The organism is Niallia sp. HCP3S3_B10, from assembly GCF_052064465.1.
Taxonomy (GTDB): Bacteria; Bacillota; Bacilli; order Bacillales; family Cytobacillaceae; genus Niallia; species Niallia hominis.
This window is the reverse complement of sequence record NZ_JBQHVO010000031.1, coordinates 1-55,266: the sequence shown is the minus strand read 5'-3', so window position 1 is coordinate 55,266 and position 55,266 is coordinate 1. Positions and strand designations below refer to the sequence as shown.

The 55,266-nt window shown below is 34.4% G+C and carries 58 protein-coding genes, 1 tRNA gene, 1 rRNA gene and 1 riboswitch; of the genes, 33 read left to right on the top strand and 27 right to left on the bottom strand.

Translation table 11 applies throughout. The features are described from left to right. Positions 1-75: ribosomal RNA gene (locus tag ACTNDN_RS14385) — 16S ribosomal RNA — on the bottom strand; the annotation flags it as partial. A 564-nt stretch (positions 76-639) separates the two neighbouring features. Between ACTNDN_RS14385 and ACTNDN_RS14380 the strand changes: the two genes are divergently transcribed. The 4 genes from ACTNDN_RS14380 to nspC all read left to right on the top strand — a co-directional run bounded on the left by ACTNDN_RS14380 (position 640) and on the right by nspC (position 4,695). Next, positions 640-1,332, top strand: coding sequence for an MgtC/SapB family protein (locus ACTNDN_RS14380; protein WP_031536977.1), 693 nt, complete (start codon positions 640-642; stop codon positions 1,330-1,332). 655 nt (positions 1,333-1,987) lie between these two features. Continuing rightward, a tRNA-Ala gene (locus ACTNDN_RS14375) sits at positions 1,988-2,063 on the top strand. A gap of 282 nt (positions 2,064-2,345) precedes the next feature. After that, the gene (locus ACTNDN_RS14370) at positions 2,346-3,545 is read left to right on the top strand and encodes a saccharopine dehydrogenase family protein (protein ID WP_031536976.1); all 1,200 of its coding nucleotides are present in this window, start codon (positions 2,346-2,348) and stop codon (positions 3,543-3,545) included. A gap of 10 nt (positions 3,546-3,555) precedes the next feature. Beyond that, positions 3,556-4,695 carry a carboxynorspermidine decarboxylase gene (gene nspC / locus ACTNDN_RS14365; protein WP_031536975.1) on the top strand — a complete coding sequence of 380 codons (1,140 nt, stop codon included), beginning with the start codon at positions 3,556-3,558 and terminating at the stop codon, positions 4,693-4,695. Between the two features lie 199 nt (positions 4,696-4,894). Here the strand turns inward: nspC and ACTNDN_RS14360 are convergent, their stop codons facing one another. The 4 genes from ACTNDN_RS14360 to ACTNDN_RS14345 all read right to left on the bottom strand — a co-directional run bounded on the left by ACTNDN_RS14360 (position 4,895) and on the right by ACTNDN_RS14345 (position 9,348). Further along, on the bottom strand, positions 4,895-6,616 hold the full coding sequence (locus ACTNDN_RS14360) for an ATP-binding protein (RefSeq protein WP_349205125.1): 1,722 nt from the start codon (positions 6,614-6,616) through the stop codon (positions 4,895-4,897). 1 nt (position 6,617) lies between these two features. Continuing rightward, positions 6,618-7,790 carry a beta-ketoacyl synthase N-terminal-like domain-containing protein gene (locus ACTNDN_RS14355; RefSeq protein WP_441131339.1) on the bottom strand — a complete coding sequence of 391 codons (1,173 nt, stop codon included), beginning with the start codon at positions 7,788-7,790 and terminating at the stop codon, positions 6,618-6,620. A gap of 246 nt (positions 7,791-8,036) precedes the next feature. Then, positions 8,037-8,276: a small acid-soluble spore protein Tlp gene (tlp, locus tag ACTNDN_RS14350; RefSeq protein ID WP_192840957.1), complete on the bottom strand. Its 240-nt coding sequence runs from the start codon at positions 8,274-8,276 to the stop codon at positions 8,037-8,039. Positions 8,277-8,352: 76 nt separating this feature from the next. Continuing rightward, positions 8,353-9,348 carry a zinc-dependent alcohol dehydrogenase family protein gene (locus ACTNDN_RS14345; protein ID WP_441131338.1) on the bottom strand — a complete coding sequence of 332 codons (996 nt, stop codon included), beginning with the start codon at positions 9,346-9,348 and terminating at the stop codon, positions 8,353-8,355. A gap of 188 nt (positions 9,349-9,536) precedes the next feature. On the opposite strand from ACTNDN_RS14345, the gene ACTNDN_RS14340 reads away from it, so the two are divergent. After that, a complete protein-coding gene (locus tag ACTNDN_RS14340) occupies positions 9,537-10,319 on the top strand; it encodes an SDR family oxidoreductase (RefSeq protein ID WP_441131337.1) in 783 nt (260 codons plus the stop codon). A gap of 483 nt (positions 10,320-10,802) precedes the next feature. After that, positions 10,803-11,546 (top strand): NADPH-dependent oxidoreductase, encoded by a 744-nt coding sequence (locus ACTNDN_RS14335; protein ID WP_441131336.1) that lies wholly within the window; start codon positions 10,803-10,805, stop codon positions 11,544-11,546. Between the two features lie 59 nt (positions 11,547-11,605). Here ACTNDN_RS14335 and ACTNDN_RS14330 read toward each other — a convergent pair whose 3' ends face one another. The 3 genes from ACTNDN_RS14330 to ACTNDN_RS14320 all read right to left on the bottom strand — a co-directional run bounded on the left by ACTNDN_RS14330 (position 11,606) and on the right by ACTNDN_RS14320 (position 14,076). Beyond that, positions 11,606-12,829: a sensor histidine kinase gene (locus tag ACTNDN_RS14330; protein WP_031536967.1), complete on the bottom strand. Its 1,224-nt coding sequence runs from the start codon at positions 12,827-12,829 to the stop codon at positions 11,606-11,608. 16 nt (positions 12,830-12,845) lie between these two features. Next, positions 12,846-13,517: a response regulator transcription factor gene (locus ACTNDN_RS14325; RefSeq protein WP_031536966.1), complete on the bottom strand. Its 672-nt coding sequence runs from the start codon at positions 13,515-13,517 to the stop codon at positions 12,846-12,848. Positions 13,518-13,707: 190 nt separating this feature from the next. Next, complete coding sequence (locus tag ACTNDN_RS14320) at positions 13,708-14,076, bottom strand: hypothetical protein (protein WP_235251704.1); 369 nt, start codon at positions 14,074-14,076, stop codon at positions 13,708-13,710. A gap of 125 nt (positions 14,077-14,201) precedes the next feature. Here ACTNDN_RS14320 and ACTNDN_RS14315 point away from each other — a divergent pair, with 125 nt between their 5' ends. The 3 genes from ACTNDN_RS14315 to ACTNDN_RS14305 all read left to right on the top strand — a co-directional run bounded on the left by ACTNDN_RS14315 (position 14,202) and on the right by ACTNDN_RS14305 (position 16,219). Continuing rightward, on the top strand, positions 14,202-14,456 hold the full coding sequence (locus ACTNDN_RS14315; protein ID WP_031536964.1) for a general stress protein: 255 nt from the start codon (positions 14,202-14,204) through the stop codon (positions 14,454-14,456). Positions 14,457-14,978: 522 nt separating this feature from the next. Next, entirely contained in the window at positions 14,979-15,902 is a 924-nt protein-coding gene (locus ACTNDN_RS14310; protein ID WP_251628036.1) for an HD domain-containing phosphohydrolase, read from the top strand. After that, positions 15,899-16,219: an 8-amino-7-oxononanoate synthase gene (locus ACTNDN_RS14305; protein ID WP_251628039.1), complete on the top strand. Its 321-nt coding sequence runs from the start codon at positions 15,899-15,901 to the stop codon at positions 16,217-16,219. The genes ACTNDN_RS14310 and ACTNDN_RS14305 overlap by 4 nt, the downstream gene beginning before the upstream one ends. A 546-nt stretch (positions 16,220-16,765) precedes the next feature. On the opposite strand, the gene ade is transcribed toward ACTNDN_RS14305, so the two are convergent. Next, on the bottom strand, positions 16,766-18,499 hold the full coding sequence (gene ade, locus ACTNDN_RS14300; RefSeq protein ID WP_441131335.1) for an adenine deaminase: 1,734 nt from the start codon (positions 18,497-18,499) through the stop codon (positions 16,766-16,768). A gap of 409 nt (positions 18,500-18,908) precedes the next feature. Between ade and ACTNDN_RS14295 the strand changes: the two genes are divergently transcribed. Genes ACTNDN_RS14295 through ACTNDN_RS14285 form a run of 3 tightly spaced genes read left to right on the top strand, consistent with a single transcriptional unit; the run spans position 18,909 to position 20,540 of the window. Next, positions 18,909-19,475 carry a chromate transporter gene (locus ACTNDN_RS14295; RefSeq protein ID WP_031536960.1) on the top strand — a complete coding sequence of 189 codons (567 nt, stop codon included), beginning with the start codon at positions 18,909-18,911 and terminating at the stop codon, positions 19,473-19,475. Positions 19,476-19,477: 2 nt separating this feature from the next. Continuing rightward, positions 19,478-20,017 carry a chromate transporter gene (locus ACTNDN_RS14290; RefSeq protein WP_031536959.1) on the top strand — a complete coding sequence of 180 codons (540 nt, stop codon included), beginning with the start codon at positions 19,478-19,480 and terminating at the stop codon, positions 20,015-20,017. A gap of 46 nt (positions 20,018-20,063) precedes the next feature. After that, positions 20,064-20,540 (top strand): Lrp/AsnC family transcriptional regulator, encoded by a 477-nt coding sequence (locus ACTNDN_RS14285; RefSeq protein WP_031536958.1) that lies wholly within the window; start codon positions 20,064-20,066, stop codon positions 20,538-20,540. Positions 20,541-20,666: 126 nt separating this feature from the next. Here ACTNDN_RS14285 and ACTNDN_RS14280 read toward each other — a convergent pair whose 3' ends face one another. Genes ACTNDN_RS14280 through ACTNDN_RS14270 form a run of 3 tightly spaced genes read right to left on the bottom strand, consistent with a single transcriptional unit; the run spans position 20,667 to position 23,094 of the window. Then, the gene (locus ACTNDN_RS14280) at positions 20,667-21,224 is read right to left on the bottom strand and encodes a 5' nucleotidase, NT5C type (RefSeq protein ID WP_031536957.1); all 558 of its coding nucleotides are present in this window, start codon (positions 21,222-21,224) and stop codon (positions 20,667-20,669) included. Positions 21,225-21,244: 20 nt separating this feature from the next. Next, complete coding sequence (gene ribD, locus ACTNDN_RS14275; RefSeq protein WP_031536956.1) at positions 21,245-22,345, bottom strand: bifunctional diaminohydroxyphosphoribosylaminopyrimidine deaminase/5-amino-6-(5-phosphoribosylamino)uracil reductase RibD; 1,101 nt, start codon at positions 22,343-22,345, stop codon at positions 21,245-21,247. A gap of 11 nt (positions 22,346-22,356) precedes the next feature. Next, the gene (locus ACTNDN_RS14270; RefSeq protein ID WP_031536955.1) at positions 22,357-23,094 is read right to left on the bottom strand and encodes a GTP cyclohydrolase II; all 738 of its coding nucleotides are present in this window, start codon (positions 23,092-23,094) and stop codon (positions 22,357-22,359) included. Between the two features lie 437 nt (positions 23,095-23,531). On the opposite strand from ACTNDN_RS14270, the gene ACTNDN_RS14265 reads away from it, so the two are divergent. Continuing rightward, complete coding sequence (locus ACTNDN_RS14265; protein ID WP_031536954.1) at positions 23,532-24,407, top strand: TetR/AcrR family transcriptional regulator; 876 nt, start codon at positions 23,532-23,534, stop codon at positions 24,405-24,407. A gap of 81 nt (positions 24,408-24,488) precedes the next feature. Beyond that, positions 24,489-25,487 carry a potassium channel family protein gene (locus ACTNDN_RS14260; RefSeq protein WP_331280225.1) on the top strand — a complete coding sequence of 333 codons (999 nt, stop codon included), beginning with the start codon at positions 24,489-24,491 and terminating at the stop codon, positions 25,485-25,487. A gap of 155 nt (positions 25,488-25,642) precedes the next feature. Here the strand turns inward: ACTNDN_RS14260 and ACTNDN_RS14255 are convergent, their stop codons facing one another. From ACTNDN_RS14255 to ACTNDN_RS14220, 8 genes are all read right to left on the bottom strand, one after another. Then, positions 25,643-25,975, bottom strand: a complete 333-nt coding sequence (locus tag ACTNDN_RS14255; protein ID WP_031536952.1) for a four-helix bundle copper-binding protein — start codon at positions 25,973-25,975, stop codon at positions 25,643-25,645. Positions 25,976-26,125: 150 nt separating this feature from the next. Further along, the gene (locus tag ACTNDN_RS14250) at positions 26,126-27,472 is read right to left on the bottom strand and encodes a glucose-6-phosphate isomerase (protein WP_031536951.1); all 1,347 of its coding nucleotides are present in this window, start codon (positions 27,470-27,472) and stop codon (positions 26,126-26,128) included. 239 nt (positions 27,473-27,711) lie between these two features. Then, positions 27,712-28,875 carry an iron-containing alcohol dehydrogenase gene (locus ACTNDN_RS14245; protein WP_031536950.1) on the bottom strand — a complete coding sequence of 388 codons (1,164 nt, stop codon included), beginning with the start codon at positions 28,873-28,875 and terminating at the stop codon, positions 27,712-27,714. 253 nt (positions 28,876-29,128) lie between these two features. Then, positions 29,129-30,340, bottom strand: a complete 1,212-nt coding sequence (locus tag ACTNDN_RS14240) for an ornithine--oxo-acid transaminase (RefSeq protein WP_031536949.1) — start codon at positions 30,338-30,340, stop codon at positions 29,129-29,131. Between the two features lie 243 nt (positions 30,341-30,583). After that, positions 30,584-30,991 carry a S1 domain-containing post-transcriptional regulator GSP13 gene (gene yugI, locus ACTNDN_RS14235; protein WP_031536948.1) on the bottom strand — a complete coding sequence of 136 codons (408 nt, stop codon included), beginning with the start codon at positions 30,989-30,991 and terminating at the stop codon, positions 30,584-30,586. Between the two features lie 277 nt (positions 30,992-31,268). Further along, positions 31,269-32,441 carry an aminotransferase gene (locus ACTNDN_RS14230; protein ID WP_031536947.1) on the bottom strand — a complete coding sequence of 391 codons (1,173 nt, stop codon included), beginning with the start codon at positions 32,439-32,441 and terminating at the stop codon, positions 31,269-31,271. Further along, complete coding sequence (locus ACTNDN_RS14225; protein WP_031536946.1) at positions 32,441-32,941, bottom strand: Lrp/AsnC family transcriptional regulator; 501 nt, start codon at positions 32,939-32,941, stop codon at positions 32,441-32,443. Before ACTNDN_RS14225 ends, ACTNDN_RS14230 begins: the two co-directional genes overlap by 1 nt. 239 nt (positions 32,942-33,180) lie before the next feature. After that, on the bottom strand, positions 33,181-33,441 hold the full coding sequence (locus ACTNDN_RS14220) for a DUF1871 family protein (RefSeq protein WP_031536945.1): 261 nt from the start codon (positions 33,439-33,441) through the stop codon (positions 33,181-33,183). A 171-nt stretch (positions 33,442-33,612) separates the two neighbouring features. Further along, a riboswitch (SAM riboswitch) is annotated at positions 33,613-33,719 on the top strand. Positions 33,720-33,836: 117 nt separating this feature from the next. Here ACTNDN_RS14220 and ACTNDN_RS14215 point away from each other — a divergent pair. From ACTNDN_RS14215 to ACTNDN_RS14195, 5 genes are all read left to right on the top strand, one after another. Next, a complete protein-coding gene (locus ACTNDN_RS14215) occupies positions 33,837-34,850 on the top strand; it encodes a methionine ABC transporter ATP-binding protein (protein ID WP_031536944.1) in 1,014 nt (337 codons plus the stop codon). Next, positions 34,840-35,517, top strand: coding sequence for a methionine ABC transporter permease (locus tag ACTNDN_RS14210; protein ID WP_031536943.1), 678 nt, complete (start codon positions 34,840-34,842; stop codon positions 35,515-35,517). The genes ACTNDN_RS14215 and ACTNDN_RS14210 overlap by 11 nt, the downstream gene beginning before the upstream one ends. Positions 35,518-35,544: 27 nt before the next feature. Continuing rightward, positions 35,545-36,366, top strand: coding sequence for a MetQ/NlpA family ABC transporter substrate-binding protein (locus ACTNDN_RS14205; RefSeq protein WP_031536942.1), 822 nt, complete (start codon positions 35,545-35,547; stop codon positions 36,364-36,366). Between the two features lie 359 nt (positions 36,367-36,725). After that, the gene (locus ACTNDN_RS14200) at positions 36,726-37,265 is read left to right on the top strand and encodes a polymer-forming cytoskeletal protein (protein ID WP_031536941.1); all 540 of its coding nucleotides are present in this window, start codon (positions 36,726-36,728) and stop codon (positions 37,263-37,265) included. Positions 37,266-37,504: 239 nt separating this feature from the next. Next, entirely contained in the window at positions 37,505-38,779 is a 1,275-nt protein-coding gene (locus tag ACTNDN_RS14195; protein ID WP_031536940.1) for an Nramp family divalent metal transporter, read from the top strand. A 779-nt stretch (positions 38,780-39,558) separates the two neighbouring features. Here ACTNDN_RS14195 and ACTNDN_RS14190 read toward each other — a convergent pair. Further along, on the bottom strand, positions 39,559-40,074 hold the full coding sequence (locus tag ACTNDN_RS14190) for a superoxide dismutase family protein (RefSeq protein WP_031536939.1): 516 nt from the start codon (positions 40,072-40,074) through the stop codon (positions 39,559-39,561). A gap of 129 nt (positions 40,075-40,203) precedes the next feature. Between ACTNDN_RS14190 and ACTNDN_RS14185 the strand changes: the two genes are divergently transcribed. After that, complete coding sequence (locus ACTNDN_RS14185) at positions 40,204-40,593, top strand: kinase-associated lipoprotein B (RefSeq protein ID WP_441131334.1); 390 nt, start codon at positions 40,204-40,206, stop codon at positions 40,591-40,593. Positions 40,594-40,648: 55 nt separating this feature from the next. Here ACTNDN_RS14185 and kapD read toward each other — a convergent pair whose 3' ends face one another. Together kapD and ACTNDN_RS14175 are read right to left on the bottom strand one after the other, a co-directional pair. Beyond that, a complete protein-coding gene (gene kapD / locus ACTNDN_RS14180; protein ID WP_031536936.1) occupies positions 40,649-41,266 on the bottom strand; it encodes a 3'-5' exonuclease KapD in 618 nt (205 codons plus the stop codon). Between the two features lie 330 nt (positions 41,267-41,596). Then, entirely contained in the window at positions 41,597-41,803 is a 207-nt protein-coding gene (locus tag ACTNDN_RS14175; RefSeq protein WP_031536935.1) for a hypothetical protein, read from the bottom strand. A 232-nt stretch (positions 41,804-42,035) separates the two neighbouring features. Between ACTNDN_RS14175 and ACTNDN_RS14170 the strand changes: the two genes are divergently transcribed. From ACTNDN_RS14170 to ACTNDN_RS14130, 9 genes are all read left to right on the top strand, one after another. Beyond that, the gene (locus ACTNDN_RS14170) at positions 42,036-44,426 is read left to right on the top strand and encodes a Na+/H+ antiporter subunit A (RefSeq protein ID WP_031536934.1); all 2,391 of its coding nucleotides are present in this window, start codon (positions 42,036-42,038) and stop codon (positions 44,424-44,426) included. After that, a complete protein-coding gene (locus tag ACTNDN_RS14165) occupies positions 44,413-44,838 on the top strand; it encodes a Na(+)/H(+) antiporter subunit B (RefSeq protein ID WP_235251718.1) in 426 nt (141 codons plus the stop codon). The genes ACTNDN_RS14170 and ACTNDN_RS14165 overlap by 14 nt, the downstream gene beginning before the upstream one ends. After that, positions 44,838-45,176 carry a Na(+)/H(+) antiporter subunit C gene (locus ACTNDN_RS14160; protein ID WP_235251719.1) on the top strand — a complete coding sequence of 113 codons (339 nt, stop codon included), beginning with the start codon at positions 44,838-44,840 and terminating at the stop codon, positions 45,174-45,176. The genes ACTNDN_RS14165 and ACTNDN_RS14160 overlap by 1 nt, the downstream gene beginning before the upstream one ends. Beyond that, complete coding sequence (locus ACTNDN_RS14155; protein ID WP_235251720.1) at positions 45,169-46,641, top strand: Na+/H+ antiporter subunit D; 1,473 nt, start codon at positions 45,169-45,171, stop codon at positions 46,639-46,641. Before ACTNDN_RS14160 ends, ACTNDN_RS14155 begins: the two co-directional genes overlap by 8 nt. A 5-nt stretch (positions 46,642-46,646) precedes the next feature. After that, positions 46,647-47,123 (top strand): Na+/H+ antiporter subunit E, encoded by a 477-nt coding sequence (locus tag ACTNDN_RS14150; protein WP_235251721.1) that lies wholly within the window; start codon positions 46,647-46,649, stop codon positions 47,121-47,123. Then, positions 47,123-47,410, top strand: coding sequence for a Na(+)/H(+) antiporter subunit F1 (locus ACTNDN_RS14145; protein WP_031536929.1), 288 nt, complete (start codon positions 47,123-47,125; stop codon positions 47,408-47,410). Before ACTNDN_RS14150 ends, ACTNDN_RS14145 begins: the two co-directional genes overlap by 1 nt. After that, the gene (gene mnhG, locus ACTNDN_RS14140; RefSeq protein ID WP_235251722.1) at positions 47,391-47,753 is read left to right on the top strand and encodes a monovalent cation/H(+) antiporter subunit G; all 363 of its coding nucleotides are present in this window, start codon (positions 47,391-47,393) and stop codon (positions 47,751-47,753) included. Before ACTNDN_RS14145 ends, mnhG begins: the two co-directional genes overlap by 20 nt. Positions 47,754-47,866: 113 nt before the next feature. Then, positions 47,867-48,049, top strand: coding sequence for an asparagine synthase (locus ACTNDN_RS14135; RefSeq protein ID WP_235251723.1), 183 nt, complete (start codon positions 47,867-47,869; stop codon positions 48,047-48,049). Positions 48,050-48,323: 274 nt separating this feature from the next. Continuing rightward, positions 48,324-48,704 (top strand): hypothetical protein, encoded by a 381-nt coding sequence (locus ACTNDN_RS14130; RefSeq protein ID WP_048718477.1) that lies wholly within the window; start codon positions 48,324-48,326, stop codon positions 48,702-48,704. A 115-nt stretch (positions 48,705-48,819) separates the two neighbouring features. Here ACTNDN_RS14130 and ACTNDN_RS14125 read toward each other — a convergent pair whose 3' ends face one another. After that, entirely contained in the window at positions 48,820-49,017 is a 198-nt protein-coding gene (locus tag ACTNDN_RS14125; protein ID WP_031536925.1) for a hypothetical protein, read from the bottom strand. Then, positions 49,014-49,205 (bottom strand): hypothetical protein, encoded by a 192-nt coding sequence (locus tag ACTNDN_RS14120; RefSeq protein ID WP_031536924.1) that lies wholly within the window; start codon positions 49,203-49,205, stop codon positions 49,014-49,016. The genes ACTNDN_RS14125 and ACTNDN_RS14120 overlap by 4 nt, the downstream gene beginning before the upstream one ends. A 74-nt stretch (positions 49,206-49,279) precedes the next feature. On the opposite strand from ACTNDN_RS14120, the gene ACTNDN_RS14115 reads away from it, so the two are divergent. Genes ACTNDN_RS14115 through ACTNDN_RS14105 form a run of 3 tightly spaced genes read left to right on the top strand, consistent with a single transcriptional unit; the run spans position 49,280 to position 51,609 of the window. Then, entirely contained in the window at positions 49,280-50,047 is a 768-nt protein-coding gene (locus tag ACTNDN_RS14115; protein ID WP_349205326.1) for an SDR family oxidoreductase, read from the top strand. Positions 50,048-50,095: 48 nt separating this feature from the next. Beyond that, positions 50,096-50,593: a hypothetical protein gene (locus ACTNDN_RS14110; RefSeq protein WP_031536922.1), complete on the top strand. Its 498-nt coding sequence runs from the start codon at positions 50,096-50,098 to the stop codon at positions 50,591-50,593. A 2-nt stretch (positions 50,594-50,595) separates the two neighbouring features. Further along, a complete protein-coding gene (locus tag ACTNDN_RS14105) occupies positions 50,596-51,609 on the top strand; it encodes an alpha/beta fold hydrolase (RefSeq protein ID WP_031536921.1) in 1,014 nt (337 codons plus the stop codon). A 70-nt stretch (positions 51,610-51,679) separates the two neighbouring features. On the opposite strand, the gene ACTNDN_RS14100 is transcribed toward ACTNDN_RS14105, so the two are convergent. Further along, on the bottom strand, positions 51,680-53,182 hold the full coding sequence (locus tag ACTNDN_RS14100) for a leucyl aminopeptidase (protein WP_031536920.1): 1,503 nt from the start codon (positions 53,180-53,182) through the stop codon (positions 51,680-51,682). 410 nt (positions 53,183-53,592) lie between these two features. Here ACTNDN_RS14100 and ACTNDN_RS14095 point away from each other — a divergent pair, with 410 nt between their 5' ends. Continuing rightward, positions 53,593-54,069 carry a divergent PAP2 family protein gene (locus ACTNDN_RS14095; RefSeq protein ID WP_031536919.1) on the top strand — a complete coding sequence of 159 codons (477 nt, stop codon included), beginning with the start codon at positions 53,593-53,595 and terminating at the stop codon, positions 54,067-54,069. A 133-nt stretch (positions 54,070-54,202) separates the two neighbouring features. Here the strand turns inward: ACTNDN_RS14095 and ACTNDN_RS14090 are convergent, their stop codons facing one another. Then, positions 54,203-54,916, bottom strand: a complete 714-nt coding sequence (locus ACTNDN_RS14090) for a 3D domain-containing protein (protein ID WP_441131333.1) — start codon at positions 54,914-54,916, stop codon at positions 54,203-54,205. Between the last annotated feature and the right edge of the window lie 350 nt (positions 54,917-55,266).

Here is a 55,266-nt window from a genome sequence, read left to right as displayed (position 1 = left end):
TAAAGTCCGCTCGACTTGCATGTATTAGGCACGCCGCCAGCGTTCGTCCTGAGCCAGGATCAAACTCTCCAATAAAGAGTTGATTAGCTCAAATGCTAAACTCTAGCTTTTTATTACTTGTTGTCATTCTATAATGTTCATTATAAAATGATTATTATTGACGTTTGTTCGTTCAGTTTTCAAAGAGCAATTTAGTTAGCCACTCAAGAAGCGACTTTCCTAATATACCACCTATCAACATTCAATGTCAATAGTTTTTTTCAAAAAACTTTTCCCGCCGTTAACTTCAACATTTCTTGTTGTTTCAGCGACGGATATAAATATAACACCATTCTAATATTGAGGTCAATACTTTTTTAAACTTTTTTTATAAGTTACTAAAAAAAGACGGATTATCCTCCATTACAAAGAATTTTTTTCCCTTTCTAACATACACTTAATTAGTATTATTGGGTGTTTACTAATTACGTTTTAAGGATATTATACGTTAGGATTTTTTCTAATAGATTTCACCACTATAATTCATTAAAAGAATACACTTTGTTTTATTTCCTGTTTCCTTTAAAAAATTTCATCCATTTACTTATTCGGTAATAAGGAGAGCTTACCATACTAACTAATAGCAGGAGATGGAACGTTATGGATATCAATATTGATTTTTTATTAAAAATAGGCATTTCTGCCGGTCTTGGATTAATCATTGGCTTAGAAAGAGAAATCAAACGGAAACCAGTTGGTCTAAAGACAAGTCTTGTAATAAGTATTGTGAGCTGCTTATTAACTATTATCTCAATCGAAGCAGCTTATAAATTCCCAGGGAGCGATCAGGTTAATATCCAAATGGATCCTTTGCGCTTGCCAGCTCAAATAGTTTCCGGTATTGGATTTTTAGGTGCAGGGGTTATTCTAAGAAGAGGAAATGATAGTATTTCCGGTTTAACGACCGCTGCTTTGATTTGGGGAGCAGGTGGAATTGGAATCGCGGTTGGAGCAGGATATTATATAGAAGCTCTTATTGGAGTGACACTTCTATTAATCAGCGTAAAATTCGTACCCATCTTTATGAGCACGATTGGTCCTCGCCAACTAAGAGAAAAAGAAATTAAAGTGAAATTAAAAGCCCATCAAAAAGAAAATGTAACTACTATTATAAAAGCAATTCAAAGTTTAAAAACAGGAATAAAGCATTTAAGGATAAAAGATTTAGAAACTGGTGAGCATTCTATCTACCTTATATTAATTGTTAATCAAAAAAGAGAAGTGACCGAAGTATATAAAGAGATTTCCGAAATTAATGGTGTAAAAGAAATTGAAATTGAAAGTTTAAATTAATTTCATATTCCTTAATACTAAAAAAAGAAAGTTGCTTGGACAAAAATATTCCAGCATACAATAATCCCAAATAATTATACGAAGATGCCAATGAATAGGAGGTTCGTATAATTGTTTGGGATTTTTTAAAGATGTCCAAAACCTTTTATTAGGAAATGTACGGTGAAATTCACAGAAGAGCCTTACGGTAATAAATCTAATAGGAGGCTATAATGTGAAGATAAAACAAGATACTCGGCATCTAGTACTAAGCTATAAGACTTATTTATTCTTCGAGTGAAAAAAATTTGTTGTTTTCTCGGAATTTTTTTCTTTAAATGAATGCTATTTATTTAAAGGAATTAACTAAATGCTATATTATCCTACTCTAAAGTCAGAAAAAGGGGATGCCAAGTGAGCTATTAAAACAAATATCTATATTTTCATTTATAGTTTTAACCCATGTATTATCTATAATATGTTCCTTTTAGATTTGCAGCATTTGCCCTTTTTAATTAAATTTACAAGAATTCACTTATTTAAGTAATTCCTACCGTTTTTGTTTATTCCATCTACCGAAGTGTGTAGCTTTATCAAAAAGATAGATTAAGTTCAATTTTTAGACTTGAAGTTTCTGCCTATTTTTGTATAATATATGTAGATTAACATTATAATTGGGGGCTTAGCTCAGCTGGGAGAGCGCTTGCATGGCATGCAAGAGGTCGTCGGTTCGATCCCGATAGTCTCCACCATTCTGTTTTAAACACACGACTATCATAGTCGTTTTTTTGTGTCTATTATCAATAGTTAGCTTAATTAATTGAATTTCACTTTCTCTTCTTCCTCCAAATTGATCAATTGATTTAAGATTTCACCCTCCTAATCTTCCCTATTTTTACAATTGTATTTCCTATCAATTAAATTTCATTAAAATTTTTTTATATTTTACTGGATTATATAGATTATTTTACGCACATTATGTATAATCAGCCTTATTGAATTTTTTTAGGTAGTATTAAAGGAGGTAATTCATGTTGGGAAAAGCATTAATTATTGGTGCTGGTGGAGTAGCTAGTGTTGTTGCACATAAATGCTGTCAAGTACCGGATGTATTCGAAGAAATTTGTATTGCAAGCAGAACACTTTCTAAGTGTGAAGCAATTAAAGATAAAATTGACGGTGGCAAAACAAAGGTTTCAGTTGCTCAAGTCGATGCTGATAATACACAAGAAGTGATTGAGTTAATCAATAGCTTTAATCCAGAAATAGTAATCAATGTTGCATTACCATATCAAGACTTGACTATAATGGATGCTTGTCTTGCTACTGGTGTACATTACTTAGATACTGCAAACTATGAACCACCTGAAACAGCTAAATTTGAATATAAATGGCAATGGGAATATAAACAAAAGTTTGAAGAAGCTGGTCTAACTGCCTTACTTGGAAGTGGATTTGATCCAGGGGTAACAGGTGTTTTCACTGCTTATGCACAAAAGCATCATTTCGATGAGATTAATTATATTGATATTGTCGATGCGAATGGTGGAGATCACGGCTATCCATTCGCTACCAACTTTAATCCAGAAATCAACATTCGCGAAATCACAGCGAACGGAAGATATTGGGAAAAAGGCAAGTGGGTTGAGACACCACCTCTTTCTGAAAAAAGAGAATATGATTTAGATCAAATTGGTCCAAAAAACATTTATCTTTTATATCATGAAGAATTAGAATCATTAGCTGTAAACATTAAGGGACTTAAGAGAATCCGTTTCTGGATGACTTTCTCTGATAATTATCTAAACCACTTAAAGGTTCTTGAAAATGTTGGAATGACATCTATTGAACCAATTAATTATGAAGGTAAAGAAATTATCCCGCTTCAGTTCTTAAAAGAAATCCTTCCAGATCCAGCTTCTCTTGGACCTAGAACAAAAGGGAAAACAAATATCGGCTGTATCATTCAAGGTACAAAAGATGGAAAGCCAAAAACTTATTATGTATATAATATTTGCGATCACCAAGAGTGTTATCGTGAAGTAGGATCTCAAGCAATTTCTTATACTACTGGTGTTCCAGCAATGATTGGGGCAATGCTGATTATGAAAGGCCAATGGAAGCGCCCAGGAGTATACAATGTTGAGGAATTTGATCCAGATCCATTCATGGATGCATTAAATAAATATGGATTACCATGGCAGGAGAACTTCTCTCCAACTCTTATAGATTGAGAGGAATGAAATGAAAAAGATTGACTTTACACAAGCTCCATCCCCAAGTTATGTAGTGGACGAGCGTCTTTTAACGAGAAATTTAGAAATTTTACAGTCTGTACAAGAGCGAACAGGTGCAAAAATTCTGCTTGCATTAAAAGGTTTTTCCATGCACTCTGTATTTCCTCTAGTAGGAAAATACTTAGCAGGGGTAACATCAAGTTCATTATTTGAAGCTAGACTTGGGTATGAAAAAATGGGCAAAGAAGTGCATGCGTATGCACCTGCATATGCTGAGAGTGAGTTCGATGAATTACTTCAATATACAGACCATATCGTTTTTAATTCACACAGCCAATGGAATCGATTTAAAGATAAGGTTCAAAACGCTGGAAAGAAAATTGATGTAGGTCTTCGAATTAATCCTGAATACTCAGAGATAGAAACACAGCTTTATAATCCTTGTGCTCCTTACTCTCGCTTTGGCATAACTATGGATAACTTTAATCCAGAAGAATTAGATGGAATAGACGGGCTTCATTTTCATACAATGTGTGAACAAAATTCTGACACTTTAAAGCGTACGATAAAAGTAGTTGATGAGAAGTTCGGTGAACATATAAAGAAAATGAAATGGATCAACTTTGGCGGAGGACATCATATTACACGACCAGATTATGATATTGAAACCTTAGTAGAATCTATATTATTTATAAAAGAAAAATATAATGTAGATGTTTATTTAGAACCAGGTGAAGCTATTGCTTTGAATACAGGTTACTTAGTATCCACTGTCCTTGATATTGTTCATAATGGAATGGATATTGCTATTCTTGATACATCAGCAACATGTCATATGCCAGATGTGCTTGAAATGCCATATCGACCGAATATTATTGATGCTGGAACGCCTGGTGAAAATGAATATACCTATAGACTCGGCGGAATGACGTGTTTAGCTGGAGATGTCATTGGCGATTATTCTTTCAAAAAGCCATTAAAGCCTGGCGATAAAATTGTCTTCTGCGACATGGCTCACTACACTATGGTAAAAAACCATATGTTTAACGGTGTTAATTTACCTTCTATAGCTTCCTATAATGAAGAAGAAGGAATAAAAGTTGTTCGCCAATTTGTGTTTGAAGATTATAGTAATCGATTATCTTAAATAATTGTAAAAGCGGATATTTAAAGGGGCTTTCCCCTTCAAATATCCTTTTTTTATGCTATTTATTCTTCTAGTAAAGCTAACGAGTTTTGAAATACTGCAGTCTGAAGCATCATTCCATCTTGTAATCAATAATTTGAAAAGAAACAATATTAAAGAAAAAACCCATTTTCACTTCTTGCCTTCCCTGGATAATCGTTTAATGATAACACGGTAACATAATGGTTACGACTGTACCCCATCCCTCTTTACTCTTCACTACCATATCTCCATTATTTTGTTTAAGAAGTTTTAAACAAATTGTTAAACCTATACCAGTTCCTTTTTCTTTACTTGTATAGTAAGGTTCTCCTATTCTTGCTAGCCTTTCTTTACTTATTCCATCACCATTATCAATTATTCTAATTCGACAATTATCCTTTTTCTGATCAAGAATAACTTTTACTTTACCTGTTTGTGGCGAAATCGCCTCCATACTATTTTTCAATATATTCAGCATTACTTGTTTAAACTGGGAATTATCAATTGATGCTATTAATTCTTGATCCTTCCTAGTTTCTACAATAATCTCTTTATTTTGTTCATTAGCCAGGGCTTGAAATAAAACTTTAATATTTTTCAATTCCATAAAGACTTTCGTTAATGGTAGAATATTATTTTCATTTTCTTTCGCCTCTGGCTTACTTAGTATAAGCAATTCCTTTAAGACTTCATTAATTCGATCAATTTCTTCAATTAAAATCGTTTCATAACCAGAAGCATCATTCTTCTCCTTGAGTAGCTGAATAAAACCTCTGATGGTCGTCAAAGGATTTCGGATTTCATGCGCGACACTTGCTGCCATCTCGCCTACCACTTTTAATTTCTCAGAAGAGATCATCAGTTGTTCATTATGCTTTTGATCCGTAATGTCATTACCAAAATAAATATGATATTCTTCCCCAGTACTATGTATAAGTTCTTTTTTTCCCCAAATCAGAAAGTAGCTTTTCCCTCTACTGTCTACAAAGCGATAAGGTTTCTCTGTTTCCATGTTAATGCGATCTGTAATATAAGAAAATGGTTGACCTAACCAAACCTTGTTTTCTAATGAAAGTAGATGTAAGAAAGAAGGATTCATTTTGACTATCTGATCTTTCCCATTCTTAACTAATAGATAATTAGGGTTTATATCCATAATCGCTTCTAATAATTCACTTTGCCTCGACAGCTCCATATTCATAATATTCATATGTGTTGATTGCATCTGGAAAAAACTTAAGAATAAAATAACTGCTGCAATTAATGAGTTAAAACTAGAAAAAAACAGCGGTATAAAAATATAACCACTAAAAACACCATTTATATAGATAATTAATACAGCAATCACAAACTTTATATAAAAACTTTTATAGATTGGATCTCTAATTTTAAAAGAAATGATCAATAAAATAATCGTATTTAAATATAATAAGACAATATTAATTATAAATAGTATATTCCATTCCCCGTAAATCGGAAGAACATATTCGGAGGAAAGCCAATTACCCTCTATTACTACAAAATCTTTAATGCCAAGGCTGGTAAAATTAATAAAATATGCAAATAAACTGTAGATGATTATTACGTATAAAAACGGCTTATTAAACACAAATCTAAATCGTTTAAATTCTTTATTTTCGCTTACTAAATAATAAGAAAAATAATACATGACTGGCATTATGCAGATAGTTCCAAGTCTAAATATTTTAAATAAAAGTTCAATTGTTTCCTGCTTCAAAAAATCTACTGCATATAATACAGCAATATCCATTTGCCAGAAAGCTAACATACATAAAAATAGCGATAAGGCCTTTGTTAACTGAGACTGTGAATAAAAAATTATCGTCACAGAAATAATGAGTGGAACTAACGAAACCATCAATAATAATATAGCTTCCACACTATGCTCCTCCTTTCGCTATCATAGCGCACCCATTATTACCTCCGTAACCGTGTGCTGTTATTAAAACCCGATCAATCTCTTGTTCTAATAACATTGTATTTATTGGGTAATTCCGATAATATGCATCTATTTCTGCGCTAATAGTTGCTGGTATAAACCGATTACTTATGCTTATTAATGATGCAATTATTTGAAAGAGTGGAGAAGCTCCCATTGCATGGCCAACTGTTCCTTTAATAGATGTAATCGGAATCTGATTCGTTTCAAAAAAACGTTGATAAACTCCTATTTCAATATGGTCATTTTCCAATATACCTAAAGCTTGACTATTTATATACGTTGGCATATTCTCTTGAAGACATTCAGCAACTGCCTTTTGCATGAACAAACCTGTGGAATCTGATTGATAGGGGGAAACAGCATCCTGTGTAACACTTGTCGCTTCTACTTTCCCTAATATGGAGGCATTACGTTGATTGGCAATTCTCTCATTTTCCACAATTAACACGCCAGCACCTTCTGAGATTGAAAATCCTTTTCCTCCTGAAAATGGTCCAAATAGGGGTTGAGGATGTTCTTCAGATTGTAAAACACGCTGGGGTAGAAACCCTTTTATAACAGTGTCACAAACAGACTCATCACTAGCACCAACTATACAAACATCTATTTGATTGGATTCAATTAATATTCTCGCTAAATTTAAAGCATCTATACCCGATGTACAACTATTTGCCAACGATAATGATAAACTGTTTATTTCCAAATAAGCACTAATGCTTGAGGATAAAGAATTAGCATTCATGTTTCCAATTGTATAAGGAGAAAGCCTTTTTCCTTTTTCTGAAGAAATAGCAGCTTTACTAATATCTGCTAAGCCCCCTGCTGAAGAACCAACGATTACTGCTGTTCGATAATCCCTAACATTAATTTTTGATTGCTCTATTGCTTCGTTACATGCTTGTAGAAGCATACGTACAGGTTTAGACATTTTTTCTTGCTTTCTACTTAACTTAATTAATTGTTCTTCATGCACCCTACCAGTATATATGTATTTCCCTTCATATTCTTCCTGCTTTAACATACTTTTATTATTTTTAAGTACAGTGGTATACTCTTTTATATTGGAAAAACCCGCTCCTATTATCCCCATCCCAGTAATAACCGATTTCATCTTCATGTTCTCCTAAATAATATTCCTTACATTTGTATTTTACTATGAAAATCGATTTACATCAGTAAAATAAACGAAAATGTACAAATTGCCACAAATACAAATAAAAATGGCTACATCAAAGTATTTCTAACTAACAAAGCTAATGATTAGCAATCCCCATTTATTAACAAGAATTTTTCTAACACTTTGCTTTTATCGTCAGAACCTTGTGTAGCCTGCTTTTAACAAAACATATTGTTTTACTTACTGATAGCCATTTTCTCTATTTGATGCTTCATCTTGTATCTCTTCTTTGAAGGATTCTACAGCAGCTTCTCTTCGTTTATTTTTCTGTTGAATCATTTCTTTCTCGTCTGGACTTGCATTAACCATTGTTTCTTCCGCTTTATTAATATTATCCATTGTGTTTTGTACCATGTCCTGCAATTTTTCTACATTATCAGAACGATTATCGGGGTTTGGCTTTTGAAAGCTCACCTTTATTCCTCCTTCCTATATGCTTCGTTTGTATTTTGGATGTCTATCTGGTTTTTTATACGAAGCTACCCCTCAATACACACTACCATTTATTTACAAGAACTACTTTTCCTACTGCCTTCCCCGACTCTAAATATTCATGTGCTTCTCCTACTTCCTCGAAAGAAAAGGTCTTTTTATCAAGTAGTGGCTTTAAACGATTTTCTTCTATCACTTTAGTGATATTTCGCAGGATATCTCCATGTTCAAAACGATTCTCCTCATCAAGGAGTTTCAGAAGCATAAAGATAACATGTAGGGAAAGTGATTTCGAATGTAAAGGAGTCAAATCATGTGTAGACCTGGCAGCGATAGTTAATACTGTACCATTTAAGGAAGCTGCCTCAAAAGAACGATCGAGATTATCTCCACCTACTGTATCAAAAACTAATGAAAATCCTTTCCCATCTGTGTACTTTTCAACATACTCTTTTACAGACACTTCTCGATAAGGAATGATATAATCAGCTCCTAATTCTTTTGCGACTGTTTGTTTTTCAATGGATGAAGCAGTTGTAAAAACAGTTGCTCCCATCCACTTAGCTAACTGGATTGCAATATGGCCAACGCCTCCTGCACCACCATGGATAAGGATAGTATCTCCTTTTCTTAAATCACCTTTTGTAAATAATGACTCCCATGCCGTAATTCCAACAAGAGGGAGTGCTGCAGCTTCTTCCATAGTAATATTTTGTGGTTTATGTGCTAAAACGGATGAATCAGCAATCATATACTCTACCAATGCTCCATCTAGCCCCTTGAAGCCACCTGCACATCCATATACTTCGTCCCCTACTTGAAAGGACTCTACTCCCTCTCCTACTTCCTCAATGACCCCAGCAACATCCCCATGCAATACTGCTGGAAAGGATGGAGAAACGCCTGGTACAGCACCAATTCGAACTTTAATATCAATGGGATTCACACTTGTTGCCTTTACTTTTATTCGTACTTGGCCAGGAAATAGTCTTTTTGTATCTATTTCCTTTAATTTAAATACTGATGACTCCCCAAATTTTTCTATTACCATTGCCTTCATCAAAATCATCTCCTTTATATCCATATTACCTAATTTGTTGCATTAATTCGAAAATATAGGATTGCCATCCACTTTTTTCTACTACTGGCAGTAAAAAAGTTTCTACTTTGGAAAAAATGGATATTAGTATCTTATCGCTATCATACTAAACAATATCGTAATTGATATTTATCAAGGAGGATACAAAAATGACAGACCTCAAAAATAAAGTAGCACTTATTACGGGAGCAGCTTCAGGCATTGGAAAAGCAGCAGCACTCTCACTTGCAAATAAAGGGATGAAAGTAGCTTTAGTTGACTTAAATGCTGACGATTTAGAAGAAGTGAAAAATTCCATTAATGATAAAGGGCAAGAAGCTATATCCATCGAAGCAAATGTGGCTGATCCTACTTCTATTCAACGAGCTATTGATGAAACGGTTAAGAAATGGGATAAATTAGATACCGTTTTTATTAATGCTGGTATTAATGGCGCCGTTTCATCCATCGAAGATCTTACACCATCCGAATGGGATAACGCGATAGACACAAATCTGAAAAGCACCTTTTTAACGGTTAAATATAGTATTCCTTATATGAAAACAAATGGCGGAAGTATTATTATTACAAGTAGTATAAATGGAAATCGTATTTTTAAGAACTTTGGAATGTCTGCTTACAGTACCTCAAAAGCTGGCCAAGTCGCATTCGGAAAAATGGCTGCACTTGAATTAGCACAATTTAAAATTCGAGTAAATATGATTTGCCCTGGCGCAATAGATACAAATATTGAAAAAAATACATTTAAAGATGAGAAACACTTAACAGAAATAACGATACCTGTTGAATATCCTGAAGGGAATCAACCACTATCCAATGAATCAGGCAGTGCACAGCAAGTGGCCGATTTAGTATATTTTTTAAGCTCTGATTTATCTAACCATATTACAGGCACAGAAATTTATATTGATGGTGCAGAGTCTCTTTTATAGGAAATGAGGCTGGGACAAAACTAAATAACTAATCTTTAAAGATGAACAATCTCTAATTCAGCTATTAAATAATAGCTACTTTCTCATGATGGTATCCATGTTTTTATATATAGTCAAGTGTAAAAACTAAGTCGTTCCATTGCGCTACAGACGCTGATGCGCCGGGGAGGAAGCTGAGTCTACTCGCATACGCTGCGGGGTCTAAAGCGCCTCTATTTCCCGCCGGAGTCGAGCGTCCTTCGCTCCATACACTTCGTTTCTTAAACCTTTTTTTAAAACAACAAACACAAATTTTTATGCGAATTATTTGCATAAAAATTTGTGTTTGTTGTTGGTTGAAATGCTTATTTCCCAGTCTCTTCGTATAATAGGTAATTTGGCTTCACCCTTTTCTCTTTTATTATCATAGAGTTGTCTAGAAGAGATTCCTTCTTTATCCTATGCTAAAATAGGAAGAAAATATTGCAAAAGGAGTATCAAGAAATGAATGAAACTATACAACTTTTAAAAAATCATCGTTCTTATCGTACGTATCAAGATAAGGAAGTGACTTTAGAAACACTACAATTGATCATGGAAACAGCTCAAAGTGCTCCTTCTTGGACAAATGGACAGCATGTTACAGCTATCCTTGTTCGTGATGTAGAGAGAAAGAAAAAATTAGCAGCGTTATGCGGGAATCAAAAACATGTAGAAAATGCTCCTGCCTTCCTTGTTTTTTGTGCCGATTTCTACCGAGCTAAATTAGCAAGTGAAATGGAGGGAAAGGAATTTAAAGCAATTGAAGATGTGGACACCATTTTAATTGGTGCTACTGATGTGGGGCTTGCCATGCAAAATTCCATTACGGCTGCTGAATCACTTGGCTTAGGCACTGTTCCAATAGGCGGTATTCGTCGAAACGCTTTAGAGGTAATTGAATTTTTAGAGCTTCCTACCTATGTCATTCCCATCGCAGGACTTTGCGTCGGTTATCCAGATGGTGATCCAGGCCTAAAACCTAGATTACCATTACAAAGTGTTCTTCATGAAGAAAAATACAATAAAAAGCAACAAGCTATTATTGAAGAATATAATGCTACTTATAAAGAATATTTAAAAGATAGAGGAGAAGCACCAGTAGGATGGACAAATCGAATTGCTAATTTCTACGACAAACCCTATTACCCTAGTAACGCAAAAATGATCAAACAACAGGGCTTTCTTTCTAAAGATATGAAAGAATGAAAATAATAACGCAACATAAAAACTGGCTTGTTCCAAAGATGCTTTGAAACAAGCCAGTTTTATTTAGGAAAATTAATTTCAAACGTCGTCCCAACTTCTAATGTACTATCTACCTTTATCGTACCATCATGTTTTTCAACAATCCATTTTGCAATGGAAAGACCTAAACCTGTCCCTTCTCGATTCGTTCTTGATTGTTCTACTTGATAAAAACGGTTAAAGATTTTCGAAGTTTCTTCTTTAGGAATACCAATCCCCGTATCCTTTACTTGAATTATAACCGAATTAGCCTTTTCCATCGCAAGTAGTTGAATCTCTCCACCTTCCATCGTATACTTCATACTATTATCCACAAGAATAACAAGCAATTGATGTATTCGTTCCTTATCACCAATAAACGAAATCTTGTTTTTTACAGTGGCATAAATTTTTTTTCCTTGAAAATCAGCGATATCTGCATATTGATTAACAACATCATGGATTACTTCCTCTAAAGCAAATTGCGTTTTCACTATTTCTACTTGATTTGAATCCGATCGAGCCAAAGTGAGTAAATTTGTTACAAGTTTACTCAATCTTCTTGTTTCTTTTGAAATAACAGAGATATCCAATGCTCTTTCCTGAATAGTTGCTTCCGGTTTTTGAAAAAGCACATCTGCACGTGACTGGATAACAGCTAAAGGTGTCCTTAATTCATGTGAAGCATCAGACACAAATTGTTGCTGGGCCTCCCATGATCGCTGGATAGGGATTAAAGCTCTCCCTGCCAAAAAATAACCAGCAATTACAGCAAATATGCTACCAATACTTATGCCAACAGTCATGATGATTATTAGCTGTTCTAACATACTCTCCTCAGAATCAATATTCCTGATTATTTGAATTGTCTTTGTTTCTCCATTAATCTCTATATTAGTAGAAATAGTTTGAAACTGTAATCCTTCTGACGACGTTTTCTTTTCTAAAATATTGATGGAATTCGGTTTTAAATATTTCTCTTCCTCCGTATAATCTATAATTGAGTTTTCCGAGATTCCTTCAATTTCTCCGGTACTATTCCACTGGATAAGCATTAATTTAGGACCTACCATTGGAATAGGACCACGTCCATCTCTTTCACCCATTCGCTTCAGATCTTCAATACCATTATAAAGAGACATATTGACCTCACGATAGGTTTGCTTTTCCGTAAATAGATATATGGTATAACCTATAATAGCCATTAGCAGAATAAAGACAATCGAATTTAAAATGGTTAGATTAATTCTTGTTTTACGAAACATGTATATACTTTACCCCTTAGTAATCCTTCAAAATATAACCGACACCTCGGACAGTTTGAATATCTTTATGATAATCAAATGGTTCTAATTTCTTTCGAATCTGATGAATAAAGACTTCCACAATGGCAATCGTTGTATCTGAATCAAACCCCCAAATCCGATCAAAAATTTGTTCCTTCGTTACTATTTTTCCATTATTTTGAATAAGATATTCCAATAATTCATACTGCTTTATGGTTAACTTGATTGGATTATCGTTTACTAAAATATCATTTTCTTTCCCTGTTAGTATGATTCCCTTATACTTGATGCCCTCATCTAAATCAAGAGCTCCACTTCTTCTTAACAATGCTTTAATTCTTGCTTGAAGTTCCGGTGTTTGAAATGGCTTAACGAGATAATCATCTCCTCCAAATTCCAAGCCTTTTACTCTATCTTCAAGTGAATCCTTCGCAGTTAAAAATAATACTGGTGTTTTAATTTTCTCTTTTCTAATATGTTTAACAATATCAAAACCATTCACATGTGGAAGCATCACATCCAAGATAATCAGGTCATATATATTCTGCCCTGCAAAGAACATACCATCTTCGCCGTTATCTGCAATATCTACGGTGTATTCTGTTTCCAGAATTGTTTTTAAAGAATCGAGTAACAGTTTGTTATCTTCTACGATTAATATTTTCATTTAATGTTCTCCTTACCTTTTATCCCAGTCTGTATCTAAAACTTACCTTCTTTCTATTTTAATAGCAACGTCTTAACTTATCCTTAATATCTATATTTTTTATTTACTTATCAAAATAGGCAGTAATCCATTTTTAACAAATGAATCACTGCCTATTATTATAAACGCTTTAGGAGCTAGCTTGCATCCCTTATATTACTTCTGGAAGAATAAAATAATTAGCTAGCTTCGCATTAACATGTGTTTGCCAATTATGTAATGGAATGTCGAGGTTCTCCAATAATTTATATGCGTGGACCCATGCACTCATCTCCGCATTTACACGATATGACCAGTCATGTAACCATTTATCATGATTTAATTCTCCATTCACAAAATCAATAACATGACCAATTTCATGTGCTAGTGCATAAGTGTTTTCTAAAGAAAAATGATAAGGAATGGTAATATACATTTTCGTATTAAAACTTATTTTTTTCGTTGAATCATATACAACTTTACATCCTAATTCCTCAGCAAAACTAACTACTTTCATAAATCTTTCTCTTGAAATCATCATACCTTAATTCCCCCTTTACCAATATTTACTATACTTAAAAACAATATGTTTACGTTTATACTCTTCAGAATCGGCTATATAACCTATGTAACGTTAATTAAAAATCTTTTATGGGAGTGATAGAAATGGCAGACAACAACAAAATGAGCAGAGAAGAAGCAGGAAGAAAAGGCGGAGAAGCTACTTCTAAAAATCACGATAAGGATTTTTACCAAGAAATTGGACAAAAAGGTGGAGAAGCTACCTCTGACAACCACGACAAGGAATTTTACCAAGAAATCGGTAAAAAAGGTGGACAGGCAACTTCTGATAACCACGATAAAGAATTCTACCAAGAAATTGGCCGAAAAGGCGGAAATTCTCGTAACGACAATGATTAATGGATACCGACATATCCATTATCTAATTTAACTTATGTTAAATAGCCCGGTAGATATTCCACCAAAAAGGAACTTTAAAAAATTAAAAACTATAGCGATTAAGGGTCTAACCGTTGCAAAAAGTGACACTTTGCAACGGTTAGTCCCTTTTTACATATTAATAGTTACTTTCTATCATACAATATCATCAAAAGTTATTCAAAGGTTTGATTTTATTACCAATATTTATACTGATTGGGAGTTACTTGTCTATCATTCTATTATCTAGTAATTTTAAATTTTTTGTCTTCCCCTTAATAATAGCTTTTTCAATAAATACTATTATTTACAATTATTTTTTGTTACAATTATTTTGTTGGGGTTTAAACAAATTTCGAGAATATTCTCCCTTTTTCAAACGGAATATAATATAATCTAATATACCTATTAAAATTACATTATTTATGATTTAAAATAACTATAATTGAAATTATATAGATTATATCAATCTATTTTTATTGTATAAGAGAGAGGGAATAAATTGTGGGCATCATTAATGCAGGTGAGTTTATAGAAACCGTTTATTTTAAAGGTCTCCAAATTTCGTTAATGGCTGCTGGAGATGGAACCGAGGTAATCTATCATAAATTACAACCTGGTTCTAGTTGGGCAATGACGCCTGAAGATAATTGGGAAGGTTTTGAATACTTTTATATACTCTCTGGAAAATTATCTCATCGAACAGATGATGATATAGTTGAAATGAAAGCAGGACAGGCTTTTTTTGAGAGCCCGATTCAAAAATATAGTATTTTTACAGCTGAAGAAAATACTGAATTTATCTATGTAACTAGTCAACCAGTTTTTCATTATTACAGTCAATGTTCTAGGGATTTAATGGAACTTGCTATTTCTATAGAAGAAAAAGATGGATACACAGTAGATCATTGCGAGAGAATTAAACAATACTCAATGTTAGTTGGAGAAGCATTAGATCTTAATAGAAAACAAATTACTAGATTAAATCTTGCTTCTTTTTTTCATGATGTTGGTAAAGTTAGAGTTCCATTAGAAATTTTACAAAAACCATCTAAATTAACAGAAGATGAATGGGACATTATGAAAAAACACACTACATTTGGTAGGGATTTACTTGAAGAAACAAAAATACCTGTTCTTTGTGAAGTTGGATTAATTGTAGAGCAACACCACGAGAGATATGATGGAAAAGGCTATCCTAAAGGTTTAAAAAAAGATGAAATTTCCATTGAGGCTTCAATAATATCCGTGGTTGATTCCTTTGATGCAATGACAACAGACAGAGTATATAAAAAAGGAAAATCCGCCGAAGAAGCATTTCAAGAAATACTAAATAACCGGGGTACTATGTATCACCCCTTAGTGGTCGATACTTTTATAGCACTAAAAGAAAAAATATTAAATTATGAAAAGGGAGAGATTTTATGAAAAAGTTAGTATGGAGTTTACTAGCCGTAGTATTAATTGTGTCATTCCAAGTAAAGCCAGCAGAAGCTGCTTACTTACCAGAGTATGACAAATACATCGAGGTATCTTATGATCAAGCAAGACAAATTGCAGATAGTCTTGGTCTTAAAAATGTGCCACTAGGCGACCAAACTGCAAATCTTTCTTTTGATGTTCAAGAAAAATTAATTGCAAAAATTGAAAAGATTATTGGTAAAGAAATTGATCATTACTATATTTGGTTAACAGTAGATGGCGAGAAGGTTCTTGGAATCGATCCACCACTTCCTCAAGCTTAATCTAAGTAAGGCATGGAAAGATAATTCTTTCCATACCTTGTTTTTGCAGCTCTACATGATTATATAAAAAACAGCTTAAAGAAGACTTCCATGCTATTATGCCATATTAATAATTAGCTTTATCCAGCCGAAAAACGAAATCCACAAAGGTATACTAATAATTACTCCCCATTTTAGCCCATTAAAAAAATTTGCTTGTTCTTCCATCATTATCCACTCCTCATTAGTAAGTAGATGATCTATACATTCATTATATCAGAAAACGCTTTCATTATTACTAAATTAATGATAAATTATATGTCTATATTGATTAATTTGTATACCCTTATAAAAGTATTCACTTTTTTTGGCGACTTTAAACATTCAATTTCCATTATTCAATATAGAACTCTACATTATCAAGATAATCATGGGCTAAAAAAGAAAAAACCCGAAATCTCTTTCGGGTCAAATATATTTTAAGAGGGGAAACTCTTAACCTATTTATAGAATATCGAATAATTATGAACAAATAATGAACAAAAGATTAAAAAAGAAAAAAATCTATTATTTAGTAACTGCTACATCTTTATAAGTAAAAGAATGAAAGTCAAATAATCCTTTGTCTGTAAGCTTTAAGGTAGGAATTACAGTTAATGATAGAAAAGATAAGGTTAGAAAAGGATTAAACGTATCATTTCCTTGCAGAATTTTTACTTTTTGATTTAATGACTTTAGCTGTTCATACAGGGTTAAATAATCTTGATCTGAAATCAACCCAGCAATCGGTAACGGGAGCGTGGCAACTACTAATCCTTCAGATACTACCACTATTCCCCCATTTATATTTTGCAACTCATTAATTGCCAACAATATGTCTTCATCACTTGTTCCAACTGCTACGATATTATGGGAATCATGAGAAATAGTTGTGGCGATTGCACCATTTTTAAATCCAAATCCTTTTACTATTGCTTTTCCCACATTTCCAGTTTCGCGATGTCGCTCAGCAACAACTAGTTTCAGTTGATCTTTCTTCAAAGAAGATTTAAAATTCCCATTCTCCACTTCTACTTTTTCAATTACTTCATTTGTAACAATACTATTCGGAATAATTTCGATAATATGACATAAATCAGATGCTAAGGGAAGTTTTAAATCATCTAAGGTTACTTTTGCACAATTTATCGGCGGTAAATTAGTAGCCAAATAGGAATGTTCAATTAGCTTCTCTTCTAGTAGTTTCCCATCTTCTACCACACATTCACCCTTTTTAAATACACTGTGAATGGTTAATTCTTCAAGATTATCGACAAGCAGAAAATCAGCTTGATAGCCTGGAGATACTGCTCCAATTGATTCTAAACGAAAACATTCAGCCGCATTAATTGTCACCATTTGAATGGCAATAATAGGGTCTAGCCCTTGCTCTATCGCTATGCGCACACTATGATCTACACTACCTTCTTCTATTAAATCATCTACTAATTTATCGTCTGTTACCAATAAACATCTTCGTGAATTTCTCGTTGTTACAGCAGGCAATAAAGCTTTCAAATCTTTGGCAACAGTACCCTCTCTTATCATTAGATACATTCCTAAATCTAAACGATCTTTTGCTTCTTGTAACGTTGTCGCTTCATGATCATTCCTGATTTCTGCAGCACTATAAACATTTAATTTTTCTCTTTCAATACCTGCCGCGTGACCATCGATTAAGCGATTATTTTTTTTGGTCAGCACCAACTTATCAATCATATTCAAGTTCGTCTCATATACAGATGGAAAATCCATTACTTCTGCCAATCCCAATACTCTTTCGTGGGAATAAAAAGCCTCTAAATCTTTTGCATATAAGGTTGCACCATTGGAATCTTCTGGAACAGCAGGTACACAAGATGGCAGCATCACACGAATATCCAATGGAAGATTTTCGGATTTATCTAACATATACTGAATGCCATCTGCACCTGCAACATTTGCAATTTCATGTGGATCCGTTATTACTGTGGTTACACCATGCAACAATAGTATTTTCGCAAATTCCTGAGGTGTGAGCATACTACTTTCAATATGTACATGACCATCAATAAGACCAGGAATTAAATACTTTCCTTTCGCATCAACTATACTTTTGCCTTTATAACTACCAATTCCAGCGATTGTATCATCCGCGATCGCAACGTCTCCTGTCATTATTTCACCAGTAAAAACATTGACAATTTTTGCATTGGTAATTACTAAATCAGCAAGTTCTTTTTTCGCAGAAACTCTAATTCTTTTTTCCAATTTATCTCTCAAGAACAAATCCCTCCTCGTTAATTCCGAATATTCACATTTTACAAAGTGCTACAACAAACCTACTTAAGGAAGGCTACTTTCGTATAAATTGTTTCTTGTAAACAGATCATTCTGCAATAAAATCAACACCAACTATACTAATATTTAATTCATCGTGCATAGGAATGGTATAATGAATGGTTATTTACGAAAGCTAGAGAAAGATAACTCTAATTTTAAATATATTTTTATCATTTTATTATATGTTGATTTATTTTTCAACGCACATACTACTGCAACTTTACTTCCCATTAGTATTGTTTTTACATATTATTTAAACATATTATCGAAATAAGTGATATTATAATTACGTATCGTAATGATGATTCCCCTCTGTCGTTTCAATTGTAAAGAAAGGAGAAATAATTATATGTATAAAGATTTAATTCTAGCGATGCTACGTTCAGGTATTTTTGGATTTGGTGGAGGCCCTTCCGTAATCCCATTATTTCGTCACGAAGCGGTGACTAAGTATAAGTGGATGGATAATGAGGAGTTTGGGGATGTGTTAGCCATTGCGAACACTCTTCCTGGACCAATTGCAACGAAAATTGCCGCCTATTTAGGCTATCGTCAAAAAGGGACCGTTGGAGCAATTGTTAGCGTCTTCGCTCACATCTTGCCGACTTGTTTAGCTATGGTATTCTTATTTTCATTTATATCTATTCTTAGTCATTCGCCAATAATAACAAGTATGGTCTCGGCAGTTGTACCTGTAATTTCGGTAATGCTTGGCTTAATGGCATATGAATTTGGAGAAAAAGCAGTGAAAGGACTAGGAATCTATGTTGGTATCGGCTTAACAATTGTCTGTCTCCTCTTATTACAAACATTTTCGATACACCCTGGTATTGTCGTACTCATTTTTCTAACCTATGGAGCCTTCCATTTTAAATTAAAACAGAAATTCTTACATAAAAAAGAAAGAGGAATGTAAATATGATTTTTGTGAGTATTTTTCTCAGTTTCCTAGTAGCTAATTTATTAGGATATGGTGGTGGCCCAGCTTCTATCCCCTTAATGTATGAAGAAATAGTTAATCGATACAATTGGCTATCTAACACCGAATTCTCCAATATGTTGGCTTTTGCTAATGCGTTACCAGGACCAGTTGCTACAAAGATCGCTGCCTATGTAGGCTATGGAGTAGGTGGATGGGGAGGATTTGCTGTTGCGTTAATAGCAACGATTCTACCTTCTGCTATAGGGCTTATCTTTTTATTAAAACTAATGAGGAAACATAAGGACTCAATGATTGTAAAAGGGATGACCCTGCTTGTACAACCAGTTATTACTGCTTTAATGCTTGTATTGACGTTTGAGATGTTTCAAGATTCCTACCATTCCATCGGGATCATTCAATCTGCAGCGATTGCATTAATCGCTTTTTTATTGTTACAAAAATGGAAAGTACACCCAGCAATAGTTATTGTTCTTGCCTTTCTTTATGGAGGGCTTGTTGTTCCTCACTTGAGCTAAACTTAGATTTGGAAAGTAGATGAATCTTTTGTTGGAGGATTTTTTTATGGATAAAAATTTTTATGTGCCTAATATCAAGCTAGATAAAATAGATAGACAGATATTGTCGCTACTACACGAGAACAGCCGCATTTCTTATACTGATATCGGCAAAGAAATCGGTATTTCACGAGTAGCTGTTCAAACAAGAGTGAATACGCTTTTTGAAAAAGGAATTATTGAGCAATTCACAACGGTCATTAATCCTGCTAAAGTTGGGAAAACAGTGTCTGCTTTTTTTAATGTAGATGTGGAACCATCCTATTTAGAGGAAGTTGCAAGAACACTGGCAGAGGATCCTGCTGTCACCAGCCTATATCATATGACTGGTCCAAGTAAATTACATATGCACGGCATATTTTACGATAACCAAGAGATGGAGACATTTTTAACAAATAAGCTTTATGCAACAAAAGGCGTTGCAAGTGTAGACTGCCAAATCCTTATCAAACGATATAAAAGCAGAATCGGAATGAAGCTATAAGACTCCGATAAAATAAGAATAAATGGGGCTGGGACAAAACTAAATAACATTAATCACATTATAGTTCGTGTTTATTATTAGTTGAGATGCTTATACCCCAGCCTCATTTATTTTTGGAGTAAGAAACTAATATAATTGCTTTAGCTCTTTCCAATCCTTTATTCGATTCCATTCAAGATGCTCATTATAAAGATGGTCTTTCACATAAAGCTGTGTAGAATGATCTATGAGCGTTTCCAGAACAGCTGGCTTATCGTCAAAATAATAATCTAATTTGAGATTTTGAATAATCGTTATTTTCTCATGATCTTCCATTCCGCAATAAAAGTGATGATCCACAACAGGAAAACCTATCTCCTTCATCCACTCCTTTGTTTTTGTTGCAAATTGTTTATTTCGCGCTGTAATATAATAAACTTGATGGCCATTATGAACAAGTTCATTTAAAGCTTCAACAGCTCCAGGAAAAGGCGAACAATCTGTAAAATATATTTCTTCTCGAAGTGAATCCCATAGTTGCTTTCCTTCGATAGCATTCAATCCAAATGGTTCGTGAATTTCTACCGTTTTCAATGCATGAAAGCTTGCTAATGGAATATTCTTTTTAAGCTTTTTATTATAAATATTAAAGGCATGCTGTCTTAAATTGATCAGCGTATCATCTATATCAAATCCGAACTTCATTTATTTCCTCCACATAGATTCTATGCATTCCTTATCGGATAAGCAGTTATTTTAATATCTTCTCCTATCCATTCCGTCTTTTCAAAACGTAATGGAACCGCCTCATCGACTTTTTCGATATCTTCCCCTCTAAATGGCGTATAGGAATTAGCCCCCCCTGCTATTTTAGGAGCAATATATACTAAATACTTTTGAATTAGTCCCTCGCGCATAAAGCTTGCATTTACTTCACTTCCACCTTCAAGAAGGATATCCGTTATTCCGATTTTGTATAATTGTTGTAATGCATTTTTTAAATCTAATTTTCCATTAATAGAAGAGACAGCTAGCAAATCAACTCCCTTTCCTTTCAATGCCATTGCTTTCTCTGAATCAATATTTGCAGCCGTAACAATGATCGTTTGTGCCTCTTTACAATCTGTTATATTAGCATTTAAGGGTGTTCGTAAATTCGTGTCCAAGATAATTCGAATCGGGTTCTTTGAAGGTCCATCTAATCGGGTTGTCAATTTTGGATTATCTGCTAATACTGTCCCAACACCAATTAATATACCATCTACTTTGTTTCTTAAAAGATGCACTTCTTTTCTTGCTGTTTCTCCAGTAATCCATTGACTATGTCCAGTATGTGTGGCAATTTTACCATCCAAGGTCATGGCAACTTTTGAAATAACAAAGGGCATTTCGTGTATCATATTATGAATAAAACGCTCATTTAATTGCTGTGCCTCTTTTTTTAAAATCCCAACTTCCACTTCAATTCCTGCTTCTCTTATGATGCTAATACCTCGACCAGCAACTTGAGGATTAGGATCTTCTGTTGCAACAACCACTCTCTTTACCCCTGAATTTTTAACCAGCAATGCACATGGAGGTGTTTTTCCATAATGCGAGCAAGGCTCCAAGGTTACATATAGTGTTGCATCCATTGCATGGTCTCCTGCCATATTAAAAGCGTGAACCTCAGCATGTGGTTCCCCAGCTTTACGATGAAGACCTGTGCCGACAATTACCCCATCCTTTACAATCACAGCACCTACTACTGGATTGGGATTTGTCTTACCTAATGCAGATTCTGCAAGCTCCAATGCTAACTTCATATACTCTTGATCATGCTTCATACCTATGCTCCTTAAATGGTAACTGTATTTTTCAAAGGAATATGACCAGATTTATTTACTTTCGTCTTTAAATAATTCTCATTAAAGGGTGAAACATCCCCCCATAACGGAACATTTTCCTCTGCTGTAAGCCCAAGTTTCTTTAGAGCCTCTAATTTTTTGGGGTTATTTGTAATTAACTTCACTGGTTTTTGTCGAAGAGCTTGAAGTACTTTTATCGGTGCTTCATAACTTCTCATATCATCTGGAAAATCAAGTGCAAGATTTGCCTCAACGGTATCTAACCCATTTTCTTGTAAAATATAAGCGAGAGATTTTGTAAATAAACCAATCCCCCTGCCTTCATGATTTGCCAAATAGAAAAGGGCACCATTCCCATTCTCCACTATCATGCGCATTGATTCTTTTAATTGATATCCACAATCACATCTCTTACTTCCAAAAATATCACCAGTATGACAAATACTATGCATACGTATTAAAGCATTTTCATCATTAGCGAAGTCACCATATACTAAAACAGATGATTGCTGATATTCAGCTAAGCTTAAATTCGGTAATGAACGTAAGACTTCTTCTTTCGTTTGGTTTTTATTGATTGGTAACCATGTATACCATTGAAAAACTTCTACTTGGTCGCCCAGTTGTACTGGCAGTTTTACTGGTCCAACTAAACTTAAATTCTGCTCTTCATTAAATGCGATTATTTCCATTTTATTTTGAAGAAGATCGATAATATTTTGATCCATCCGAAAATCTCCTTTATTGTCTGTTGTATTCTTTATTTTGTATTAGCAATATAAATATATCATGTAGAATTTTCTTCCACTAATCATCCGTATTGGATGTGAAAATCAGTAAGCCTCATGATACTTACTATATGTAAGTAAGTTTATAATCATAAGGATAGAGCGTCAAGTAAATAGCATATAAATAATTAATTTTACCAATTGGATTACTCGACTTTTCCACTCGTCAGCCTAGTGATAACTATTATCATATAGCAAATCCTTCATTCGTACAATGTAAAAAGCTCCTTTATATTCATACAAGCATGACTTAGAAAATCCTATTCATTTGCTTTCTTTTGTTATATACTATATAATTTGACTACTTAGTCATGAATTCGGGACAATTTGACCAACTAGTCATTTAATTATTTCCTATAAGCGTAGGAGGAAAATACGTGAAAGAAAAAGAAAAAATAATTATTGATTCAGCAATAAAATTTTTTGCACAAAAGGGATTTTCTTCAACATCTGTACAAGAAATTGCAAGTGATTGTGGGATATCAAAAGGCGCCTTTTATTTATATTTTAAATCAAAGGAATCTCTTCTTTATAAAATTTTGCAATATTATTATGATGAACTAATTAATATTTTTGAAGAAATCAGCCTAAAATCAATCCCTGCTAGAGAAAAATACATGGATCAGCTTACTTTTATGTTTAGCCACGCCTTAAAGCATAAAGAATTTATCATCATGCAGTCAAAAGAACAGGCAATCCCATTAAATAGCTCTATTAAAGATTTATTATTACGCATGCAATCAGAAATGCAAAATTATCATCTCAAAGGTCTCCATGCTATTTATGGTGAAGAGAAGAAAAAATACCTTCTAGACCTTCTAATAATTCAGGAAGGCCTTGTCCATTCTTTTTTAAAAATTGTAATTCTAGAATCAAGCAATGTTTCAACAAAAGATATTTCCAATTATCTTTTGAAAAGATTAGATTCTATTATATCGGATATGGATGCAAATAACGAGCCACCACTAATATCTAATGATTTTATAAAATATATTATAAAGAAACCTAAGATAAACTTTCTAGAAGATAGCCACCAGCAAATTATCAATGCTGTTAACTCGATTCTAAGTAAAGTCGAGCACCTTTCAACTAAACAAGAGATCGAAGTAACAATGGAAGTGTTAATGACAGAAATTGATGCCGATAAGCCAAGGATTCCTATTATTAAAGGAATGCTGTCTAACTTGAATAATTATGAAATTCTGAGAGAAGAACAACAAACAATTGCTAATTTTTATCATATAGCACTTTAAGAATACTGGATAAAAAAGCTTTCATATGATTATGAAAGCTTTTTTATTGGTCAATAATGCAAAGGATAACAACTTTAAGAGGTGTCTACTTTGCCTAATTCCATGCTCTCAAGATTTTTAAGATTGCCGTTGAGTATACGTGTATTAACGATTTCTTTAACTATTATTATCCTATTTGGGTTCTTTATCACCTGGATTGAGCCAGAAACATTTCCCACTTTATTTGAAGGAATTTGGTGGGCAATTATAACAACCTCCACAGTTGGCTATGGTGACTATGCTCCTATAACGATTCTTGGAAGATTAACGGGCATTGCATTAATATTAACAGGCGTAGGGTTCCTTTCTACCTATTTAGTGACATTGGCTACTGCAGCTGTAGCTAAACAAAATGCCTATTTAGAAGGAAAATCAACCTATAGAGGACAAAATCATTTGATTATCATTGGTTGGAATGAGCGGTCAAAGCTAATGATTCATTCCATTATTAAAGATCGAGAAAATATTCCTGTTACATTAATCGACGAGTCCTTAGCTACTAATCCAGTACCTGAAAAAATACATTTTGTAAAAGGAAATTCTAATTTAGATTATGTTTTACTAAAGGCTAATATACTGACTGCTCATAAGGTTATAATAACTGCAGACCAAAACAAAGAAGAACTGCAAGCAGATATGCATTCGATTTTAACCTTACTCGCGATAAAAGGGCTGAATGCAAATTTACCATGTATTGTTGAAATACTTACTACAGAACAAGTACAGAATGCTAAAAGAGCTGGAGCAGATGAAATTATTGAAACAAATAGTCTAACAAGTTTCGTTATGCATAATAGCTTAAATTCACAAGACACGATGATTGCATTTCTAGAGCTTTTAAATCAACTAAAAGATAAAAAACTTCAATTTATTCCTCTAAAAAATATTAATGAAGAATTAGTGGATTATTTGACATTAAATCATTATTTATTAGCAAATGGGAAGTTATTGTTAGGAGTGAAAAGAGGGGGAACTAGTTATCTAAATCCCAACTCTTCCTTTGTATTGGAAGAAAAGGATGAATTAATTATTATTACTTAGTGCCAGAGATGTCAGTTTTCCAATGCATACTGCTTTGCCAACAAAAAGCAGTATGCATCAGAATATGAAAAAATTGAATGTATTCTATAACTCACTGCATGAAGAAACTAGGGCTTTGCTTTCATTAGCTCGTAGCATTCCTTCCATACAATATTTTAAGATTCTAGAAATGATTTACAAGCATCTACACACTCCATACAAATTTGCGCACAATATTGGCAATGACGATGATCATGTTTTTTGCATTCAGTAGCACAATCCTCACAAACAGATAGACAAATTTCTGCGAACTCTTTGGCATACGGTGACTTTCTAATAATAGCTTGTTCAAGATAACTGCAGAACTGGATACATTCTCTATTTAAATGAATACAATCAACCATTGCCGACACATTATCTTCAGCTAAACATTCATTTAAGCAATGATTACATACAATCATACATTCCTGTAATGATTTAATAACTACCTGTTCTTTTTCAACTAGCATTTCTAATTCCTCCTTCTATTAACCATTTCTATTTATTTAACCTTATAAGAATTCTTTAAACATATGGGACCACAAATAGAAGGTAATGGAATAAAAAAAGCTATCGATAACTTAGAATTTCTGAGTTATCGATAGCTCTTTTAATATGACTTATAAACGACTTTCTAGTTCAGCCTTTTTCTCTTCAAATCCTGGTTTACCAAGTAAAGCAAACATATTAACTTTGTATGCTTCAACTCCTGGTTGATCAAATGGGTTCACACCTAATAAATAACCACTAATCGCACAAGCTTTTTCAAAGAAGTATACTAGATATCCAAACGTATACTCATTCATTTCCGGAATGCTAACAATTAGGTTTGGTACTCCTCCATCTGTATGTGCTAGAAGTGTTCCTTCAAACGCTTTATTGTTAACAAAGTCAATAGTTTGACCAGCAAGATAATTTAATCCATCTAAATCATTTTCTTCTGCTTCAATAACAAGCTCATGACGAGGCTTGTCCACTTTTACAATTGTTTCAAAAATATCACGACGACCTTCTTGAACATATTGTCCTAATGAATGTAGGTCAGTTGAGAAGTTTGCAGAAGAAGGATAAATACCTTTTTGGTCTTTTCCTTCACTTTCGCCAAACAATTGCTTCCACCATTCGGAGAAATATTGTAATCCTGGTTCGTAGTTAATCAACATTTCAATTGTTTTTCCTTTGTTATAAAGAACATTACGAACTGCTGCGTATTGATAGGCAATGTTGTTTTTCAATTCTGATGTACCGAAATCAGTTCTAGCTGCTGCTGCACCTTCCATCATTGCTGTAATATCAGCGCCACTAACAGCGATTGGTAATAAACCAACTGGTGTTAAAACAGAATAACGTCCACCAACATCATCAGGAATAATAAATGATTCATATCCTTCTTCTGTAGCAAGCGTTTTTAATGCACCTCTTGCTTTATCAGTAGTAGCATAAATTCTTGTTCTTGCTTCTTCTACTCCATATTTTTGTTCTAATAATTTACGGAAAATACGGAATGCAATAGCTGGTTCTGTAGTTGTTCCAGATTTAGAAATAACATTAATAGAGAAATCTTTATCCCCAAGGAAATCAATGACATCACTCATATATGTAGAGCTAATATCTTTTCCAATAAAGATAATTTGTGGTGTGTTTCTTTTTTCTTTTGATAAAGAATTATAGAAACTGTGATTTAGCATTTCAATCGCAGCGCGAGCTCCAAGGTAAGAACCGCCGATACCAATTACAAGCAAAACTTCTGAGTCACTTTTAATTTTTTCTGCCGCTTTTTGAATGCGAGCAAATTCTTCTTTATCATAATCAACAGGAAGATCTATCCATCCAAGAAAATCGCTTCCTTGTCCAGTTTTTTCATGTAAGGAATGATGGGCAACTTTCACTGCATCTTCTAAATATGTAATTTCGTGCTCTCCAAAGAAACTTAATGCCTTTGAGTAATCAAAACGAACGTGTGTCATAAATGATCCTCCAATTATAATATTTATTTATACTCCTCTTCCACTTTATCGGAAGTAGAAAAAGGAATCAAGATAGAACTCATTATGAAAACGGATACAACTTCTTTTTTTTTCATTTTTCACCAATTTTTCATTTTTAATTCTCTATTATCCCCATAAGAAAGGGAATACGATTATTCCAGCGAAAAAACATACAAACAATTAGCATAAATTGTTTGTATGTTTTTTCATTTATTCTTTTATAAAGATGCTTTATAAATCGCTAAAACATCTTTGTCGTTCAACACTTTAAAATTACCAAATCCACCATTTACCATTGCTTTTTGGACCATTAAATCAAGCTTACTATCATCAATATCGTAATCAGCCAAACGAGAAGGTGCCCCTAAGTCATTCCAAAAAGCACGAAGCTTCTCAATTCCCTCAAGTCCAGCTTCTTCCGCTGTTTTCCCTTCAGGATCCACCCCAAACACTCTAACAGCTAATTGTTTAAAGCGTTCCGGTTTTACAGATAAGTTATGTTTCATCCAATTAGGAAATAGGATTGCAAGGCCACCACCATGAGGTATATCATATACGGCAGAAACAGCATGCTCAATGTTATGTGAAGCCCAGTCTCCACGGTACCCCATATTAAGCATTCCATTAAGAGCCATCGTTCCACAATATAAAATTGCAGCTCGATATTCATAATTGTCTAAGTCATTAACAAGCTTCGGACCAAACTCTATGACCGTTTTCAATACAGATTCGCACATATAATCTTGAAGTTCTGTATGCTCTTCTAGGTGGAAATAATGTTCAAAAACATGTGACATCATATCCACGATTCCATAAATCGTTTGATCTTTAGGAACTGTATAAGTATTTTCCGGATCTAGAATAGAAAACACAGGGAATGTAAATGGACTTCCCCAGCCAACTTTTTCTTGCGTTTCCCAATTTGTAATAACAGAGCCTGCATTCATTTCTGACCCAGTTGCAGCTAGTGTTAGAACTGTTCCAAACGGTAAAGCTGCTTTTGGAGCTGCTTTTTTTGTAATAAACTCCCATGGGTTGCCATCAAATTTTGCACCTGCAGCAATGGCCTTTGTACAGTCAATAACACTTCCTCCACCGACGGCTAATATAAAATCGATTCCTTCTGTTTTACAAATATCAACTCCACGCTGTACAGTAGTTAATCGGGGATTTGGCTCTACACCAGATAATTCAAATACTTCTTTGCCATTTTCATTTAAAATAGTCATTACTTTATCGTATAGACCATTTTTCTTAATACTTCCCCCACCGTAAACGAAGAGAATCTTCTTCCCATATGAGGCTAATTGATCTTTTAATTGTTCTAATTGACCTTTACCAAAAATAAGTTTTGTCGGATTATAAAAAATAAAGTTTTCCAAATAAATGCCTCCATTCCATTTTTTAAGAATTAATAATGTAAAACCTAGTGTATGACTTATTATTAAACAAACTTCTATGAAAATCAAAAGATTAAGCTTATGCAGCCGACAAATAGTATATGTATCCTCTTGATCACTTATCCTATAGTAAGCCCCAAGTAAGGAGAAGCTTCTTTATTAGGTATCTATCACTTTATCCATCTAACTTAATAAAGCTGACCTTCCAGCCAGCTTTTAACTATATATTTTTATTTTATTGATTGTTTACATTTAATACTTGCTTAATTCGCTCTAAAGCCCAATCTAACTCTTCAATGGTAATCGTTAATGGAGGTGCAAAACGGATGACCGTTTCATGTGTTTCTTTACATAATAAACCTACTTCTTTTAGCTTTTCACAATAGGGTCTAGCTTCAACCGTTAATTCTACCCCTATAAATAATCCTCTTCCTCTAATATCTTTAATAATCGGATTGTTAATTTCAGCTAATTTTTCCAGGAAATAATTTCCTAAGTTTGCAGAACGGTCTGTTAAATTCTCTTCTACGATTACATCTAATGCAGCAATGGATACAGCGCATGCCATTGGATTGCCTCCAAATGTTGATCCGTGGGAACCTGGATTAAATACTCCTAATATGTTCTTATCTGCAACCACACATGAGATAGGAAATACACCAGCTCCCAGTGCTTTACCTAATATATACATATCTGGTTCAATCCCATACCATTCACTTGCAAATAATTTACCTGTTCTCGATAGACCTGTTTGAATTTCATCGGCAATAAAGAGGACATTGTTTTCCTTACATAATTGATATGCCGCTTCCATGAAACCTTCGGGAGGAATGATGATTCCAGCTTCTCCTTGAATTGGTTCAACAATGAATGCCGCCGTATGCTCTGTAATAGCTTCTTTCAATCGATTTATATCACCATAGGGGATTATCTTTATACCTGGTAGCATCGGTCCAAATCCCCGCTTATACTCCTCATCAGAGGAAAGGGATACAGCTCCCATTGTTCTTCCGTGAAAATTCCCCTCACACACAATTAATTCTGCTTTATCTTTTTCTACACCTTTACAATCATAAGCCCATCTTCTTGCAGCTTTAATAGCCGTTTCTACCGCTTCTGCTCCAGTATTCATCGGTAGAACCATTTCTTTGTTCGTTAGTGTACTTATTTTTTCATACCAAGGACCTAATTGATCATGGTGAAAAGCCCGTGATGTTAAAGTAACACGATCTGCCTGTCTCTTCAAGGCTTCAATTATTTTCGGATGACGATGACCTTGATTTAAAGCAGAATAAGCACTTAACATATCCATATATTTATTTCCTTCTGGATCAGTTATCCAAACACCTTCTGCTTCGGAAATCACTATTGGCAATGGATTATAATTTTTCGCTCCATATTTCTCTGACTGTTCTATTAATGAAGTAGATTTAAATTCTTGAACCATCCAATCATCCTTCCCCATTTATATATGTAAAGACCTTTACATTAACTTTAGCTGATTTTATTAAAGAAGGATAGATTTTATTAGCGCTATTTTCTAAAAATTCATTTTATGCTTTTATTATGTGTCAATAACCTGCTTAATAATAGCAAAAACGACAAAAAAAAGACTGCCCCAAAGCAGCAGCCCTCAAATGAAATCAAATGAAGCATTAGCCTTTTCAACAGTCTTTTTTTATAAAACTAATTATTTTTTAATTAAATCATTACGATTAGATTGTTCAATCCATTCTTGTAATTTATCTTTTAATGTATTGAAGCCTTGTACGTTTTCTGTTTCAGCTACAGAAGCAGCTGTTTGACGTTTAGGACGAGGTTTTTTTGCTTTTGCAGCTTCTGGTTGTGCAGGTGCTTCTTCTGTAGCGCGGATAGAAAGACCAATTTTACCAGCATTTTCATCAATGGAAAGAACTTTAACGTTCACTTCATCTCCAACTTTTAAAAACTCATTGATATCTTTTACGTAACCATGTGTTACTTCAGAGATATGAACTAAACCTTGTGTATTTTCATCCAAAGAAACAAACGCTCCGTAAGGCTGAATACCTGTAACCTTTCCTTTAATAACACTTCCAACTTCGATTTTATCTGACATGAGAACACTCCTAATTGTTTATATTAATATTTCCTTTTATACGCATTATAAGATTATATCACATATCTGACATTTATACAAAAGGATTTATTTTCACTAATATAATTCCCTTATATAATTTGTGTAATCTATTGTCTTGAATGTACGAGTAAACCCCATTAGGTCATACTATCAATGATGACTGAACTACACGTTTCATATAAAAAAAGGTGTCATAAAAGAAAATCCACAACATAATGTATGGTGAAGATTTTCTTTTAAAACACCTCTTTTTAGCTTAATGCGTATGTTTCTCTACAAAACGATTCATTCTTTTCATTGCTTCCTGCAATTGTTGTAACGAGGAAGCATATGAACACCGAACATGCCCTTCTCCACTTTCTCCGAAAACACTACCTGGTACAACCGCTACCTTCTCTTCTATCAATAGCTTTTCAGCAAATGTTTCAGATGTCATCTTTGTTGCGGTTATATCAGGAAACGCATAAAAAGCTCCTCCAGGCAAATGGCAATTTAGCCCCATGTCATTTAAAGATTGCACAATAAAATTCCTTCTGCGTCGATAACTTTTCTTCATTTCTTCGACATCATTTTGACCACTTCTTAATGCTTCAAGTCCAGCATATTGTGCCATTGTCGGCGCGCACATTAAACTGTACTGATGGATTTTCAGCATCGCTTGGATTAATTCCTCTGGTCCACACACAAACCCTAATCTCCAACCAGTCATTGCAAACCCCTTCGAAAAACCAGATAGAAGAATGGTACGCTCCCACGCGCTATTTATTGCTGCTGTACTTGTATATTCTTCATCATAGCAAAGCTCTGCATATATTTCATCAGAAAGAATAAGCAAATCATGTTTTTCTGCAACTTCCACGATGTTTACTAACTCAGCTTTTGAAAGGGTTGTTCCTGTAGGATTATTCGGCGAACAAATCATTATTGCTTTTGTACGGTCGGTTATTACCTCTTCTAACTGATGTGGCTTGATTTTGAAATCATTCTCTTTTAAGCTTTGAACAGGAATTGGCACTCCCCCAGCTAGGGTTACTAATGGTGCATAAGAAACAAAGCACGGTTCTACAACAATAACTTCTTCTCCCTGGTTAAGTATAGCCCGTAAAGCGATGTCTATTGCCTGACTAGCACCAACAGTAACGATTATTTCAGAAGTCGGTTCATAGGAAACCAAAAATCTTTTTTTCATATAATGACTAATTTCCTCGCGAAGCTCTAATAGCCCTGGATTGGCAGTATAAGAGGTATATCCTTGTTCCAGTGATAAAATTGCTGCCTCTCTTGTTGACCAAGAAGTAACAAAGTCTGGTTCTCCTACACCGAGAGAAACAACTCCTTCCATACTGGATGCTAGATCAAAAAATCTGCGTATTCCAGATGGCTTCATTTCCTCTACTTTCTGTGCAATATAGCTTTTTGTTTGCTTCATTATGGTGACACCACAATTCTTTTATCATCATCTGAAGGTTCAAATATTGTTCCATCATGCTTATATTGTTTCAAAATAAAGTGAGTAGTGGTCGAAATTACAGAATCAAGAGTTGATAGCTTTTCGGAAACAAATCTTGCCACTTCATTCATGGATTTCCCTTCAATAATTACCGATAAATCATATGCCCCAGACATTAAATAGAGAGACTTAACTTCCTTGAATCGATAAATTCTTTGTGCAACATCATCAAAGCCAACACCTCTTTTAGGAGTAACCTTGACGTCAATCATGGCGGTAACCCCTTCATGACCTTCCACTTTTGACCAATCAACAATGGACGTATAGCGCACAACTATACTTTCTGTCTCTAATTTAGTAATCATTTCTTTTGTTTTTTCTAACTCTACACCTATCATTTTTGCTATATCTTCGTCCGATACCCTTGCATCTTTTTCCAGAATTTCAGCAATCTCAATTTCTTTTTCTGTTAATTTCATGTTCATCCTCCTGCTCGCCTTGAAATATTCTCATTATATCAAATTATCCCTAAACTTTTCGTACATTTTTAATTTTGGGCTTTCGTTTTTAGTTAATCTCCATTGCTTCTAAAAGAGGTAGCGTAAAGAACATTTTCCATTGGATTAATGATAGGAATCCACCCGAAGGCGAAGTTTAAACTTTGCCAACAGAATGAATTCAGACCAGATAAAGATTGTTTAAACACATCTTCCTGTCCTTATAGTGAACAGATGCCGCTACGTTTTATGGTCATAAGTTTTTTCGAGATTGTGAAGCACTTCTCCAAAGGAATCGTTTCTTCAAAAGAAAATTCATAAATTGCTTGGATAGCATTTGCTAACTCTTCTTCCTTATCTAAATCGTGGATTGCTTGTAGAATATCAGCAATTTCGGTATCATAATTCCCTTCCCCTATTGAAAAGGGATCCCATTCATTTAACAGACGCACAAATTCTAAATTCATTTCTTGACTATTCATTCTGTCACCCTTTGTTCCATTTTGCTAAAAACCATTCTATCATATATCTACTTAAAGAACATAGTTCAAAAAGTGGGATCCAATCAAGCTTTTAGTGTGTTGCAAATTGTAAATTTATATTGACAATTCAGTATTTTAGTTTTATTATTCATTTAGTGAAAATTTCATATTTACTTATCAAGAGAGATTGAGGGAACAGGCCCGATGACATCCAGCAACCTCCTTTCCTAAAGGAAGGTGCTAACTCCTGCAGAATTACTTATTCTGAAAGATAAGATCGGCTATATGCATACGATACTTCTTTCAAATGAAAGAAGTTTTTTTATGTTATAGGAGGTTTTAACATTCTAGTATAGTCGAAAAATGTTCATGTAAAGGGGGATTTGAAGTTTCTAATGATACAAATTAACGATTTGGTGAAGGTATATAACACAAAGAAAGAACAAGTTATAGGTGTAGACCATGTTTCCTTATCCATACAAAAAGGAGAAATCTTTGGAATCGTAGGCTATAGCGGTGCTGGAAAAAGCTCGCTTCTTCGTTGTCTTAATCTATTGGAAAAGCCTACTAGTGGCGAAATCATTATCGATAATATATCTTTAACAAAATTGAATCAAAGACAATTAAGAGCTGCTCGATTAAAAATAGGAATGATCTTCCAACACTTCTATCTTGTTAGTAGTAAAACCGTATATGAAAATATCGCTTTCGCTCTTAAAGCGGCAAATTTACCATCAAAAAAAATCCATACCCGGGTTTTAGAGCTACTCGATATGGTAGGATTAACCGATAAAAAAGACGTCTTTCCTGCCCAATTAAGTGGTGGGCAAAAACAAAGGGTAGGGATTGCAAGGGCACTTGCCAATAACCCAACCGTTCTCCTTTGTGATGAGGCAACTTCTGCTCTGGATCCAAGTACAACGAAATCAATTCTAGCATTGTTAAAAAAAATTAATAAGGAACTTGGCTTAACCATCGTTTTAATCACCCATGAAATGGAAGTTGTAAAAGATATTTGTGATCGCATGGCTGTTATGGAAGCTGGAAAGGTAATTGAAGAAGGGCCTGTATACGATATGTTCGCTAACCCAAGACAAGAACTTACAAAAAGTTTTGTAAATAGCATTCTTCAATTTGAATTACCAAGCCATCTATTAGAAGAACGAACAGGAAAAATTATTAAGGTTACCTTCCAAGGAGTTATTGCAGAAGAAGGAATTATATCGGATGCTTTCCAACAATATTCAGTTAAAGGAAATATTCTTCATGGAAAGATTGAATACATTCAAAACAACCCACTTGGAATTTTTATTATGGAATTAACAGGTGCTGATGATGAAATTACAAAAGCGATTGCGTATATTAAAGGTCGTACTAAAAACGTGGAGGTGATCCACCATGCCTCTTAGTATTGATTGGCATTATATTATAGAATTACTTCCTGATTTAAATTCTGCTTTTTTTGAAACATTATATATGGTTGGTATTTCTATTGTTGTGGCTATTATTGTGGGTTTACCGATAGGAATTCTTCTATTTGTTACAGATAAAGGATTATTTCTAGAAAATCCCATTATTAAAAATATTGTAGGGTTTGTTGTAAATATGGTCCGCTCCATTCCATTTATCATCCTATTAATTGCACTATTACCTTTAGCAAAATGGATTACAAACACAACCATTGGACCTACTGCTGCTTCGGTTTCTTTATCCGTTGCTGCCATTCCTTTTTTTGCAAGAATAGTGGAACAAGCTTTTCGAGAGATTGATAAAGGGGTAATTGAAGCTTCTGTAGCTATTGGGGCATCGCCCTGGATGATTATTTGGCAAGTATTGATACCTGAAGCAAGACCAGGAATCATTCAAGGTATTACCATTACGATTATAAATTTAATTGCTTATTCAGCCATGGCAGGAATTGTCGGCGGCGGCGGAGTTGGTGACCTTGCCATTCAGTATGGCTATTATCGTTATGATAATACTGTAATGATTACAACTGTTGTTGTTCTCATCTGCTTAGTCCAAATCATCCAATTTTTCGGAGATAAACTGTCAAAAGCACTGGATAAGCGTTAAACATATATACCTTAGGAGGAAAAGACAATGAAAAAATTACTTTTAGGAATTCTATTACTATTATCATTTAGTGTACTAAGTGCATGTGGAGAAGAGAAAGACAATGCCGACAGTGGTGATAAAAAAGAGATTAATATAGGTGCAACATCTGGTCCTTATGCAGATATGGTGGAAAAAGCAATAAAACCAATTCTAGAAGATAAAGGGTATAAAGTAGAAGTTACAGAATTCACAGACTATGTACAGCCTAATAATGCGTTAGCAGAAGGAAGCATTGATGCAAATCTGTTTCAACATAAAATTTACATGGAATCTTTTGCCGAACAAAATAACATAGAGATATCTGAGTTAATTTCTGTGCCAACTGCTCCAATGGGCATTTATTCGAATAAATTTGACAGTTTGGAAGACATTACAGATGGTGCAACAATTGCTATTCCAAATGATCCTACCAACGCAGCTCGTGCTTTCTTAATTTTAAAAGATGCTGGTCTAATTGAAATTGATGAAGATGCAGACCCATTAACTGTGTCTGATAAAGATGTGACAAATAATGTTAAAAATCTGAAATTCGAAACGATTGAAGCAGCACAGCTACCTCGCGCTGTTGACAGTGTAGACTTATCAGCTGTTCCTGGTAACTTCGCACTAGCAGCTAAAATGGATTTATTGAATGCACTACAACTAGAAAATATGCTGGATCAATATCGTAACCGTGTAGTTGTTAATACAAAAGATTTAGATGCTACATTTGCTAAAGATATTAAAGCAGCTGTTGAATCACCTGAATTCGAAAAAGTTATTGATGAAGAATTTGAAGGCTTCGGAAAGCCTGAATGGATGAAATAAATAAATAAATAAATAAATAAAGATCAAGCGGGCTACACTGGATATTTTCCATTATATCGTAGCTCGCTTGATTTTTTTGTTCTTTCCAAACAGATTTTAAGAAACGAACCATGCATATCTATACAGACAGTTGAACACACACAAATATTACTCATATTCTCCTAAGTTTGTGGCTGCGTTTTGTTGCCGTTTAAGTGGTGATGTAATTTTCAGACTATTAAAATAAAGTCACATTTTCACCTTATTTCTTTCACAAATTGGACACACCTCCCCTCTCTATAACTACAGTGTATGTGTTAATATAATGTTGTATTGTGAATCCATTCACATAAACCAAGACAATATAGGGGGAACCAATCATGAAAATTACACCAAAAGTTTTACTTGCTTCTATTTTAGCAGGAGCACTTTTAACAGCTTGTGGGAATACAGAGTCAGAACCAAAAGAAGAAAAGGCTGAAGAGTCAGCTGATGTAGTTACAACTGCATCTATCGTAAATGAAGCCGATGCATTAACAAGTGCATTAAGTGAAAATGGAACTTGGATTGTTGCAACACTTCAAGATTTAACAGTAGACAGTGACATTGTTGTAGCAGGAGAATTCCACGATAAAGGGGATGCTGCTAAAGACATTTACCGTAAACTTGCCCTTTATACACAAGATGACGATCATAACATCATTGATTCTTTCACATTAACTGCTCCTAAAATGACAGTGCAAAGTGAAAACTTCAAAATTCAAGGTGGTACATTTGCAGGAGATGTTTATGTAGAAGCTAATGGTTTCACTGTTGATGCTACTGCAAAAGTAGATGGTAATGTTTATTACAAGAGTGATGAATTCAAAGCATCTGCTGTAATTGATGGAGAAGTAACCGGTGCTCAAGAAGTACAATAATATGCTTTTTAGGTATCCTAGCTGACTATTCAGCTAGGATTTTTTTATCCTTCCTATCTAACCGCTATGAAAGAAAAAGCGCTTTACAAAGGCTTCCAATAATCCCCTCTCATTATTTCCAAAAAATTACCTATAATAAATTATATAAATAGATTGACAATTTTCTAATTTAAGAATATCTTTTATATAAAAGTTGCGTTGATGAAACTTTTTAAACCAAAGTAAAATCAGGTGAAAAAATGCGAAAATATCAATCAATAGAAAATATTCATTCTAAATCTGCCAAAAGTATATTAGGCGAAGATGTTAAAGGCTTAAAAAGAATACTCCCGTTTTTAGGTCCAGCTTTTATTGCTGCGATTGCCTATATTGATCCTGGAAATTTTGCAACAAATATTGCTGCAGGCTCGAAATATGGGTATCTATTATTATGGGTTATTCTTTTCTCCAACATCATGGCATTAATTATTCAATCATTGTCAGCAAAATTGGGGATTGCTACAGGAAAAAACTTAGCTGAAGTCGCAAGAGAAGAGTTTCCAAAACCAGTTTCTATCGGATTATGGATACAGGGCGAACTTGTCATTATGGCAACTGATTTAGCAGAGTTTATCGGTGCAGCACTCGGTATATATCTTCTTTTTGGTATCCCTTTATTAGAAGCAAGTCTTATTGCTGCAGTCGGCTCTTTTGCTATTCTTGAATTACAACGACGGGGGTATCGTTCCTTAGAAGCAGGCATTACCGCCATGCTATTCATTGTGGTCCTTTCTTTTATCGTTCAAATGTTCTTCGCAAAGCCAGATGTTTCATCTTTATTCCACGGGTTATTTACCCCTCAATTCGATGGGATAGATAGCGTTATTTTAGCAGCAGGGATACTAGGTGCAACCGTGATGCCACATGCTATTTATTTACATTCTGCATTAACACAGAAAAGGATTGTTGGTGAAACAGATAGAGAGAAAAAACAAATTTTTCGTTTTGAATTCATCGATATTCTTATTGCCATGTTGATTGCAGGGTTTATTAATGGGGCAATGCTCATCGTCTCCAGTGCATTGTTCCATAAAAATGGATTATTTGTGGAAGATTTAGATATAGCCTTTCATTATTTTGGAGAATTAGTTAGTCCTATTTCAGCCACTTTATTTGGTTTAGGATTATTAATCGCAGGACTATCTAGCTCATCTGTTGGTACAATGTCCGGAGATGTCATTATGCAGGGATTCATCCATTTTCGTATTCCGCTTTATGTAAGAAGGGTCATTACGATGGTCCCACCTATTGCCATCATTGCACTTGGCATTAATCCAACTACTGCACTTGTTGCAAGCCAAGTAATCTTATCTTTCGGAATCGGCTTTGCTCTTATTCCGTTAATAATGTTTACTAGTACAAAACGCATTATGGGAAGTCTAGTAAACACAAAATGGATTACGGTAATATCGTGGATAATGGCTATTTTAATTGTTTCATTAAATATCTTTATTCTTATACAAACATTTCAATAGGTAAGGATAAACTCAAACTTCCATCAGTGAGTTGTCTACATTTCCCTGCTGTTGGTTAGTTGAACCATCCTTACTTTACGGACGTAAGACTAACACTATCTCGAGTTCTTCTAAGTCGAGAGGGGCTAGTCTTACTGAAGTTTAAGATTGGGATAAAAAGCTTATTCCAAGTAAAAAGACGAAGCTGTGACATAAGCATTTCAACTAATAAAAAACACGAACTTTCATGTAGTTAATATACATAAAAGTTCGTGTTTGTTGGTTTGGAATAAAGTTTAAAAAATGAAGTGGAATGGAGCGGAAGACACTCGACTCCTGCGGGAAATAGAGGAAAGGCTGAGACCCCGCAGTGCAGCAAGGGAGGGCACTGAAAAACTGATAGCTATTGATGATTGGCCGTAACTGCCTTTTAAACTTAGATGTGTAAATTGTTTTCCGAGGTGCCCACATGACTCATTGGGGCGAGCGCCGAGCCGCTTCACAGCTCACGCTCCTGTAGGGTCTCGGACTTTCTCACATCTCCCGTAGGAGTCGAGCGGACGCCTCTCCAAACCAACTTATTATTCGCTTTCAAATAAATAAAACCTCATTTTATGTGGAGAACCAGACTTTTTCAGTGCCCTCGCAGCGAGGAGGCTCAGCTTCCTCCCCGGCGCATCGAGTGTCTGTAGCGCAATGGAACGACTTAGTTTTACACTTGACTATATTTAAGAGCTGAATTAGAGATTGTTCGTCTTTAAAGATTAGTTATTTAGTTTTGTCTCAGCCTCGTCTTTTTTCTATTTCTTCTTTATAGCACCACATGCAATTCTTTCACCAGAATCACCGGCTGGTTGTGTCATTCCATCATCCTGTTGTTCTGTAATAACAATAGAAGTTCCTTCCTTTGAAAACAATGATGTTTTACCATCTCTAAGTGTTACTTGTGGCGCCATAAGCTCTGCTTTTACTGTGCCATCTTCTTTCACCAAAATATTAGGTAAATCACCTGCATGGGCACCTTCTGGATGTAGCAATCCATGCTCTTTATTGTCTGGATTAAAATGATTTCCTGCAGATTTAAAATCAGGGGCATCACATTTATTTGTCTCATGAATATGAATACCATGAATCCCTGGAGTTAGGCCTTTTAAATCAAGTGCTAACTTCACTCCTGCCGATTGTTCTTGTAGCTCGATTGTTCCTAAAGAATCGCCCACATCATTATACATGACTACTTTTACTTTTGTAACTTCACCTGCCGCACAACCGGATAGGAAAAGGGGAATAATCGCCAATAAACACAGTTTTTTCATCTTTCTTCCTCCATAGACGGTTTGGTATTAGTATTTGAAAAAACTTCACTAATATGCAGTTTATTCTCGTTTATCAAAAAAAGATTATTTATGATACTATAAAAGGAAATAGCAGATGGAGGGATTTTCTTGTCAGAACTACCTATCGGTTCTATCGTGACCGCCTTTTATAAAACGGGAAAATATATAGGGGAAATAACAGATATACGACCACAAAGTTATTTAGTGCGTGTACTTGCTGTATTAAAACATCCAATGCAGGGAGATTTACATCATCCGAAAGAAGCAATGGTAGAGATTTTTCATGAACGAAAAGCACTTTCCTATCGGGAACATATGAATGCTCCCAAAAAGATGGTTAAGCTATATTCGGAGGAAACAATCCCCGCTTATAACCAATCCTTGCAAGTAGCTTTAGAAAAAATGCGTCAAGAGCTTCAAAAAGACGATTCAGAATTTGCTGCGCTAAGCTTGAAAAACTTAGAAATACTTAATGCAGAATTTTATAAGTTATCTTAAGCATTACAATAGAAGTTCAAATAAAAAAAGACGAGGAATGATATCTTCGTCTTTTTTAAGCAAACTTATTAAGTAATTTGGACATGTCAATTAAATCTCCTATTGTTGGTGGATTGGACTTCCCCATATATTTTTTATCTTGTTCCACAAGTTTGAAAATATGGTATGTGGTTAATGCATCATCTAGCGCACGATGATGTTTTCCTGTTCCTTCCCTCCCATACTCCCTAACTGCTTTCCATAAGCCCGTTTGGTTTTTATCTCCAAAAAAGCGCTTATATTCCATGGACAAATCTACTTCCTTACAATGAAGCGTAAATGGAATGTGTGCTTTCTGACAATTATCCTTCAGCACTTTCATATCCATATTTCCCCATGTAACAATGGTATTTTGATATCCTGCGCAAACTTTCTCCAGTTTTTTCATTAAACCATTGAATGACATCCCATTATTTACTTGTTCTTGTGAAATATGTAGAAAAGATTTGCATCTCCTTGAGAGTGTTGAAAACTTACGGGGTGCTACATAAGAAGAAAACTGTTCCCTTATTGAATCATCTACAACGGCTACGATACCAACCTCAATAATTTCAGGATAAAACCCCTTAAACTTAATACTTTTCTCTGGCATGGTGAATTCAAAGTCAATAAATAAATACTGTTGCTTTTCCATTCTTTCACCTTCTTTTTCATCGATATTTCACATGAATCGTGCGTCTTTAGCAGTTCTTCCTTTTTGAAGAATATCTCCATTTTTTGTTTATCCTTAAGCTGATTCCGATATTTATCTACTTTTATTATAACAGAATATCACTTAACCTTTTTAATTTTCTGTATTTTTTCGGGAGTTTTTTTCAAGACTTTTTATACCAGTTCACTCAGCAATTATTTCCTCGCGAATGACCCATTAAAAAATCTTCTTCCTACACATATTTTTTTAGGCAATGTAAAACATAAAAGAGGGACACCCCTGATATTAAGGCTGTCCCTCTTATTTAAAGCTTTATTCTACTGCTATTTTGCGTATATATTCTCTAGGTTGAAAGGGAACCATCGTTTCTTCTAGAAAAAGGGAGTCTTCATCTTCTAGAAGTAAGAGCTCATCTAATGAATAAAATTCTCTTTTTTGAAAGCTATTCAAGAAAATCCCTACTAAGAGGCAAAAAGAAAATATACAAATGGAAATACATATTTTTGGTTTTATATTCATCTATTTAACCACCTCTCCATTAGTTTGAGCAAAAAGGTGGGTGTTTTACACAAAAAAACAAAAAAATTTTTTTGCAGTTTTAGACCTGTTTCTTCCTATTTAATAGCAAAGTTAATTGTCCAATAATTTTCAAGTTTCCTATGTGCATAGCGGTTTTTTTTGCGTTATACTTTATCATGTTCATTCATTTTCAAAGTCATTTTATTTAGATTTTGTTTAAGGAGGGTTTAATTTGTCTATTCTTCACTGGGTTGTACTTTCACCATTTTTATACACTCTATTGATTCCTATTGCATATAAATTGATGAAAAAAGTACATACGGGATGGTTTATATTACCACTGCCCATTCTACTGTTTATTTATTTCTGTAGCAATATTGGAGCGACGTCCAATTTACAGGCAAAAACAGAATCGATTGCATGGATTCCATCATTAGGTATTGACTTTTCAGTAAAATTAGATGGTCTTGGAATGCTATTTTCTCTTTTAATATCTGGAATTGGCGCACTTGTCATTCTTTATTCCATCTATTATTTGGATAAAAACAAAGAAAAGATTAATCAATTCTACGTGTATCTTCTCTTATTTATGGGGGCTATGCTTGGAGTTGTATTATCAGATAATTTAATTGCTCTGTATATGTTCTGGGAAATTACAAGTATTTCTTCTTTTCTTCTAATCGGTTTTTGGAATAATCGAAGTAATTCTCGTTATGGGGCTATTAAATCAATGGCAATTACGGTATTTGGAGGACTTTCTTTATTAGCTGGAATAATCCTGCTTTATATTATGACCGGGTCATTTACCATTTCAGAAATTATTACTATCGTCCAACAAGAATCTATCATTTCCCATCCGTTATTCATATTGGCTATGATTTGTATCTTACTTGGTGCTTTTACAAAATCTGCACAATTCCCATTCCACATTTGGCTACCAGACGCCATGGAAGCTCCAACTCCAGTCAGCAGCTACTTGCACTCCGCTACGATGGTAAAGGCTGGGATATATCTTGTAGCACGCTTAAGCCCTGTATTTGCAGTTTCTGGTTATTGGATTTGGATTGTATCACTTGTCGGGATTATCACCCTTTTGTACGGTTCATTCTTTGCTGTAAAGCAAGTGGACTTAAAAGGACTTCTTGCCTATTCAACAATTAGTCAGCTTGGTATGATTATGTCTTTATTAGGAATTGGTGCTGCTGGAGCACATTATAATAATGATAGTGTTTATTATGTTGCAACGGCAGCGGCAGTCTTCCATCTTGTCAACCATGCCACATTTAAAGGTAGTTTGTTTATGATGGTTGGTATTGTTGATCATGAAACCGGGACAAGAGATATTCGTCGTTTAGGTGGACTAATGAAAATAATGCCAATCACATTTGCCATTGCTTTGATTGGCTCGTTATCCATGGCTGGAATTCCTCCATTTAACGGATTTCTAAGCAAGGAGATGTTTTTTGCGAGCATGTTGAACATTCGTGAATTCAATATGTTTCAATTAGATACTTGGGGAGTTCTGTTACCCATTATCGCATGGATCGGTAGCATCTTTACATTCGTGTATAGTATGATTCTAGTCTTTAAAACCTTTACAGGGAGATATCAACCGGAAAAATTATCTACTAAGCCACATGAAGCACCAATGGGTATGCTAATTTCACCAATTGTATTAGTATCTCTTGTTCTAGTATTCGGACTGTTCCCAGGGTTACTAGCAAATACCATTCTATCTCCTGCTATCACTTCCATTTATGGCGGAGGCGTATATGATCTTCATATCTATCATTGGCATGGTTTCGAACCAGAACTATTTATGACGATTGGTGTCATTGTATTTGGGACAATCCTTTATTTAACTGTTAGAAAATGGGCTGTTATTTATCAATCTATTCCTGTTATATGGAATTCGATATATGATAAATTATTTGGGGAAACAGAAAATCTATTTAGTAGGATGACAAACAGATATATGACTGGTTCCCTTCGAACCTATTTATTTTATATCTTCACCTTTTTTATCCTTATCCTATCCTATACTTTATTTGCAAAGGATGGATTTACAATTGATACGCTTCGACTTGCGCCAATTGGAGGCTATGAAGTAGTTTTGTCACTTGTTCTTGTTGTTTCAGCTATTTCTATTTTGTTCTCTAAATCACGGTTAACTTCCATTATTCTTTTAGGTGCAGTCGGATATACGGTTTCTTTATTCTATGTAGTATTTCGGGCACCAGATCTTGCATTGACACAATTGGTAATTGAAACAGTATCAGTCGCCTTATTTTTACTATGTTTTTATCATTTACCACGGAACGCACGAAAAAAAGAAAGTATTCCTTTTAAATTGTCCAATGCAGTAATTTCTGTGTTAGTAGGACTCGTTATTATGCTTATTGCAATTGCTTCCTATAGCACAAAACTATTCGATTCCATTTCTCAATATTATGTGGAAAATACGTATTTAAAAGCGGCAGGAGAAAATATGGTAAATGTAATCTTAGTTGATTTCAGGGGATTTGATACGCTCTTTGAAATAGCGGTGCTTTCCATTGCTGCAATTGGTATTTATTCCATGATAACCTTGAGAATGGGGGGAAAGAAAAATGAAAATAAATAATTTAGTTTTACAAACCATCACAAAAGTCATTGTTTTTCTGATACTCCTATACTCTGTTGATCTCTTTTTTGCTGGGCATTATACACCAGGTGGAGGATTTATAGGTGGATTAATGGCAAGTGGAGCAATCGTTCTATTACTTATTACTTATGATATAAAATTTGTGAAGAAAATCTTCCCGATAAATTTTATCTATGTTGCTGCAATTGGCCTGTTAATAAGTACCTTAACAGGTATGATTGCCGTATTATTTAACAAACCATTTTTAACGCATTTTTTTAATAAACATGTGCATTTGCCTTTATTAGGAGAAACGTCTCTTCATACTGCTGCGTTATTTGATCTCGGTGTTTTTTTAGTAGTAGTAGGCGTTACAATGACCATTATTCAAACGATTGGAGAGGATGACTAATGGAATTCTTAATGGCATTTATAATCGGAATTTTGTTTATGTGTGCAACTTATTTAATTCTTTCTAAGAGTCTATTACGCATTATTATTGGAACAGGACTTCTTAGTCATGGGGTTCATTTATTATTATTAACAATGGGTGGACTTAAAAAGGGTGCTGCCCCTCTATTGGGACAGCACGCAAAAAGTTATGCTGATCCCTTACCTCAAGCGTTAATATTAACAGCCATAGTTATTAGCTTTGGGGTTACTTCTTTCTTATTAGTACTTGCTTACAGAACTTATCAAGAATTAGGGACAGATAATATGGAGAAATTGAGAGGGAAAAAGTATGAGTAATTTAATTCTATTTCCAATTTTAATTCCTTTATTTACGGGAATTATTTTGATTTTCTTCTATAAGAAAATCATTTTACAACGCATTTTTTCCTTATTAAGCATTAGTGTTTCCATTATTGTTACATTATCTATGATAGAACAAATTAAAAATGATGGAATTCTAACAGTAAATTTAAGTAATTGGGATGCTCCTTTTGGAATAACCATTGTTTCAGATATGGTATCTGCACTACTTGTGTTAACTACAAACATTATTGCATTTTGTTGCATCATTTATTCCTTTAAAGGAATGGAGAGAGAAAGGGAATCTTACTTTTATTACTCCATTATTCAATTTCTTTTAGTTGGCGTTATTGGAGCGTTCTCAACTGGCGATATCTTTAATCTATTTGTATTCTTTGAAGTAATGTTAATGGCTTCCTATGTACTACTCGTTCTTGGAAACACAAAAGTCCAGTTAAGAGAAACAGTAAAATATATAATTGTAAATGTTGTTGCATCTGCACTCTTTGTTATAGCTGTTGCCTACCTTTATTCTGTTGTTGGTACATTAAATATGGCTTTTATATCAGAGCGCATTAGTGAAGTAGGAGGAGCTGGAATATTAACAGTAATTGCTGTCCTTTTTCTAATCGTATTCGGATTAAAAGGAGCTATTTTTCCATTATTTTTCTGGCTTCCCGGCTCTTATAATGCAGCGCCAATCCCTATTCTTGCATTATTTGGAGCATTATTAACAAAGGTAGGAGTCTATTCCATTGTCCGAACTTACTCCTTATTCTTTTACGAAGATTCTTACGTCTTTTCGCTATTAGGCATTCTTTCCCTTATAACCATAATTTTAGGGGCTATTGGATCTATTGCTTATAACGACGTAAAAAAAATAATTATCTATAATATCGTTACTGCAATTGGGGTAATCTTGTTTGGATTCTCCACCTTTAATGCTGTTTCCCTTACCGGATCCATTTTTTATCTTTTACATGACATGATTATAAAAGGAGCTCTCTTCTTATTAATTGGCGTCATGATTTATATTACTGGTACTAGCAATTTAAAGTACATGGGCGGGTTAATGAAAAAATATCCTCTCCTAGCTTGGACCTTTTTCCTTGCAGCACTAGGTCTAGCAGGGATTCCACCACTAAGTGGCTTTGTCGGAAAATTACTTATTATACAAGGAGCATTTGAAGCAAGTAATTATATTGGAAGCATTATTGTCGTTCTATCAAGTCTCTTTGTATTACTTTCTGTCATTAAAATATTTGTAAAAGGGTTTTGGGGAGAAGAATCAGATAATGTGATGAAAAAGCCTGTAAGAACACTTTTATTACCCGGCTGTATACTAGTTCTTCTTTCTGTCTTTATCGGAATTGGGGCAGAGGTGCTTTCACCCTATATTTCTTTAGCTGCTGAGAATCTGCTTCAGCCTGAAAACTATATACATGCTGTATTAAAGGAGTGATAACGATGGCATTTCAATTATTATTAAATTTTCTTATCAGTTTTATTTGGATGTTTCTGAAAGGCTCCTTCGCTCCAGATACGTTTCTAATCGGGTTCATAATTGGCTTGATCCTTATCTATATTACAAGAAGATTTTTCTCAGATAAGTTTTATTTATACCGGGTTGTCTCCATTTTAAAGCTTTTAGGTATCTTCTTGAGAGAGCTAATCCTTTCTAATATTGAAGTGTTAAAGGTTATTCTACAGCCTAAGCTGAAGGTGACACCGGGAATTTTTGCATTGGAAACGGAATTAAAGAAGGATTGGGAAATAACTGTACTTTGTAATCTAATTACCCTTACACCTGGAACACTTGTAGTGGATATTTCAGAGGATAATAAAATTCTCTATATTCATGCCATGGATATTAGTGATAAAGAGGCAACGATTAGTAGTATCAAACATAACTTTGAAAAAGCCATACAAGAGGTGAGTATTTAATGTTCCAAACTATCATGAACATATCCTTATTTATCGTCTCTATCTCAACCATTTTATTTATTTATCGGGTTGTAAAGGGACCAACCACTCCTGATAGAGTGGTTGCTCTTGATGCAATCGGAATAAACCTAGTAGCTATTACTGCTATTTTATCAGTAGTATTAAAAACTTCAGCCTTTTTGGAAGTTATTCTTCTCATAGGTATTTTAGCTTTTATCGGGACAGTAGCTTTTTCTAAGTATCTAGAGAAAGGAGAAATTATCGAAAATGACCGAGACAATCATTAACATTATTATCGCTGTTCTTATTCTCCTTGGAGCCCTGTTAAGCCTTGTTGCAAGCATTGGAGTAGTGCGCCTTCCAGATGTTTACACAAGAAGCCATGCAGCGTCCAAATCAGCAACTCTAGGGGTAATGTGTATCCTTCTTGGTGTATGTCTGTATTTTTTTCAGGCAGAACAAATTTTTAATTCTCGCTTAATTCTTGCGATTGCTTTTATTTTCTTAACTTCTCCAGTTGCAGGACAGCTTATTATTCGTGCTGCATATAATAGTAAAATACCAATGGCGGATGTAACAATTAGAGATGATTTAAAACAGGCAAAAGAGGCAGCCGCAAGGGAAAAATGAGTCCATCATTTCCCATAAGTAACTGTTACTTAGGATAGGGTAAACAATGGATTAATAGCGAATAATAATCAAGTCCTTTCTTAGGACCAAAACCATTAGAGGAGCGCCATAAAATGAAGCATATTCGTGAAGGATTAATCCCTACTGTCCTTGGAACAGCTGTTACAACAGCCGGAATGGTAATGAAGCAAAATCGAAAAATTGATTCGATGATCTCCAATACAGTGTTCGGTTTTGGACTAGCCCACATCGTGCTTGGAACAATTGACCTAATCGAACACCGCCATAACTTTTAAGTAAAACGTATCGCGTGGAATTAGCTTTCTTGAGATATAGGAAGCAATGTTTAATCCATGATTGACTTCTCCATAGGGAACAGGCATTTAATTATACCATGATTCCCATGAATATAAGAAAAGACTATATAAAGACTTGAAATCATGAACGGTTATTTTAACCTGTAAATGATCTCAAGTCTTTATTTTTCTCTCGATACATATTTTACTTCTATTCAGAATAGGTTTTAAGAAGTGAAATGATTGATTATTCTGTACGAAAGGAATGTCCAGTATGTACCAAGCCCTTTTTTATCACCGCAATACGTATACTCCTGCAGCATTCCATCCCTATCTTCATTATCCTATCTATTTTCGTGAATTTCCTGAAGTAAATCCTGCTAAGTTTATTGATTCTGCTAAGGACACATTAAATCTTTTATCCGATGCCGAAGCCTGTATAAAGCAGTTAGCTAATTCCTACGAATTCTCTAAAAACATAATGAGTGCAGCCCAATTATCTAAAACAGATACAATGGAACAATTATTTAAATCTATTGGTATGAAGGAAACACCTAAAATTTCCTATAATCCAGATGGCTTAACATTAAACTTTGATCACAAAAATAATCCTCCCAATTGCTGCTTTTTATCTGTTCAATTAAGATGGCGGTAAAAAATTTTTGCTAATGGATTCTTTCAGACTGCTTATAGGTGCAGACTGAAAGAATCAAAAACCAGGTCACACTAAATCGTCTTTACAAACATGTATAAAATTTCAAATTTGCTTTTTAGTAATAAGGATACGGTCCATAAGGCACTGGTCCATACGGAACAGGTCCATATGGTACTGGACCATAGAACGGTCTAGGTCTTACTAAAGCTCCTCCTAGAACTCCTCCTAATAAGCCACCCACAAATGGTGCTGCAAACCAAACTCTTGAATCTTGTTGCGGATATTGATATCGATATGGATAACCGTGCATCATTCGCAATTACCTCCACTCTCTTTATACTTTTTTCTCTCTACTCTATTTTCTATGCGAATGTCCCCTTTTTGGACTGGGCTATTGCCTTTAACAGCTAAATTTCTTCTAACATGAATTCTCTCTAATTTAACTAAATCATGTAGACGAACATTTAAAGTGAGATACAGGTTAGGCATAGGTAAATCCATCAATTTATTCACCCTTAGGACATTGCTTGTCTATACTATATGGAATAGATGTAGCAGGAGGAATGGTAAATAAAATGAATTCACTATTTGATTTAACGAATCAAACAGCAATCATTACTGGAGGTAGTCGTGGGTTAGGAGAACAAATGGCAGACACATTAGGAAAAGCAGGGGCAAATATCGTCATTTGTTCTAGAAATGTAGAGCAATGTGCAAAAACAGCTGCTAAATTACAGGATAAAGGAATTAATGTGTTAGCCCTGTCTTGCGATGTTTCCCAAAAAGAGGATATTGAACAGGTTATTAGTAAAACAATCGAGAAATTCGGAACAATTGATATCTTAGTTAATAACAGTGGCACTTCTTGGATTGCGCCTTTTTTAGATTACCCTGAGGACAAATGGGACAATGTACTCGATGTAAATGTTAAAGGGACTTTTTTATTTTCACAGGCAGTCGCTAAAAAAATGGCAGAACAAAACCACGGCAAAATCATTAATATTTCCTCTGTTACGGCATTTAGCGGGACACCACCACAGCTATTAGACGCGATAGCATATAACACTAGTAAAGGGGCTCTTATTACGTTAACAAAAGAATTAGCAATTAAATTAGCACCATACAATATTCAAGTAAATGCGATTGCCCCAGGATTTTTTCCAACAAAAATAACGACAGTATTCGAAAATCATAAAAAGCAAATTAGTGCAAAAATTCCAGCAGGACGTTTAGGTAAACTAAATGATTTAGACGGAATCATTCTTCTTTTATCAGGAGAAGCATCTAATTATATCACTGGACAAATTATCGCTATTGATGGTGGACTTTCTTCCATACTGTAAAAAGCTTCTGTAGATGTTCAAAAAAAGAAAAGAAAGAGGGATAAGAAAATGGCTCATGTTACAATCGACTTTTATGAGTTATTAAAAAAAGGTGGAAACCTACTGCAATATCGGATAAATAACCGAATCAAAAATAGTTTAAATCAAATGTCTATCATTGATTTTACAAGTACAAAAACAAACCCATTAACAAACAAGCTTGATCAGATTCAAAACTACTCAGAACAATTAAGTAATTATATCAATCTTCCTACCAAAACAGATTTAGCAAATGCTACCCAATTAATTATTCAATCAGAAGAGAAAATTGATAATCTTGATGATCAATTGTATGAATTGACTAATATGATGAGAGAAGTAAAGCAATTAATAGAGCAATTAAGCTTTAGTCCATCCGATGATTATTCCTTACAGTTATCAAATAAAATGACAGAACAAGAACAAAGAATTTCCACACTGCAATATGAATTATCACAAGCAAAACAACAATTAGAATTACAAAAAGATGAAATCAGCCACTCCACTTTTCCTAATCAGGCGATATAATTATGGCAAAAAAAAATCTAGCAAATTTTATTCATACATTATCATATGACCCAGTTGTTGGACAAACAGAAAGGTATGCAATATGGAAAAAAAATAAAGCGACATTATGGTACTACCCTTCCAAAAAAAGAAAATTCAAAGAATCTATCTATCTTATTTATTCTATTGTCAATAAACCATATATTCTCGACTTAGGCCCTTCCATGAGTTTAATTGAGGCATTTAATAATGCAGGATATGATGCATATTTAATCGATTTTGGGATACCAGCATATGAAGATCGCCATCTAACAATTGATGATTATATAACAAAGTATATTCAACCAGGATTCAATCGGGCAATGCGACATGCAGACTCAGATTCCTTCACCGTCATTGGCTTTTGTCTAGGAGGTACACTTGCTACTATATTCTCCGCATTAGATAATGCTAATATAAAAAATCTCGTCCTTGCCGTTTCTCCAATCGATTTTTCTGCTTTTCCAGATTACGATAATTGGCTAAAAGCACTTCGCGAAGAGGAATTACACTTTGATAAACTTATTGATAAAATGGGAGTTATTCCTCCAGAATCGGTAAAATACGGGACTAGGCTGCTTGTGGCACCTGTGTCCTTTAGTCATTATTTAGCTCTTCTAAATCGCTCTGGGGAGAAAAACTACACGGAAAAATGGGCAAGGATGAATAAATGGACACTGGATCACATTCCAGTTGCCGGAGCAACACTTAAGCAACTTATGAACGACTTTGTAAGGGACAATAAAATGATTGAGGGTGGTTTAACCATTCATGGAGAAGAAGTTAATTTATCAAAAATCGAATCCAATCTTCTCGTATTTTCAACAAAGAATGATCCCCTTGTTCCAAGTTCCCTCTGTGAACCAATCATGAATCTTGTCTCAAGCAAAGATAAATCCTTTGTTTTATTTGAAGGAGGTCATGCAGGTCTCGTTGCACATTCACATATGCCAGAACCAATGGAAAATTGGCTTAGAATTCATAGTACTCCCATTTAATTATAAGCCAAGAACCCCCTCACTAAAAATGGACGGGGTTCTTTTGCTGCTTATTTTTATTTTGCTATTGTTATTTCGTACTTTCAAATCTTTCTACAAATAGCGCAAGGGTTCTTGTCATTGCACCAGTTGCACCTGGCTGGCCTAAATCTGTTGCTTTACTTTGTGTAGAAGTTCCAGCAATATCTAAATGTACCCATGGAGTTTCTTCTGCAAATTCGCCAATAAATGCGCCACCCATAATCGCATGGCCAGCACCTCCTGGTGAATTATTTAAATCAGCTATTGGACTATTACGTACCAATTTTTTATGGCTTTCAAATATAGGTAGTCTCCACATTTGCTCTCCAGCTTCATAAGAAGCTTCTAACACTTTTTCAAATAAAGATTCATTGTTCGTCATTGCCCCTGTTGTTTCCATACCTAGTGCCGTAATTACACCACCAGTGAGCGTTGCAACATCAACAAGATAATTAGCGCCATGATGTTTCGCATAGGTTACCGCATCTGCTAAAACTAAGCGTCCCTCTGCGTCTGTATTTAATACTTCTATCGTTTTTCCACTCATCGATGTAATAACATCATCTGGTTTAAATGCATGGCCGCTTATCATATTATCAGTCGATGGAATTACTGCAACAACATTTTGTTCTGGTCTTAGTTCACCAATAACTTCCATTGCACCAAGGACAGCTGCTGCTCCACCCATATCTGTTTTCATGCCGACAATACCTGTTTTTGTCTTGATAGAATAGCCGCCTGTATCAAAAGTGATTCCTTTTCCTACTAAGCCTATTACATCTTCCCACTTTTCTTTTCCCTGGTATTTCAGCACAATCATTTTAGGTGGCTCTGTTGAACCTTGGTTAACTGCAAGGAGTGCACCCATACCAAGCTTTAGCATATCTTCTTTTTCTAAAATTTCTGCTTCAAATCCATATTTTCCTGCTAATTCTAATGCATAATTAGCTAAATCTGTAGCTTTTAACATATTGCCTGGTAGATTAACGAGTGTACGTGCTGAGTTTGTCGCCTGTCCATACACATACCCTACTGTAAGTGCTGCCGAAACTGCCTCTTCTTCCGCGTTGCTATATACCGTTATTTCCTCTATCTTCTTTTCTGGCTCATTTGACTTTTGCTTATAGCCGACAAATTCATAGGTTGCTAGACCAAATGCCTCACTAGATGCATGAGCAACATCCTCTGCTTCATTTTCTTCCGTAACAAAGGAATCTAAATAAATGGCCGTTTCCACCCATTTTTCTTTTGTAATACGTTTAAATGTTGCCCCAAATATTTCTTTAAGTTCGTCAAAAGAAAGCTCTTTTTCTTTTCCTAATCCAACAAAAATAATTCGTTTTGCTCCAATTTTCCCAAAAGTATGTATAACAGTAATGGATTTTTTCTTTGCTGAAATATCTCCATCTTTTACTAGAGTGGTTAACTCTCCATCAAAAAGTTCATCTAATTGCTGAAGCTTTCCTTCTAATTTAATAGATTTGTCAAAAAGGCCGACAATAATACTTTCATGGTTATTTTGAAAATCCCATTCTTTGTGATAAGAAAACATATTTCCATTCCTCCATTCTATTTCTTCCTTTATTATAACGAATTTATACAACATTTCGTATACCTAATTACTTTTCTTCCTTTCAACCTTAAAATATTAACGGATTTTTTTCGATTTTAAGTAGAAAGCACGATATTTGGTTATGTTATAATAAGATAAGTGGAAACATTCCTTATAAGCAAGGATAATGCTGTCCTCAATAATTTAAAAAATGGAATACATTTTCTTCTCTCAATCGCGCAGAAAAAATAAATACAGAGAAAAATCATTCCACTCTTTATTTTCTATGCTCCACTGTCTACCTCCTTATTTCCATTAATATTCCTTATTATGAAAGATTAGTAATGCGTTAAATAAGGTATACATACTAAAAGTACAGATTCTACAACAGAAATGATGAGGTGTTATTTATGGAATTACTAGCTAACTTCCCTTTATTTGCGAGCCTAATTGCAATTTTTTTCGCACAATTTGTCAAAGTACCGATTACTTTTTTTGTTACCAAAAAAATTGATTGGTCTCTGTTAACTAGTACTGGAGGCATGCCAAGCTCTCATTCAGCTGCTGTAACTGCCCTTTCAACTGCTATTGCTCTTCAAACAGGGTTGGATTCACCGATTTTTGCTGTTGCAGCGATTTTTGCCATTATCACCATGTTTGATGCTACTGGTGTAAGAAGGCAAGCAGGGGAACAAGCAATCGTTTTAAATCGCTTAGTAAACGATTTTAATAAATTTTTAAATGATGCAAAGGGATGGCAAAACAAACCAGAACAAGAAAAAAGAAAAGAATTAAAAGAATTATTGGGACATAAACCTATAGAGGTGTTTTTCGGAGGAATAACGGGCATCTTATTAACGCTGCTATTACATATGCTTATTTATTAACAGCTCCTACTTATAAAAGTATTTATATAAAAAAGGATGCCTTAGAGGCAGTATTCCAAACAAGTTATGTACATTTGCTTGGAATACTGTCTTTTTAGGACATCCTTTTGGATTTATGTGTGATGTATTTTGCTTATTTATTTTCTGCTTTCGTATACTGTTGACGGAATACTTGCATCGATTCTTCTTCATTCAATGCACTTAATGTCTCTTCTGTTAATTTACCTTTACCCATTTCTACTATGTATACATCTAGTGTTTTCTTTCCCCATTGGCTATAGACATCTTGTACTGTTTCATAGTATAAATCTACTTTATTTCCATTAATTGCTGAACCAGTATCAGCAACTACTCCAAATCCATAATCAGGGATGAAAAGAATTGTCCCAATCGGAAATACACTTGTATCTGCTGCAATGGTACTATATAAATCTCTTTTTACTTTTACACCTGAATACGTAATCCCAAATTGGGGGTGACCTGGGTTCTTCCCAGTTGATTCATATCCAGCCGTATAACCAGTCGCTACAACTCGCCTTGTTGGATATTGTGACCAATCTTTCATATTTTCCAACAATGGTGGCTTCCCCGCAACCTCTTTACTGGAGGAGATTTGTGTTTTCTCCACCAATGCTTTTTTAAAACTCTTTAATGCTACCCCAATTTGCTTAATTGTATGATCAAACTGACCGTTCGTCTCGCTTGCCTCTGATTGTCCATAATTATTATTACTAAAATTTATCGCACTTGCCTTAACACCTGATATTGACTGAAATGTAGTTAGTAGAGCTGCCATAAAAAGTAGCACCATTCCTACTCTTCTAAAAAACCTTTTATAAAAATTCATATTTTTCACTCCTCCCAAAACTATTCATTTCCCATATTCAAAGAATTTATTCATAAATAGTTAAAAAGAGGAACTTTTCTCCTAGTAAAATACCAAAAAAAGCTAAAAAACTAGGTGCTTAACTCTCTTAAACACTAAAATTTTTTATATTTGTACCACTAATCAAAATGAATAGAGCATAACGGAATAAAAAAATTATAGTAATTTTTCTATTAATAAAAAGGAAAAGTATGGACCTAGATTACTAAAAAAACTAAGTTGTATGAGTAAAATGTTTGTGGGTAGAAAATAATTTACCCTCTGGTTTGGTTGGTGGTCGTTAGACCGCCAACCAAACGCAAGCGCGGTAG

Excerpts from the sequence above, each read along its gene's own strand:
- ACTNDN_RS14380 (WP_031536977.1), top strand. The coding sequence starts at position 640 with ATGGATATCAATATTGATTTTTTATTAAAAATAGGCATTTCTGCCGGT.
- nspC (WP_031536975.1), top strand. The coding sequence starts at position 3,556 with ATGAAAAAGATTGACTTTACACAAGCTCCATCCCCAAGTTATGTAGTG.
- ACTNDN_RS14355 (WP_441131339.1), bottom strand. The coding sequence starts at position 7,790 with ATGAAATCGGTTATTACTGGGATGGGGATAATAGGAGCGGGTTTTTCC.
- ACTNDN_RS14345 (WP_441131338.1), bottom strand. The coding sequence starts at position 9,348 with ATGAAGGCAATGGTAATAGAAAAATTTGGGGAGTCATCAGTATTTAAA.
- ACTNDN_RS14340 (WP_441131337.1), top strand. The coding sequence starts at position 9,537 with ATGACAGACCTCAAAAATAAAGTAGCACTTATTACGGGAGCAGCTTCA.
- ACTNDN_RS14335 (WP_441131336.1), top strand. The coding sequence starts at position 10,803 with ATGAATGAAACTATACAACTTTTAAAAAATCATCGTTCTTATCGTACG.
- ACTNDN_RS14330 (WP_031536967.1), bottom strand. The coding sequence starts at position 12,829 with ATGTTTCGTAAAACAAGAATTAATCTAACCATTTTAAATTCGATTGTC.
- ACTNDN_RS14325 (WP_031536966.1), bottom strand. The coding sequence starts at position 13,517 with ATGAAAATATTAATCGTAGAAGATAACAAACTGTTACTCGATTCTTTA.
- ACTNDN_RS14320 (WP_235251704.1), bottom strand. The coding sequence starts at position 14,076 with ATGATGATTTCAAGAGAAAGATTTATGAAAGTAGTTAGTTTTGCTGAG.
- ACTNDN_RS14315 (WP_031536964.1), top strand. The coding sequence starts at position 14,202 with ATGGCAGACAACAACAAAATGAGCAGAGAAGAAGCAGGAAGAAAAGGC.
- ACTNDN_RS14305 (WP_251628039.1), top strand. The coding sequence starts at position 15,899 with ATGAAAAAGTTAGTATGGAGTTTACTAGCCGTAGTATTAATTGTGTCA.
- ACTNDN_RS14295 (WP_031536960.1), top strand. The coding sequence starts at position 18,909 with ATGTATAAAGATTTAATTCTAGCGATGCTACGTTCAGGTATTTTTGGA.
- ACTNDN_RS14290 (WP_031536959.1), top strand. The coding sequence starts at position 19,478 with ATGATTTTTGTGAGTATTTTTCTCAGTTTCCTAGTAGCTAATTTATTA.
- ACTNDN_RS14285 (WP_031536958.1), top strand. The coding sequence starts at position 20,064 with ATGGATAAAAATTTTTATGTGCCTAATATCAAGCTAGATAAAATAGAT.
- ACTNDN_RS14280 (WP_031536957.1), bottom strand. The coding sequence starts at position 21,224 with ATGAAGTTCGGATTTGATATAGATGATACGCTGATCAATTTAAGACAG.
- ribD (WP_031536956.1), bottom strand. The coding sequence starts at position 22,345 with ATGAAGCATGATCAAGAGTATATGAAGTTAGCATTGGAGCTTGCAGAA.
- ACTNDN_RS14270 (WP_031536955.1), bottom strand. The coding sequence starts at position 23,094 with ATGGATCAAAATATTATCGATCTTCTTCAAAATAAAATGGAAATAATC.
- ACTNDN_RS14255 (WP_031536952.1), bottom strand. The coding sequence starts at position 25,975 with ATGCTAGTTGAAAAAGAACAGGTAGTTATTAAATCATTACAGGAATGT.
- ACTNDN_RS14250 (WP_031536951.1), bottom strand. The coding sequence starts at position 27,472 with ATGACACACGTTCGTTTTGATTACTCAAAGGCATTAAGTTTCTTTGGA.
- ACTNDN_RS14240 (WP_031536949.1), bottom strand. The coding sequence starts at position 30,340 with ATGGTTCAAGAATTTAAATCTACTTCATTAATAGAACAGTCAGAGAAA.
- yugI (WP_031536948.1), bottom strand. The coding sequence starts at position 30,991 with ATGTCAGATAAAATCGAAGTTGGAAGTGTTATTAAAGGAAAGGTTACA.
- ACTNDN_RS14230 (WP_031536947.1), bottom strand. The coding sequence starts at position 32,441 with ATGAAGCAAACAAAAAGCTATATTGCACAGAAAGTAGAGGAAATGAAG.
- ACTNDN_RS14225 (WP_031536946.1), bottom strand. The coding sequence starts at position 32,941 with ATGAAATTAACAGAAAAAGAAATTGAGATTGCTGAAATTCTGGAAAAA.
- ACTNDN_RS14220 (WP_031536945.1), bottom strand. The coding sequence starts at position 33,441 with ATGAATAGTCAAGAAATGAATTTAGAATTTGTGCGTCTGTTAAATGAA.
- ACTNDN_RS14215 (WP_031536944.1), top strand. The coding sequence starts at position 33,837 with ATGATACAAATTAACGATTTGGTGAAGGTATATAACACAAAGAAAGAA.
- ACTNDN_RS14210 (WP_031536943.1), top strand. The coding sequence starts at position 34,840 with ATGCCTCTTAGTATTGATTGGCATTATATTATAGAATTACTTCCTGAT.
- ACTNDN_RS14205 (WP_031536942.1), top strand. The coding sequence starts at position 35,545 with ATGAAAAAATTACTTTTAGGAATTCTATTACTATTATCATTTAGTGTA.
- ACTNDN_RS14200 (WP_031536941.1), top strand. The coding sequence starts at position 36,726 with ATGAAAATTACACCAAAAGTTTTACTTGCTTCTATTTTAGCAGGAGCA.
- ACTNDN_RS14195 (WP_031536940.1), top strand. The coding sequence starts at position 37,505 with ATGCGAAAATATCAATCAATAGAAAATATTCATTCTAAATCTGCCAAA.
- ACTNDN_RS14190 (WP_031536939.1), bottom strand. The coding sequence starts at position 40,074 with ATGAAAAAACTGTGTTTATTGGCGATTATTCCCCTTTTCCTATCCGGT.
- kapD (WP_031536936.1), bottom strand. The coding sequence starts at position 41,266 with ATGGAAAAGCAACAGTATTTATTTATTGACTTTGAATTCACCATGCCA.
- ACTNDN_RS14175 (WP_031536935.1), bottom strand. The coding sequence starts at position 41,803 with ATGAATATAAAACCAAAAATATGTATTTCCATTTGTATATTTTCTTTT.
- ACTNDN_RS14165 (WP_235251718.1), top strand. The coding sequence starts at position 44,413 with ATGAAAATAAATAATTTAGTTTTACAAACCATCACAAAAGTCATTGTT.
- ACTNDN_RS14160 (WP_235251719.1), top strand. The coding sequence starts at position 44,838 with ATGGAATTCTTAATGGCATTTATAATCGGAATTTTGTTTATGTGTGCA.
- ACTNDN_RS14155 (WP_235251720.1), top strand. The coding sequence starts at position 45,169 with ATGAGTAATTTAATTCTATTTCCAATTTTAATTCCTTTATTTACGGGA.
- ACTNDN_RS14150 (WP_235251721.1), top strand. The coding sequence starts at position 46,647 with ATGGCATTTCAATTATTATTAAATTTTCTTATCAGTTTTATTTGGATG.
- ACTNDN_RS14145 (WP_031536929.1), top strand. The coding sequence starts at position 47,123 with ATGTTCCAAACTATCATGAACATATCCTTATTTATCGTCTCTATCTCA.
- mnhG (WP_235251722.1), top strand. The coding sequence starts at position 47,391 with ATGACCGAGACAATCATTAACATTATTATCGCTGTTCTTATTCTCCTT.
- ACTNDN_RS14135 (WP_235251723.1), top strand. The coding sequence starts at position 47,867 with ATGAAGCATATTCGTGAAGGATTAATCCCTACTGTCCTTGGAACAGCT.
- ACTNDN_RS14130 (WP_048718477.1), top strand. The coding sequence starts at position 48,324 with ATGTACCAAGCCCTTTTTTATCACCGCAATACGTATACTCCTGCAGCA.
- ACTNDN_RS14125 (WP_031536925.1), bottom strand. The coding sequence starts at position 49,017 with ATGATGCACGGTTATCCATATCGATATCAATATCCGCAACAAGATTCA.
- ACTNDN_RS14120 (WP_031536924.1), bottom strand. The coding sequence starts at position 49,205 with ATGGATTTACCTATGCCTAACCTGTATCTCACTTTAAATGTTCGTCTA.
- ACTNDN_RS14115 (WP_349205326.1), top strand. The coding sequence starts at position 49,280 with ATGAATTCACTATTTGATTTAACGAATCAAACAGCAATCATTACTGGA.
- ACTNDN_RS14110 (WP_031536922.1), top strand. The coding sequence starts at position 50,096 with ATGGCTCATGTTACAATCGACTTTTATGAGTTATTAAAAAAAGGTGGA.
- ACTNDN_RS14105 (WP_031536921.1), top strand. The coding sequence starts at position 50,596 with ATGGCAAAAAAAAATCTAGCAAATTTTATTCATACATTATCATATGAC.
- ACTNDN_RS14100 (WP_031536920.1), bottom strand. The coding sequence starts at position 53,182 with ATGTTTTCTTATCACAAAGAATGGGATTTTCAAAATAACCATGAAAGT.
- ACTNDN_RS14095 (WP_031536919.1), top strand. The coding sequence starts at position 53,593 with ATGGAATTACTAGCTAACTTCCCTTTATTTGCGAGCCTAATTGCAATT.
- ACTNDN_RS14090 (WP_441131333.1), bottom strand. The coding sequence starts at position 54,916 with ATGAATTTTTATAAAAGGTTTTTTAGAAGAGTAGGAATGGTGCTACTT.